The sequence below is a fragment of the Aquidulcibacter sp. genome, assembly GCF_020253525.1.
Lineage (GTDB): Bacteria > Pseudomonadota > Alphaproteobacteria > Caulobacterales > Aquidulcibacteraceae > Aquidulcibacter.
The window spans coordinates 1-52,817 of sequence record NZ_JADCBK010000070.1 but is presented as its reverse complement, the minus strand read 5'-3'; the positions used below and the strand labels follow the sequence as shown (position 1 = coordinate 52,817).

Below are 52,817 nucleotides of genomic sequence, written 5' to 3'. Positions count from 1 at the left end.
TGTGCTCTTCCGATCTACAAAAGTTGCGCTTGTTGGCGCTTGCAGATGCGCAACCCTTGTTGCGCGCTCCGTCTTCCCCCCCCCACGATGTCATCCCCGCCGAAGCGTGAGCTGCGAGCGGGGACCTCGTGGGACTTTGCGGCAGGGGATCCCGGATCGGCTGCGCCGTCCGGGATGACAATTGACTTGATGACATCGTGGCGTGCTTCTACTGCCCCGGCGCGATCTTGATGACGTGTTCGGCCTCTTGCAAAACACGCGCACGGGTCCAGACGAAGGGCACGTAACGGCCGCTGGCCCACAGTGGGAAGAGGTCGCGATAGTGGGGGCTGGCAGGATCGCCCGATTGGCCGGGATTATTGATGACGACGCTATTATCCCAAGCCCCCACGTCCATCACCAAGCGCACCGAAGGGCCAGAGGCAAATTTATAGTCGCCAGTCCAGCTCGTCGCATTGGGGCTTGTGCCGCTGCCCCCGATGGGGAATGGGCCGACGCGGCGCTCTGCGTCGCGGCCGGGAATGGGCAAAGCGGGCCTAAAATCGGCGACATGCAAGCTTCCCCAGCGCCATTGGCGCGCATCTGCCCCCATCAGACGCTCGGCTTCAGCCCAAGCAAGGCCTAGCGACTCAAGCAGGATTTCGCCCCGCTTTTGGGCGGGGTTTGCGCCCAATAAGGATCCGGCCTCCAGCACGGGAATGACCGAGATTGCAGGCGGACGGCCAAATGTCGCGCGGGCAGCTTCAGGCACCACATGCTTCACCGCACTCTCGCCCACAAAGCGGCCCACCCAAATCTCAAACAAGGCCGCAGCGGCAGAGTCCGCCCCCATTGTGCCATCCCACCCGGCCAAGAGCGACAGGGCAGAGACTTCAGCTGGGCTTCGCCCTTTCAGGTCTTTCAGCAGCGCCACGGTCCGCCGCGCGAAGGGGGAGGTCACATCATTCTGAAGGGCCATGGCGTCGGTGAGGCCGAATTTTGGCTTGGACCGGATCACTTCATGGATGCGGGTCGCCCGGCTGGGGTCGGCCCATTCCAAAGCCAGAAAGTGGGGATAGCCCGCGGGCACATTCATCTCATTGGCGGTCGCAATGAAGCCCTCTTTCGGATTGTGCTGGACGGGCATGAGCTTGGGGTCGAGCAAGCCTGTCCAGCTGTAGTCATCGCCAGCCGGTACGGGCAACAGGCCATCGCCCGCCTTGCGCGTGGGCACAAAGCCACCCGGCGCCCAGCCGATTTCGCCCTTCTTGTCAGCATAGAGCAGATTGAGCGGCGGCGCGCCCCAATGGTTGCGGGCAACCAAAAACTCATCCCACGACTTTGCCTTAAAGGCCCAAGCCGCGTTGAAATAGGCAGAGCCCCCGGGCTGGCTCCAGGTCGTGCGCAAGGCAAAGCTGGCTTGGGTCGCGGGGTCTTCATAGAGGATTGGCCCATCGGCACTGAATTTCAGCACGACTTCTTGGCTGGCTTGGCCCTTGATTTCGATGGTCTCGCGGACTGTTTTTAAGGCGACTTTGGAATCGTTGACGACCAGATCTTGTTGGTCGATCGCAAAGATCGTCAAAGCCCAAGCAATCTCGCCATTATGGCCAAAGCTGATGCCGGGTAGGGCTGGTTCGCCTGCGCCCGCCAGTTTCAATTCGGGCGTATCAATGTGCGAGAGATAGCGCAGATTGGGGATGGATTGGGCGCGATGGGGGTCATTGGCCAGGATGGGCCTGCCGGTGGCGCTGCGCTCTGGGCCGATCACCCAATTGTTGGAGCCTTCTTGGCTTTCATGATCGCGACGGGCCATGACCAAGACTTTGCCGTCAAACTTCACGTCGCTGGTGCCGAGCGTGAAAGTGTCGAGGACCTTTTGGGGAATGCTGCAGGGGTCGAGGCCTTTCGGGATTTTGACGTCTGTGGCGGGCTCTAGCCTGCGCCGCAAAGGCTCTAGCTTCACATCCCCACCGCATAATGCGCGCGCACGGGCCACTTCCGAGGTGAGGTTTGAGGCTAAAGCATTCGAGCGAATGCGCACCACATCATCGGCCTGCCAGCGCTCTGGCCGTGTGCCGGTTGCGACAAACTCGATGGGAAGCTTTTGCTGCCCGCGCTCGGTCTCTGCGATATAGGCATTGATCCCTGCAACAAAGCCTTCGGTCCAATCCTTGGCGTCCGATGGATAGGCTTTCCATTCGGCGGCCATATCGCCGCGATAAAGGAGGAGGCGGGCCGCGCGGTCTTGTTCCACATAGCTTGGGCCAAAGCTGGCGGCGAGGCGGCCGAGGCCGCGCTTGCGCCACAAGTCGATCTGCCACAGCCGGTCGCGCGCCACGGCATAGCCCTGCAGGAAGAAGCCATCGCGCGCATTGGCCGCATAGATGTGGGGAATGCCCGCGCGGTCTATGATGATCTCACCCGATTGGGATAGGCCCGGTAAAGATCGCGCTTCTTGCGTTACGCTGGGCGGCAAGCTTTGCGCATGGGCTTGGCCTGCGGCCAGCAAGGTCAGTAAGATAGGCCGCATCATCCAAGGCTTCATGGCACGCTCTCCGTCTGCGCTAAACGGGCAGCCTAATCATGGTCCGGTGAAAAGACCATCCGCCATCGGCTCATTCAATTTGAAATCGCGCCAGACGATCTCATTCTGCTTCACCCCATTATAATAGAGGCGGATGCGGCCGGGCTGGACCCACGATAGGCCGGGCTTTTGATAGAAATCGGAATAGATGCGCTCATGCCAGCCGCGTGGCGTGGCAAAGCCGACCGACAGGATCGCATAATCGGCCCGCGAAATGCCAAACAAGGTCTTGGCCCCAGTGGGGTCTGTGACTTCGATCCGATAGACGGGCTGGCCATCAACCAGATCATCGGGCTGACGGGCAAGGGTAAAGCCCGGGTCCAGGGCAAAGCGGATGACGCCAAAGCCAAAATTTTCCGCCCATTGCTTATCTGCCGCCGACGGGGGCAAAACCCCGTCTGGGCCATAGGTTCGCGCGCCATCAAAGGCCAGGAATGTCACGATCTTGCCGCCCCGACGGCTCTCAATCCGCACTTTACCATCGGCATTATGGGCTTGGGGTTTGAACTCGGGATAGACGCGCCACATCTTGTGGCTTTCATTAATCAAGGGTGTGCCGTCTGGGGCATAAAAGGTGCCATAGCCTTCCAGATAGAGGGTCGTGGGGCGACGCCAGCTTTCCCCGCCCGCTTGGGCTGTTGCGCGTTCAACGATGGTCCGCGCACTTAAGGCCGGGTTCTCCATCCGCGCGCCAATCAAGGGCTGGTCCGGCCCCGGCGGGGGTAAGCCTTTTGCCCAAGCCGATCCAGCAGCGATAAGGGCGATCGTAAAGGCTGCCAGCGCGCGCATCAGGCCACCTCCACCACTTGCACATCGGCCTCTGAAATGGCTTGGCGTGCCGCTTTCAGGGGCTGATACTCAGGGCTATTCCAAAAGGCCTCAATGGCGGCTTTGTTCGGCCATTCCGACACAACAACCGATAGGCCATTGGCACGCGGGCCTTCAAAGCTCTCACACCCCGGCCCGCGGACGAGATATTTGCCGCCAAAGCGGGCAATCAGGGCTGCCGTGGGCTTGCCATAGACTTCCAAAAACCGCTCGCGATCGTGAACCCGCACGGTGACAATCATATAGGCTGGCATGGTCCGTCCTCGACTCTTGGTTTGCTTGCTTCCATAATTTCAGCAAAAGATATATCCATTGCTTTATAGGGAGGAAGCAAGTGAAACTTTTGCGCGCTGCCACATTAAACGTCCGTGATCTGAAACGGTCTGAGGCCTTGTACCGTGACTGGCTGTTTTATCGCACGGTCGAAAGCGGTGTCTTAGCGCGCGACCTTGCCTGTTCGTGGGGCGCACCCGAGAGTGCGGGCCTGCCCTATGTGGTGATGCAGCCCGAAAGTGGGGCTGAGATTTATCTGCGCCTGATCGAGGATCAGCCCCATCCCGACTATGAGGCCCTTAAAACCTATGGCTGGGCGGCCATTGAAATCTGCGTCGAGGACGTTTTGAAAGTGAATGAGCGGATGCTGCAAAGCCCGTTCAAAATCATAGGTCCGCCGCGTGAATTGGATGGCATGCCAGCCATTTATCCGATGCAAGTTCAAGGCCCGGATGATGAGATCGTCTATCTCACGCAAATTCGCGACGATCTGCCCATGTATGATCTGCCGCGTGCCACCAGCTTGATTGACCGCCAATTCATCCATGTCTGCGCGGTCTCTGACCTTCAAGGCGCGCTGAACTGGTGTCAGAATGTGCTGGGCTTAAGCTTTGGTCGGGATATGGACATTGTCTACACCATGCTGGCCAATGCCTTTGGTGTGCCCTATGAGCAGAAATTCACCATCGCAACCCTAACCCATGCCCGCGATGTCTTCTTTGAGTTTGACCAATTGCCACCAGCCGCAGGGCCGCGCCCGGGCTGGAAAGGCCGATTGCCACAGGGGGTTAGTCTTTCGACCATTGTGCTGCCAGACTTCCATGAGCGGGTACGCGAACATGCCAAATGGCTGATTACGCCCCCGACCGTGCATCAGGGCGAGATTTATCAAGGCAAGCGGGCGGCCACCCTGCGCGGCCCTGATGGCATTTTGTTTGAAGTGGTGGAGCTATGAAGCAGGTCGTCCTGAAGCACGCCCTGACGGCACGGCCCTGCGCCCATGATTTTGCGGTGGTGGAGATGGATCCCCCCGTCTGTCCAGAAGGCGGCGTTTTGGGGCGCGTTGTTCATCTCTCGCTTGATCCCTATGTCGGCTCGCGCCTGCGCGGCAAGCATATGGGCGAACCGGCCCCACGGCCGGGTATCGACCCGATCCCGGGCGCCGCAGTCTGTCAGGTCGTGGAAAGTAAGGCTGCAGGAATCAAGGCTGGGGATTGGGTGCATGCCATGGAAGTGGGCTGGCGGGAAATGGCCGATCTCGGCCCCGGCAGCTTTCGCCTGCTCAACTCAAAAGCCGCCCCCTTGGCGGCCCATGCGGGTGTTCTGGGCATGCCGGGCCTGACGGCTTGGGCGGGCATGACGCAATTAGCCAAAGTGGGCCCGGGCGACGTGGTGCTGGTCGATGCTGCGGCAGGCCCAGTCGGTGGCACGGTCGGCCAGATTGCGCGCATCAAAGGGGCAAAGCGGGTTGTCGGTATTGCCGGTGGCGCCGAAAAATGTGCTTTGGTGACAGAGACCTACGGCTTTGACGCCTGTATCGATTACAAAAGCGATGGCTGGGAGCAGGCGCTGACAGAAGCCTTACCAGAGGCCCCGACCGTCTATTTCGAAAATGTCTCCACCGACATGGCGTCTAAAGCGCTGATGCGCTTGGCGCTTTATGGGCGGATGGTCTTATGCGGGCTTGTCGATCAATATCATGCAGACCAACCCCCGCCCGGCCTGAATGCGGGGCTGATTGTGGGCAAGCGGGCGCAAGTCATGGGCCTTGTCGTCTATGATTTCTATCCTTTGTGGGATGCCTTTGTGAAAGAGGCAAGCGCATGGATCCAAGCAGGCAGCCTCATCTATCATGAGGACCGCGTGACCGGCCTAGACCAAGCCCCAGCCCTGTTTGAGCGGCTCATGCAGGGCCAAAACATTGGCAAAGCCGTGGTCGGCGTTGCGCCCGAATAGCAGCCAAGGTGCGCGCTTTTGTCACTTGTGCGAAAGGATATATCATTTAAGCTGAGGCTAAACCATAAAGGGGAGGCCAAGGGGAAACATGGTCATCAATGAAGTCGATGTCGTTCGCTGGCTGCACATATTGGCCATGGTCTATTGGTTGGGTGGCGAGTGGGGGGTGTTCCAAACTTCCTACCATGTGACCAATCGCGACCTCAGCTTGGACGAGCGTCGCCGCCATATGGAGACCGCCTATCGCATCGATATTTTGGCGCGCACGGGCATTATTCTCCTGTTGCCGCTTGGGCTGCACATGGGCCATCTCTATGGGTTTGTGCCCTTCTTGGATGGGATTGGCTTGGGCATTATGTGGGCCTTGGCATTGACTTGGTTGGCGCTGTGTTGGGCAGCCTTCATCAAGCGCGAGACCGATGCCGGTATCGCCCTGACCAAGCTCGATGAGAAAGTTCGCTTTGCCCTCATCCCCGCTCTCTTCGCGGTGTCGATTCTTGCCTTTTTAGGCCATGGCCCTCTGGCAATTGAGACGGGCTCTTACTGGTATCCCGCCAAAATGTTCACCTATTCGCTGATGCTGGTGTTTGGCTTGGGCCTACGCTTTATCATGCGGGAATGGACGACTTTGTTTCGCGTGCTCGCCGAAGGGCCGAATCAGGCCGCCCAAACCCAGTTGGAAATCTCCATCGGGCGTGGCCGGATGATTGCCTATTGCTATTGGATCGGGATCGCCACCACCGCCTTTTTTGGCGCGGTTAAACCGTTTTAGCCGAGGGCCTGAAACGTCAAACGCCCGACCATGAAGGCCGGGCGTTCAGACGATCAGCGCAGGGCACGCCGGGTCTGCGCCGGGGAGAAAGCCGGCGATGGTCTTGCGGTCGCGGACTGAAAGCGGGGGGACGACGCCAGTCCGGATGACCTGCATCCATGAGTTGCAAGATAGACACATTCCAAAACAAAAGCAAGATTAAAAGTATTTAATTGTTGCGTGTGACGCAATTGTCACAATTCCGCGAGCTTTAGTTTTTGGGATCATATTTGCGCGTGGGGCCTGGGGTGGCAAACAGGCTCTGATTGATCGCAGCCCCGGTGGACGCTTCCACCAAGCGCACGCGCGTGACGCGGCCTTGACGGTCCGCAATCGCCCATTCGCGCAATTGCTTGGCGGTGTCGTCATAAATGATGGTCAATTCGCCATCGGCTTGCCGGGCCTTATCGCGCACGGCCATGATGGTCATGCCGCCACGTTTTTCCACCCCCGTCACCAGCACGTCCTTTTCCAAGCTCACATTGGCTTTAAGCAGGAAATACAAGGGGGTTTTGCGCAAGGGATAGCGGTCGGTTGTGCGCAAGCGCCTGTCTTGCAAACTAACGGTGGCGCCATCGGAAATCAGCAAGAGCGGTGAGGGCGCATCATATTCAAACCGCACTCTACCGGGCCGCTGCAGCCAAAAACGCCCGCCGACCGTGCTGCCATCGGGATTGGTCTGCAGGAACCGGCCCTGAATTCGGGTGATGGCATTGATCGACTGGGTCAGCGAGGCAATCGCAGCACTACGCTGGGCACCGGATAAGGCTTGTGCTTGGCCAATGCCCGGCATCAGGCCAACAAGTCCTGCGAGGAGGAGGTGACGTCTGTTCATGGCTAAGCTCTAGCTTTCCGATACGGCGATTTTGCGGCCAAGTGGAAGACGTGACTGCGGTTGGGATGGCCCCAAGCCTCACCCATGATCCGGCAGCAGAATTTCGCGTTTGCCGGCATGGTTGGGGGGGCTGATCATGCCTTCTTGCTCCATGCGTTCAATCAAGCTTGCCGCGCGATTATAGCCCAAGGATAGGCGACGCTGGAGGTAGGAGGTCGAGGCCTTGCGGTCGCGCGCCACAATGGCAACCGCGCGGTCAAACAAATCATTGCCAGAACCTGCCATACCATCGAGATCAGCCCCATCGGCATAGGGATTGTCGTCGTCTGCATCGGCGGTGATTTCGTCGAAATACTCCGGCGCGCCTTGCGCTTTCAGGCTGGCAACAATTTCTTCCACTTCCTTGTCGGCAACAAAGGGGCCGTGCAGGCGGCGCATTTTCCCGCCCTGCGCCATATAGAGCAGATCGCCTTGGCCGAGGAGTTGTTCGGCACCCTGTTCACCCAGAATGGTGCGGCTGTCGATTTTCGACGTCACCGAATAGGAGATACGGGTTGGGAAGTTGGCTTTGATCGTGCCGGTGATGACATCGACCGACGGGCGCTGGGTTGCCATGATCAAGTGGATACCGGCGGCCCGGGCCATTTGTGCCAAGCGCTGCACCGCGCCTTCAATATCCTTGCCCGCCACCAACATCAGATCGGCCATTTCGTCGATCACCACGACGATATAGGGCATGTGATCTAACTCAAACGTCTCGGTCTCATAGATGGGTTTCCCAGTCTCGCGGTCCCAGCCGGTCTGCATGGTGCGCGAGAAGGTCTCATTCTTGGCTTGGGCTTCAGCGGCGCGCTGGTTATAGCCACCAATATTGCGCACCCCGATCTTGCTCATTTTCCGATAGCGATCTTCCATCTCGCGCACCGCCCATTTGAGGGCGGCGACAGCCTTTTTCGGGTCGGTCACAACCGGGGCGAGCAAATGGGGAATACCGTCATAGACCGACAATTCCAGCATTTTGGGGTCGATCATGATGAAACGGCATTGCTGCGGCGTCATCTTATAGAGAAGCGACAGGATCATCGCATTAATACCAACCGACTTACCTGAGCCGGTGGTCCCTGCGATCAATAAGTGCGGCATGCGGGCAAGGTCTGCGACCGAGGGCTCCCCGCCAATGGTTTCGCCCAAGGCCAGCGGCAATTCTTGGCGACCGCTTTCATAATCTTGGGTCGACAACAGATCGCGCAGATAGACGGTTTCACGCCGGGCATTTGGGAGTTCGATCCCGATCGCATTGCGGCCAGGGACGACCGCAATCCGGCAGGCCTGCACCGACATGGAACGCGCGACATCATCCGCCAGACCAATCACGCGGGCCGATTTGACCCCCGCAGCGGGCTCGAGCTCATAGAGGGTGACAACTGGACCCGGGCGGACGTTGAGGATTTCGCCCTTAACGCCAAAGTCGCTCAAAACGGTCATCAGCAGGCGGGCATTTTGTTTAAGCCCAGCCTCATCATGATGGGCTACGCGTGGCTTTGGCTTGGCCAAAAGGTCGAGGCGCGGCAATTCAAAGTCTGGCCCTGCCGGATACATGGGCAGAACGCCTTGTGCCTCGCGGCCTGCACGTTCGGACTGGCGGGGGGCTTTGGGCCGCTCAATAGGAATATCGCCAGCGGGATAGCCGGGCGCTTCATAGGTGGTGGTGTGAACCTCGGGCTCCCGCCAGACATCGCGCGCGACACCGGCTTTGGCGTCTGTTGGGGCAAAGCGGGCGGCAATTGAGGCCACATCATGGGGGTCGATGTCACGTGTCGCGACAGGGCGCTCAGACTTTTTGCGGGCAGTGCTGGTGCTTTTGCGGGCCGGAGCTTTGGTGCCACCAAAGCGCGCCATCACATCATCGGCGGCAACCCGCAGGCTGGCCCAGCCATAGGTCGCCGCATCAATTGCAGCATCAAGGTCGCTGCGCTTTAATTGCATCGCTACCGCCCCGCATGCCAGCGCAATCGCAAAGGCGATGACGGCGCCAAAGCCTTCGCCACTTTGTGCCCCGGCAAAGGGCATGGCAAGGACGTGCAAGATGGCGTCACCAATCAAGCCGCCAAGCCCGGTTCGCATCGGCCAAGATGGCGCATGGGGCAGGCCCGAAACAGCGGCCGCAAACATCACAACGCCAAGGGCGGCCAGCCAAGCGCGCAGGCGCAAGCGGGGAACCCCACCTGGTCCGTGCAAGAGCGCGAGGAAGCAAAAGCCAATCAGGGCCAAGAGGGCTGGGATAATACCAATGCCCAGGATTTGCAGCACAAAGTCGGCCAATGCCGCGCCGGGCTCACCCAACCAATTGGTTGTTTTCTCGCCGCCCGCGACATTCCAACTGGGGTCTTGGGCGTTGAATGTTAGGGTTGCAAGGCTGATGGCCGATCCTGCCACAATGCCAGCGCCTAACAGCGCGTCACGCGTGACGCGCTGACGCCAATGCAACCCATCCATCTTTGACCGTGTGCGCGCACCCATGTCACAATCCCATAAGCCAATAGCAAAGGGCCCAAGGGGGCCCCATTGTCCTAAGGGATACAAAGGGTTTGCGTGGTTATCACCGAGTTAAATTAACTCTTTTTTTCTGAAATTAGGGGCCGTAAGTCTCAGTTCGCCGCACAGGCATCCATAAAGCTGGCCAATTCCACGTCCAAATTCGTCACCCCATCGGCATCATGGGTTGCCAGAAGGACATGGACCTTCGCATAGACATTGAACCATTCGGGGTGATGGTCCATCTGCTCGGCCTTTAGGGCCACGCGTGTCATCCAGCCAAAGGCCTGTTTGAAATCGGCGAAATGATAGGTTTTTTCGATCGCGGCGCGCCCGGCAACCTCTTGCCAGCCTGAAAGGGTGGCGATGGCTTCTGCCGGGGTGAATTTCGTCAAATCGCGTGCCATGTCGTCCTCATCTAGCTGCTACCTACAAAAAACCCCTCCCAATCTGGGAGGGGTTTGATGGGGTTAGGCCGGGGAGGGTTCAGGGCCGGTGGAGGTTGTCCCCCCGCTTTTCTTGCCAATGGTTGGCAAGGCAGAAGAAGGCCCGGCCGGTGGCCGTGTCACGGCGTCATCGCGCTTGATGGAGCCACCTTCGAGCAAGATCTTGATCTCCTCGCCCGACAGGGTTTCATATTCCAACAAGCCTTGCGCCAAGATTTCCAGATCGGCGCGGCGCTCTGTCAAAATGCGGGTTGCTTCGGCATTGCCCCACTCGACCAAGCGGCGAACCTCTTTGTCGATGGTTTGGGCAGTCGCTTCCGACACATTCTGGGTGCGCGAGACCGAATGGCCCAAGAAGACTTCTTCTTGGTTCTCGCCATAGGCAACCGTGCCCAATTCGTCAGAGAAGCCCCAACGTGTGACCATGGCGCGCGCCAAGCGGGTGGCTTGTTCGATGTCTGACGACGCACCAGAGGTGATGGCGTCCTTCCCGAACACCAATTCCTCGGCCACGCGGCCACCCATCATCACGGCCAAGCGGCTCATCATTTGGCGGTAGCTAAAGGACAATTTGTCCCGCTCTGGCAATTGCATCACCATGCCCAAGGCGCGGCCACGTGGAATGATGGTGGCCTTATGGACGGGGTCGGTATGGGGGACGGTCAAAGCCACCAAAGCATGCCCACCTTCATGATAGGCCGTCAGGCTCTTTTCTTCGGTCGTCATCGCCATGGTCTTGCGCTCAACGCCCATCAGGATTTTGTCCTTGGCGTCTTCGAACTCTTGCATGGTGACCAAGCGGCGGCCACGACGGGCAGCCAACAGGGCCGCTTCATTGACGAGGTTCATCAAGTCTGCGCCCGAGAAGCCAGGGCAACCACGGGCAATGGTCTTAGCATCCACATCAGACGCCAGCGGCACATTGCGCATATGGACTTTCAGAACCTTCTCGCGGCCTGAAATATCGGGCAGACCAACGGTGACTTGGCGGTCAAAACGGCCGGGGCGCAGCAGCGCTGGGTCCAACACGTCTGGGCGGTTGGTTGCCGCGATGATGATGATGCCTTCATTGGCTTCAAAACCATCCATCTCGACCAGAAGCTGGTTCAAGGTCTGCTCACGCTCGTCATTACCGCCGCCGAGACCGGCCCCGCGATGACGGCCGACCGCATCAATTTCGTCGATGAAGATGATGCAGGGCGCATTCTTCTTGGCTTGCTCAAACATGTCGCGCACGCGGCTTGCACCAACGCCCACAAACATTTCAACAAAGTCAGAGCCCGAGATGGTGAAGAAGGGCACATTGGCTTCGCCCGCAACCGCACGCGCGGTCAGGGTCTTACCCGTGCCTGGCGGGCCAACCAGCAGCGCACCTTTGGGGATTTTGCCGCCCAAGCGTTGAAACTTCGACGGATCCTTCAAGAAGTCCACGACTTCCTGCAATTCCTCGCGCGCTTCATCAATGCCAGCGACATCGTCAAAGGTCACTTTGTTCTTGTTTTCGGTCAGAAGCTTTGCCTTGGACTTGCCAAAGCCCATAGCCCCGCCCTTACCACCGCCGCCCGACATTTGGCGCATCAGGAAGAACCACAGGCCGACCATGATCAGCAAAGGCAACAAGTTCGCGATCAACGCGCTCAAGAATGGCGTGCGGGGCACAGATTCTGCGCGAATTTCGACATTGGCCTTCTCAAGGCGTGCAACAAAATCCGTCGCTTGAGCGGGAACCATGGCAACGAAAGGCTTATCATCCTGCAGACGACCACGGGCTTGGTCGCCAACAATGGTGACTTCCTTCACCCGCCCATTGTCCACTTCGTCCAACAGAGCAGAATAGGCCATCGTCGTCATCGAGGCAGAAGGGGAAGGACGGTTCATTAAGGTGAACACTGTCACCAGTGCCAAGGCCAAAAATCCCCAGATTGCAAGATCGCGCAGCTTCATCGTTATCTCTTTCTGAAATCACCGCCCCCGATGGGGGGTGATCAACTACCCAGCACCTTATTTCAGCGCGGGTGAGTCTAACATAGTCGTTCAATCCAATGATGTAAGCCCGTCTTCTGCGCGAATCCAATTTAATTGGGTTACAAATTCGTGTGGTTGGCGTGAAACGGCAAAAAGACGCGCCCATAGGCCCTGGGATGAGGGGCTTTTGGCGGGGTTCTGGTCGCGACGGACCGGGGCCAGTTTGGCGTGAAGATACGCCCCCCGCTGCACGAATAAGACACCGCCCAGCGTTCGTGCCCGCTGTGGATTAGCCGCAAGCGCGCTCCATAAACGCTTGAGTTTGTCGGCCTCTGGCGGGCGATCAACTGGGGTAAGGCTATAGATCAACCAGCCCAAGGCCCGCTCTGCGATCACGGCCTCTGCATCCCAAAAACCTGCCGCTTCCAGCTGCCAGCCTGCGGCAGAGTTGGACAAATTGCAGCGCGCAAGAAGCGCTCGGCTTGCTTGCTCCTGAAGCGTGCGCAGCGCGTCGGCTGTGGCCGCAAGGCGGATAATTCGGTCTAGATTGACCCCCTTTTCGGCCATGGCTCGAACCAGTTTCCGGGTCCGAATGCGGGCAAAGTCCAGATTCTGATTGCTCTCATCTTCCAGCCAGTCTTGCCTCTTACGGCGAAGCCACTGGCGTAAATCGGCCCGTTTCAGCCCCAAAAGCGGCCTTCCAAGCAAATTTGGGGCTTCAGGGGCAGCGCCGGGGTTTATCGCCAGCTCTGCCATGCCGGCCAAACCATCCAACCCGGTTTGCCGGGCAAGCCGCCAACACAGGGTCTCCACTTGGTCGTCCCACGTATGGCCAACCAAGATCACTTTTGCCCCGAGACGGGCGGCAACTTTGGCCAAAGCTTCATAACGGGCATGGCGCGCCCATTCTTGTAGACCGCCTGTGGCAGGCCTCTGAGCCAGACGGATCACCTCACCCGTGAGGCCTAGCGCCTCAGCCCATTGGATGGCTTGGGCGGCGTCTGCGGCCGAACTGGGCCGCAATCCATGGTCGATCGAGACCGCGTGCACAGCCCCATTGCGGGCCTTCGCCCACTGGCTGGCAAAGTGGCATAAGGCCATGCTGTCGCCGCCGCCCGACAGGGCAATCAGGAAAGGGCTGCCGAAATCTAGGTGCCAATCATCCAGTTTGCGGAAGAGGGCGGGTAAGGCTTGGTCGATGGGGCAAGAAGGGCCCGTTTCCACGCCTTTGGCCGCTAGGTGGTCGGGCATGGCGACCGCGCCACTTCGGCATCTGCCCGCGCTTTCAAAGTTGGGTCTGGACTTGGCGTACGGCGTCTAAACTCCGCCAGCGCTTGGCAGCGCATTTTCGAATTGCCCAATTGGCCAAAAGCGCCTGCTAACCGAACCAGCGATTCTGAAGCCCGCCGCCCCTGCGGTGCCGCATCCAAATAGCTTAAATAGGCTTCTGCTGCCGGTCCCCATGCCGACTGGACGAAACGGGCTTCTCCCAAAAGCCAGCGGCCTTCAATGCCTTCAGGCGCGGTTGGAAATGTGCTGACCAGCGTGTTCAGATTGGTTTCTGCCGTCTGATAATCGCCGCGCTGTAACGCCAATTGGGCGGCATTGAACAAAGCTTCGGCACTGGGCGGTGGGGCAGGCTCTGCGGTCAGGGCTGGTGCTTCGGCTGGCGCAGGGGCGCTGGTCTCAACCGTCGCAGGCTCTGCTGTCGCCAGCGCCATTTTTGAGGCACGCTCGGCTTCAAGTTCACGCACCAATTGGGCGTGGCTTTCGCGCTGCTTGGCCAGTTCCGCTTCGAGAACTTCAATCCGGCCCGTCAATTCGGCGGCTTGGCGCTCAACCTGTTCAAGGCGGATAATCAAGCGCGCTGAGATTGGTTCGGCTGAAACGGGCGGGATCACAACCGGGGTAGGCCCGTTTGGCTTGGCCACAGGCGGCGGGTTTGCACCGCGCGCCTGCGCCCAAACGGGTTCAGCCATCACCATCACGCCCGCCCCAACCATCCATAGGCTTAGGCATACCCCAGTCGACACGCGGGGCTTTGCCGCCTTGCGTGAGGGTTTTGCCATCTGGCGCTTGATCGAAGGGGCGAGGTGAAATCTAGCCATGATTAATCCAGCAGCATCGTATGCGCGTTCCGGTTGACGGCCCAGCCTTCTGGATTTGGACGATCATCAATCGGGCGTTCCTTGCCGTAAGAGACGGTTTCAATCCGGTCTGGGCTGATGCCAAGGCTGGTTAGGAAGTCGCGCGCTGCGCTGGCCCGGCGGGCGCCCAAGGCCAAGTTATATTCGCGCGTGCCGCGCTCGTCGCAATTGCCGGCGATCAAAACGCGCTTGCCGGGATTGGCTCTGATCCAAGCAGCTTGGCGCGTCAGGATAGAGCGGGCCTCGTCTGTCAGGTCAAAGCGGTCGGTCTCGAAAAAGACCCGCTCGCCCGCTTCGGCAATGGAGGCAAACGGAGACAGGTTTTCGCCCGCGTTCATGGCATCTGACTGGCCCGCGTCGGGCGCAGGGGCAGCTGGAGCCAAGGGGGCTGACGCAACACCGCTGCTAGCGGCAGGTGCGGTTGGTGCGACCGTTGGTGCTGCTTCAGCATTGGCTGCCGCCACGGGTGCGACGGTTTCTGGCACGACTGGCTGGGCCGGTTTGGTGCTGGCGCAAGCTACTAAAGCAATGCTGGAGACAAGCATGAAGGAGAGCGAGCGAATCTTTGCACCGGAGACTTGCGGGATCAGGCTTTTCGAAGGGGTCATAACAGGCTCCTGGGATGAAGGATGGTCAAAGGCTAGGGTCTAAAGTGACAGGGGAAGGAACTAAGGAAGGATCGCAGACCAGCCCGGATCTGAACCGGGACCGGACCAAGGGGACTTGCGAAGATTGGTGCCAGAGACATCAACAGTCCATAGGCTGGGCGATTGGCCCGGACCACCTTCGCGTTGGAACATGATAACGCGGCCATTGGGAGACCAAGTTGGCCCCTCAACCAGATAGGCCTCCGCCAAAATTTTCAAATTGGAGCCATCGGCCGCCATCACGCCAATCTGGAATTGCCCACCTAATTGGCGGGTGAAGGCAATCAAATCGCCCTTGGGTGACCAGACGGCGGTAGAATAACGGCCTTCGCCAAAGGTCAGGCGGCGCACGCCCGACCCATCGGCATTCATGGCATAGATTTGGGTGCTGCCGCCGCGGTCTGAGGTAAAGACAATCCGATCCCCATTGGGCGACATGTCGGGCGAAGTGTCGATCGCGGGATTGCGGGTCAATTGTGTCAGTTTGCCCGTGCGGAGACTTTTGATGAACACATCTACATCGCCATCGCGATCTGCGCTGAAAATGATCGACTGGCCGTCGGGGGTAAAGCGCGGCGCAAACGCCATATTGCCAGGAATGGCCACCGCTTCCTTGCGCCCGGTCTCAATATCAACGACCCAGATTTTGATGCCGCGATCTGTCAAAGCCGAATAGACGATCTGTTGGCCTTGCGCATTAAAGCGCGGGTTCAACACTTGCTCAGTACCATCGGTCAAATAGCTTGGGTTAGCCCCGTCTTGATCCATCACGGCCAATCGCTTGACCCGATTGGTGCGGCTGCCGCTTTCGGCAACAAAGACGATGCGGCTATCAAAATAGCCAGCCTCCCCGGTCAGTCTCCGGTAAATGGCATCGGAGACTTTATGGGCAATGCGCCGCCAATTTTCATCGGTTGTCGAAAACTCAAGGCCCAGCATCTGGCTCTCGCCATAGACGTCCCACAAGCGAAATTCGACGCGCAGTCGGCCGGCATTCACGCCACCACGCCCCACCACCAGCGCTTCGGTTTTAATCACACGCCAATCGGCAAAGCGCGGCGCAACATTCACATCCATATCGCGCTGCAAGAAGGAGTCGGGGTTTTGGACTTGGAACAGGCCGGAACGGGCCAAATTATCGCGCACCGCATTGGCGATAGAGCTGCCATGCGGGCCAGAAAAATCAGAGATGGCAATCGGCATGGGCCGCCGATGGCCCTCGGTCACGCTCACATTCAGTTGCGCAAAGGCCGGCGTCAGGCAGGCGAGGGCCAGCACAATACCCGTCACCAGCGCACGGACCGCGCGGCTCAGGGGCAGGAAGGAGAGGAAGTGTGATGTCATTACCGGTTTCTTGACCCTAGAAGATGAATATTTTGCGGCAAGGAAAAACAATTTTTCGTTATAGACAGCTTTCGGTTAAGGCCGATCAGACTTGCGGGGATCAAAGTCAAAATTGACCAAGCGCCATTGTTCATAACGATTGGCAGGCAAGGAAAATGGCGCGCATTGCCGGACGGCGCGCAGCGCATCTTCAATCGCCAGTAACAGCTTGTTGTCAGCACCTGCCTTACTGGATGGACGGATTAGCTTTGGATCACGTGCCAGCGATCCATCAGGCCTTAATTCGATTTGTAGCGTGACCACCAAGCGGGGTGAATTTTCAGCCGGTAAGCGCCAACATTCATAAATCTGCGCGCGAAGGGCGGATTCAAGATCGCCCGCCAGCTGGGTGCCGCCCCCGGCGCGCCCTTGCTTGGCCGATTGGCCCGCTGCGGCAAGTTTGGGCGCTCTGCGCCCACCAGAATCAGCCCCACTTGCCGCCGCACTGGCGGCGGCAAAGTCAAAAGCCGGTTCGGGTCTGGCCGATGGTGTGGTCTTGGCTTTGCTGGGTAGGCTGGGTGCGGGTTGGTTTGGCGATGTCTTGGGTGTGCTGGCCTTGGTTGGTGCAGGCGGGGGTGTGGCCGCTTTTTGGGCAGGCGCTTGAGAAGGCTTGGGCGGGGGTGCCTTTTGCACAGGCTGTGGCGCGGGCGCAGCTGGCGGGGCAGGGGTTTCCAGGGGGGTAGGCTCTGGGGTGGGGGCCGCATCCGATACCGGGGCTTCTGCAACCGTCAACGGGCTATTTTCTTCCCCAGTTCGCACCGTTTCTGCCGCCGTTTCAGGGCCAATGGCGCTGGGTGTATCGGCGACAATGGCAACCGGGATGACATCTTCGGGCGTGAAGGCAGGTGGGTTCTGCCACACGACCAGACCCAGCGCGATAATGCCTGCATGCACAAGGGCTGACACAGCAACACCCGGCCCAAAGAAACCAGGCTCTTGCCACTTCACACTGGCATATGGGGGGTCACTGGCGCGCATGCGCTCGGGGCCTATCCTATTGCTCGACCGTGTCGGTCACCAAGCCTAGATTGCGATAGCCCGCAGAATTCACCCGGGCCATAACTTGCATCACAATCCCATACGGGGCTTTCTCGGCAGCGCGAATAAAGATTCTGCGATCATAGCCTTCACCCGCCAGCGCCGTCAGACGCGGCAATAATTGGTCATAGGCTACCACTTCATTCTGCAAATAGACCTGACCATTGGCGAGGATGGTGACTGTCAGCGGCTCTTGCTCTGTCGGCAGGCTCTTGGCCTCTGTTTTGGGCAGATCTACCGGCACACCCACCGTCAATAAAGGGGCTGCCACCATGAAGATGATCAACAACACCAACATCACGTCCACAAAGGGCGTCACGTTGATATCGCCCATAAAGCGTCGACCCCGTCGGCCACGTCGCCCGCCGCCGCGCCGTGCTCCTAAACCGGCCGCCATCTTAGTTCGGGTCCTGCAAGCGGCGGGAAACCCGCGCGATCACATCATCGCTCAGCGCGTCCAGACGGGTGGCAAAGCGGTCTAAACTGCCTGCCAGCCAATTGTAGAAAATCACCGCCGGGATCGCAGCCAAAAGGCCAAGGGCGGTGGCAAACAAAGCTTCTGCAATACCAGGCGCGACCACTGCCAGATTGGTATCGCGCGATTGGGCGATGCCACGGAAGGCATTCATAATGCCCCACACCGTACCAAATAGTCCGATGAAAGGGGCTGAAGACCCAATGGTCGCCAGGATGGCAAGGCCGCGTTCGGCACGCGCCATTTCCCGCGCGGTGGCTGCTTGCATCACCCGTTCCATGCGCTCAATCGCCCGGCCTAAGCCAACTTCGGTTTGGTTGGGAATGCGGCGCGCAAGGCGGGCCTCGGCCATACCCACAGCAACCACCCGGGCCATGGCATCACCGGGCTTAGTGCTTTCTTCAATCGCATCAATGCCACGACCTTCTGCCAAAGCGGCTTCCACAATACGCGCACCGGCTTCCAGCTTGCGGATTTGCAACCATTTGTCGATCGCGACCGCCCATGACCAGACCGAAGCCAAGGCCAAGCCAATCATGACGGACTTGACGATCCAATCGGCTTTGAGGAACAAATCGAGGAAGGAAAAGCTTGTTACTGTTGCTACCGCGTCCATACACGCCTCACTAATGGGTTCATGGGTCAGCTCTGCTCGCGCGAACAGAATTTAGGAACGAGACTATCAGAATCGACACCTAGTAAAGGAATACGGCTTCAGTGCGGCGATAAAGTTAATATCTGATGAGAAAGCGGCAAAAAGCGGTCGGGTGAAGCCAGTTGGCACAGCCGCCACGCTTCAGATCGGTTTGGCAGTTTGAAACCGCCCTTTGTCTTGACTTTATCCTCACAAACCCGTATCCGCGCCCCTCTTCTGGCTAGTCTGATCCTATCCCGGTCCATGATGATGTGGGCTGTGGGTTCAAGACAAGGCAGAAATCACGAATTCGCCGATGAGCACTCTTATTCGAGGGTGACAAGGCTTTAACAAGAGAGAAATCGCCATGTCGCGCCGTTGCGAATTGACTGGAACCGGACCAATGGTTGGCCATATCGTCAGCCACTCCAACATTAAGACCAAGCGTCGCTATTTGCCAAACCTGCAAGACGTCACCTTGGCGTCGGACGCTTTGGGTCGCGCGTTCAAATTGCGCATCACCATGGCAGCCTTGCGCTCCGTTGATCACAATGGTGGCCTCGATGGCTATATTGTGAAGATCGACGAGACCAAGATGTCGGACCGCGCACGCAAGATCCGCCGCGACATCAAGGCAAAGCTGGCTGAGCAAGCGGCTGCCTAATTCTGGTTTTGGGCCGTGGACGTCCACAGCCCAAGCCCAACAGGCTTAAAAGCGCGACCTTTCGGGGTCGCGTTTTTCGTTTGAGCCACGCTGCGCGACAGACTTCTGTGCCGCGCGTGTGTGTCCATCCCTCGACCGACCCTCCCATGTCATGCTAACCGCCGCGGTCTCATGCGCCTGACCCAAGATCGTCTCTTTCGTGTTCTCGACCGCTTTGACGAGATCGACGCCCGTTTGTCTGTTTGTTCAGACGGGGGCGAGATCATGCGTCTGTCTAAAGAGCGCTCCAGCCTCGCCCCAGTAGCTGATGCGATCCGCTCCCTGGAAAAGGCGCGCGCTGAGCGGGCAGAACTGGAACAAATGATCCTTGATCTGCCCAGCAATGATGAGATGGCGCAGATGGCCCAGGCCGAACTCGAAATCCTGCGCGAGTCCATCCCGACCATGGAGCAAGAGTTACAAATCCTGCTCTTGCCCAAGGATGCCGATGACGAAGCCGATGTGATCTTGGAAGTGCGCGCGGGGACCGGGGGCGATGAAGCCGCTCTCTTCGCAGGCGATCTTTTTCGCATGTATCAGCGCTATGCCGCCACGCGCGGCTGGCGGGTTGAAGTGGAAAGCGTGTCAGACGGGGAAATGGGCGGCTATAAGGAAATCATCGCCTCCGTATCTGGCGAAGGGGCCTTTGGCCGTTTGAAGTTTGAAAGCGGTGTGCACCGGGTCCAGCGCGTCCCCGTCACCGAAGCAGGCGGGCGTATCCATACCTCGGCTGCCACCGTCGCCGTTCTGCCCGCGCGGGAAGATGTGGAGATTGAAATCCACGAAAAAGACATTCGCATCGACACCTATCGCTCGTCAGGCGCTGGGGGTCAGCACGTCAATAAGACGGACTCGGCGGTCCGCCTAACCCACATCCCCAGCGGCATTGTGGTGACCTCGTCGGAAAAGTCCCAGCACCAAAACCGCGCCAATGCGATGCGGACCTTGAAGGCCCGTCTTTATGAGCAACAGCGCGCAGCCCTTGCGGCCGAGCGTTCTGCCAGCCGCCAATCTCAAGTCGGCTCTGGTGATCGGTCGGAACGCATCCGCACCTATAATTTCCCGCAAGGCCGCGTCACCGATCACCGCATCAATCTAACGCTCTATAAGCTCGACACCTTGTTGGAAGGCAGCGGCTTGGACGAAATGATCGAAGCGCTCATCGCTGATGACACCGCCCGCCGCTTGGCAGAAGCCGACGACTAATTGCCTGCATATTTGATGGAGCAGCCATAAGCTGCGGTTGCGCGGATTGCGGGGGGCTGTTTGTTTTTGACGGCTGTGATCGCCTCGCGCACATAATTGCGGGGCACAGCCCCTGCGGGCAGAACCGCGCGGGGTTGGTCGTCAATCGCCCCGGCATAGGCGATATGGCCCGTCTCATCGATCACAAACATATGCGGGGTTGTCCGTGCACCAAAGGCGCGGCCAACAACCCCGGTTGGGTCCAGCACTTTGGCGGTGGGTTTAGCTCCTTTTTCGGCGGTGAAATAATCGGCACCCCGCCCATCCTGATAGCCCTGCTTGCCCGGGGCAGAGGAAAAGATCGTCAACCACACAACGCCCTCTTTCAGCGCTGCGGCTTGGACCGCTTGCATCGACCCACTGTTATAGTGCCGGGCAACATAGGGGCATTCAAAATTGGTCCATTCCAGAACGACAATTTTGCCGCGATAGGCGCTTAAGTTAAACTTGCGCCCAGTGGTGTCCTGCATGGAAATACTGGGGGCCATGGCACCGGGGACCGGCGGGACGCCCTTGGTTTTGGGGTGGGAATTGGGCTCTGTCGGGGAAAACATGCCGCCTGCGCGACTATCGATAAGGGTGAAGCTTGCCAAAGCCAGTGCAGCTGCCAGCCAAACAAATCTCATCGGCTTTCCTCCTAATTCAGGGCGGCTTTGACCATGTCTGCGCTCAAAAGTTGCGGCAGGATTTGTGGTTCGGCCACACCGGGCTTATAGACCAGATACAGGGGTACACCCACGCGCCCGTGGCTTGCCAGCGCTTGGGCAATCACATCATCGCGACTGGTCCAGTCGGCCACCAAATAGACCGCCTTCTTACCATTGAGGGCTTCGCGCACCTCAGGATCGGCAAAGACGGTGACTTCATTGACCTTACAGGTCACGCACCAGTCAGCGGTGAAATTGACGAAAACGGTCTTGCCCTCTTGTTGTAGGGCCTCGACGCGGGCAGGGGTCCAAGGCTCGCCGCCAAAGCTTGTGGCAGCGGCATCGGCGGCTTTTGCCGGGGCTTGGGTAACATAGGCCCCGGCCCCAACTAGGCCTGCCGTGAGGATCATTAAGGCAAGGGCTCGCCCCGCTTTGCCCTGCCAAGTCCGCCAAATCCACACCGCAAGCCCTGCCAATAAAACGCCACCTAGGGCCGCCAATACGCCTGCTTGGCCAACTTGGGCGCTGCTGACCCAGATCAACCAAATGGCCGTGGCAAACATGGGGAAGGACAAAGCTTCGCGTAGGCGGCTCATCCATGGCCCGGGGCGGGGCAAAGCGCGCATGAGGCCCGGCATAAAGGTCAGCGCCACAAAGGGTGCGGCAAAGCCCACGCCCAAGGCTGCAAAGACGCTCAAGGCCCCAAGCGCGGGCTGGGTTGCGGCAAAGCCCAAGGCCACACCCATGAAAGGGGCGGTACAGGGGGCGGCAACCACAACAGCCAAGACGCCGGTAAAGAACGACCCTGCATGCCCGCTTTTGCCCGCAAGGCCTGCGCCCGCGCCCTGCAGCGAGGTGCCAATTTCATAAAAGCCCAACAGATTAAAGCCGATCAACACCATCAAGACCGCAAGGCCAACGATGATGGCAGGCGATTGTAATTGAAAGCCCCAGCCAATGGCCAAGCCAGCGGCTTTCAGCCCGATCAACAGACCCGCCAACCCAAGGAAGCAAGCCAGCACCCCAAACCCGTACCACAAGCCGTGGGTGCGGGCTTCGGCCTTATCGCCGTGAGAAGCCTCTAACAAGCCCAAGGCCTTCATGGACAGGATCGGGAAAACACATGGCATCAGGTTTAGGATCAAGCCGCCCAAAAAGGCGAAGACCAGCGCCTGCAAAAGACCAACCGTGCTGCTGCCGTCTGCGGCCTTGCCTGGAACCGCCGCCATGGGGGCAGCGGCGATCAAATCGGCGCTGAGGCTATAGGCTTTGGCGCTTGCGCCTTCGCCAAGCACCAACACACCCTCAAACGGGCCAACAAAGGGCTCTGGCAGCGACTTGGACTTCACCAGATTGAGGCCAAAGCCATCCTTGCCGCGCACAAATTCTTGCGGTGCCGCAAAATCAACCAAAGCACCGATCTTAAGCTCATAGGGGAAGAAATAGGCTTTACCCGCGGCAGGCACGCCCGTGACCACCAATTGCAGGCCACCCGCGCCCAGATCAGTTAGATGTGCCTTTCCGGGCAAGGGCTTGGGCAGGCCCGATAGGGCAGATTGGATCGCCGCCGCATCGCCACCATCGCGCTTTGAGGCTTCTACGGGTAAGGTCAGCGCCACGCTGCCTTCGCCTGGAATACAGACGTCTGCGCATTCAAGCCAGGTGGCATCGACCTTCAGCGAGAGGCTCGTACCCGGTTTGGCCGAAGCAGGAATTTGCACTTCAACCGGCAAAACAACCGAATTGGAAAAGCCATAATTGACCAAGGGGCCAAAGGGGATGGCGGTAGGGGCTGGCCATTTGATCTCGCCCGCCTTCACCCCGTCTGGCAAAGTCCAGGCCAGATAAGTTGGCTCTCCAGAATCCCCCGGATTGCGCCAATAAGTATGCCAGTCGGGCGCGATCTTCTGCCGGATGGCGAGGTGAAAGACATCGCCGGGCTGAACTGCTGCCCGCTCACTAATCAGCGTGATCTCGACATTTTGCGAGCTGGCGCTGATCCCAATCGGCGTGGAGACCGCAGCGGGCACTTGCGCATGTGCCAAGCTAACCCAACAGAGCAAGAGCCAGAGTGCCAAGAGGGCGCGTTTCATACAGACAGTCCTTTTCCAGCCTTACTTAGCGTCCTTCGAACTTCTGGCCAATGGCGCGGGTCTGGGTCGCGCAGAAAAACACTGTGATGATGGAAACTAGGGCTGGAAAATCCGTGCGAAATAACCCACCGTCATGGCTTCGGATGAAAAGCCTCTTGGGTGGCCGAAAACGGAAAGGACTTCTGCGTGAGCATTTTGCCGAGACAACCAGGATGGTGGTTTGAAGATATCATTGTCGGGCGGACCTATGATTTCGGTGCAGCTTTAGTAACCGCAGAGGATATAGCCCTGTTTCACGAGCGCTTTGCCCCCAATCTGCCATTAAAGGCCAGCGAGAAGGGGCGCGAAGGGGCAGGGCCGCGCGCGGCGGAAAGCCATGTCTATGCCCTGTGGCGGCGCATGCTGTGGGAAGAAACCCGCGAATGGCCCGTGCTGCAGCGCTTGGGCCAAGATGCGCTGCGCTATTATAAAGCCGTTTATGCCGGGGAAGAATTGTCGGTGCGCCTGACCTTTTTGGCGACCGAAGACCGCAATGACCGCGAAGGCGTGCTGACCGCCAGCCACGAAGTGCAAGATCAAGATGGCCTCTTGGTGATGAGCGTCATGACCCGCACCCTGATGGCCAAGCGACCACCGAAGGCGGGATGATCACTCCGTCCCGGTCACTTTGTCCCAAAAGCCCTTGGCTTTATCGAAAAAGCCTGTGTGCTCTGGATGGCTTTTTTCGCCGCACTGGCCGGCAAATTCGCGCAACAATTCTTTTTGTCGGGCGGTTAAGTTGCGCGGGGTTTCGACGAAGAGTTCGACATGCATATCGCCGCGCAGGGCTGATTTCAGCGTTGTCATGCCATGATGGCGCAGGCGGATGCGCCGCCCGGTTTGGCTGCCTTCTGGAATATCCAGTTCGGCCTTGCCGCCATCAATCGTGGGGACTTCGATCTTGCCGCCCAAAGCCGCAGTCGTCATGGTGACGGGGATGCGGCAATAAAGGCTTGGGCCGTCGCGCTCAAACAGCTCATGCTTCTTGACCGACAAAAACACATAAAGGTCGCCGCGTGGGCCGCCGCGGGCCCCCAATTCGCCTTCACCGGTAAGGCGGACGCGCGTACCATCTTCAACGCCAGCCGGGATCGCGACCGACAAGGTGCGCTCCACTTGCTTGGTGCCGTGGCCGTGACAGGATTTGCAGGGCTTTTTGATGATGGTGCCACGGCCATGGCAGGTCGGGCAGGTCCGCTGCATCATGAAGAAGCCCTGTTGGGCGCGCACTTGGCCTGTGCCGCTGCAGGTTGGGCACACTTCGGGGCGGGTGCCAGGTTCAGCGCCAGAGCCATCACAAACATCACAGACCTGATTGGTCGGGATGGTTAGTTCGGCATCCTTGCCGCGGAAAGCTTCTTCGAGCGTGATTTCAAAGTCATAGCGCAAGTCAGCCCCGCGCGCGGGGCCTGCGCGTTGTTGGGTGCGCCGACCGCCAAAGACTTCGCCAAAAATGTCGCCAAAGACGGATTCAAAAATGTCGCCAGCATCGCCTTGGAAGCCACCGCCGCCGCCACCGCCCATGCCGCCATTGAGGCCCGCCTTGCCATACCGATCATAGACCGCGCGCTTTTGCGGGTCCGACAGGGCGGCATAAGCCTCGTTAATGTCTTTGAATTTTGCCTCAGCCTCGGCATTGCCGGGGTTTTTGTCGGGGTGCCATTGCATGGCCTTCTTGCGGTAGGCGCTTTTCAGCGTTGCCTCGTCCGCATCACGGGCTACGCCCAGAAGATCATAATAATCGTCGCTCATAGGATCCCCGAATAAGAGCAAGTTTAATGGCTAGAAACGCTCTGTGTTGCTGGGCGTGTTGATCACGGGCTTTTAGCAAACACATGGGGCTTGGCTTGAGGGAGGGAGAGGCGGTGCGTCCGTCAACCAAGGCCCGAAGCTTACCCCCTTGCGCACGAACCTTGTGGCCCATGCGCAAGGGGGTTGTTTCGATTACTTCTTGTCGTCGGTGACGTCTTCGAAGTCTGCGTCGACAACGCCGTCATCGCCCGCATCTTTTTTCGCATCGGCTTCGGCCGCATTGGCCTGTTGCTCGGCATACATGGCCTCACCAATCTTCATGGCAGCCTGCATCAAAGCTTGGGTCTTGGCTTGGATGTCTTCGACATCTTCACCCAAAGCCGCTTCTTTTGCTGCGGCAACTGCGGCTTCAATGGCTTCGCGATCGGCGACTTCCAGCTTGGTGCCGAATTCGCTCAATTGCTTTTCAACCATATGGATCGAGCTTTCCGCGCCATTCTTGGCTTCCACCAAGTCGCGCTTCTTCTTGTCGGCTTCGGCATTGGCTTCGGCGTCCTTGATCATCTTTTCGATGTCAGCATCGGACAGGCCGCCATTGGCCTGAATGCGGATCGACTGCTCTTTATTGGTCGCCTTGTCCTTGGCCGAGACCGACACAATGCCGTTGGCGTCAATGTCGAAGGTCACTTCAATCTGTGGCACGCCGCTGGGGGCGGGTGGGATGCCAACGAGGTCGAACTGGCCGAGCGACTTATTGTCTGCGGCCATATCGCGTTCGCCTTGGAACACGCGGATGGTCACGGCAGACTGATTGTCATCTGCGGTCGAGAAGACTTGGCTCTTCTTGGTTGGGATGGTGGTGTTGCGCTCAATCAAGCGGGTGAAAATGCCACCCTTGGTTTCGATGCCCAAAGACAAGGGCGTCACGTCCAGCAACAATACGTCTTTGACGTCGCCCTGCAACACGCCAGCTTGGATCGCCGCACCCAAAGCCACCACTTCATCGGGGTTCACACCCTTGTGTGGCTCTTTGCCGAAGAATTGCTTCACGGCTTCTTGCACCTTTGGCATGCGGGTCATGCCGCCGACGAGTACGACTTCGTCAATATCGGCCGCGGTCAGGCCAGCATCTTTCAGCGCCGCTTTGCACGGATCAATCGTGCGCGACACCAGATCATCGACCAAAGCTTCCAGCTTCGAGCGGGTCAGCTTCAGGTTCAAGTGAAGTGGGCCGGTTGCGTCCATGGTGATGAACGGCAGGTTCACTTCATATTGCGCGGTGGTCGACAGCTCTTTCTTTGCCTTTTCGGCTTCTTCCTTCAGACGTTGCAGCGCCAATTTGTCATTGCGCAGGTCGACGCCTTTTTCCTTTTTGAACTCGTCAGCCAAATAGTCGACGATGCGCATGTCGAAATCTTCCCCGCCGAGGAAGGTGTCGCCATTGGTAGAGCGCACTTCAAACACGCCGTCGCCAATTTCCAGAACCGACACGTCGAACGTACCGCCGCCCAAATCATAGACAGCGATGGTGCGGTTGCCGCCCTTATCCATGCCGTAAGCCAAAGCCGCAGCCGTTGGCTCGTTGATGATGCGCAGCACTTCAAGACCGGCAATCTTACCGGCATCCTTGGTGGCTTGGCGCTGGGCGTCGTTGAAATAAGCAGGCACGGTGATGACGGCTTGGGTCACGGTTTCGCCCAAATAGGCTTCTGCCGTTTCCTTCATCTTGGTCAGGATCATGGCCGAGATTTCCGAAGGGCTATAATCCTTGTCGCGGCCCGTCACATAGGCGTCGCCGCTGGGGCCCTTGGTGATTTTATAGGGAACCAGATTGATGTCCTTCTTGACCATCGGATCGTCAAACGTGCGGCCGACAAGGCGCTTGATGGCGAAGAAGGTTTGTTCTGGGTTGGTGACAGCTTGACGGCGAGCCGGTTGGCCAATCAGGCGCTCTCCATCTGCAGCAAAGGCGACGACCGACGGCGTGGTGCGCGCACCTTCAGAGTTCTCAATCACTTTGGCTGATTTGCCGTCCATGATGGCTACGCAGGAATTGGTCGTCCCGAGGTCGATACCGATGACTTTGCTCATGTTCTTCAAGTCCCTTAAAAGCGGACACCGATCTTTTTGTCCCCCATGCGGAAGCCCAAAAGAACGGCTATAGTGTTTTGCCAGTAAAATGCCCGTGAGGGGCGCTGAGGCTCATATGGTGTCGCAGTCTTGGACCGCAAGGTATGTCTGTGATTTGTGCTGCGGTGGCCACAAACTGGGAAGCAGTGATTTGTACGAAATCATCCTCGCGCTTGATTTGAGGGACGAAACCAATCTGCGTTTCGCCCCATGGACCGCGCATAATTAATCAGCATTTCATCCGTGCTTACCAAAACCGTCTTTGGGTCCAAATGATAAAGCCACGCCACATCTGTGAGGCCAAAAACCGAAAACTCTGGCGACTTGGCGCAATCAGACGCACGGACCCCAATTTCGTGTGTATCCGCAATGAGAGCGGCAAAACTTCGCAAGATGGTGAGATCGATTTTGCGCTTGAGCGAGACGTTTAAAAGATTGGATACTTCGGACAAAGAATAAGGCGTGGAAACCAATTCGTCGGCTTGACTGATGATACCAAGCAAAGATCGAAAGTCTTGGGCAGTGAAATTTGAAATCCGCTTATGCTGACCAATATGCCGCTTGTCTGCCAGCGCGAGGCACAAGAACACCATCAAATTGGTGTCCAGTGCCAATGAAATCATGACACCGATTCCGCATCTTTCACGAAGATGAGTTCCCCTGTCTCAAGGTCAATCCGCAACAGCTTTTGATAATTGACCAAGTGCGGGGCCATATTGAGTGCTAAGCTGCCGGAAGCTAATGGCGCGACACGCTTGAAGGAAAGGGTTACATCCCAGATCGAGGCAGAAACGGGTGCGACAGCCTCAAGCCGAGGTGGCGAGCCAGCGTCTTCGCCAAACACAAGAATCGCTAATTCTTTTGCCTTCGCAACAGCGTCGATAGCGTTCATGGGTAAAGCTTTCCAATGCGGTCCCGTCTTACGCACTCCGCCTCTAAAGTAGACGTAACTGGTAGAATCTTCAAGGTTGATCTGATCGCATGAATGGCCTGTCTTTCCATCCCGCCTATCTCGATCGGCCCGCGCAAGAGGCGCTGCTGGCGAGTTTAGCGCCCTTGATTGCGCGTGCGCCCTTCTTCCGCCCGACCATGCCCAAGACCGGCAAGCCCTTTAGTGTGGAGATGACGAATTTGGGGCCACTTGGTTGGGTGTCAGACCGCGAGGGCGGCTATCGCTATCAGGCGACCCACCCCGTCACCGGTCAAGCTTGGCCGGCCATACCCCAAGCCCTGCTCGACCTTTGGCAGGCCGTCGCCCATTACCCGGTTGCGCCACAGGCTTGCCTCGTCAATCTCTATCGCGACGGGGCCAAAATGGGCTTGCATGTAGACGCCGATGAGCGCGACCGCGCCGCCCCGGTCGTGTCTATTTCTTTAGGCGATAGCGCAATCTTCCGTCTCGGCGGGGCAACACGCGGCGGGCCGACATCGTCCCTAAAGCTCAATTCCGGCGACGTGGTTGTTTTGGGTGGAGCGTCGCGGCACTTCTACCACGGCATCGACCGGGTGTTGTCAGGCTCCTCCACCTTGGTGCCGGGCGGTGGACGGATTAATTTGACAATGCGGGTGGTGGGTTAGAACCCCTCAATCCCCACCCCGCTCCGCCGCCAAATAATCGCGGGAGCGCATTTCGTAGAGGCGGGAGGCGGTGCGTTCAAATTCAAAGGCTTGGTCGCCCGTGCCATAGAGGCGATCGGGTTCGGCTTCGGCGCTCATGATCAGTTTGGTCTTATTCTCATAGAGCGCATCGATCAGGGTACGGAAGCGGGCGGCTTCGTTGCGCTTTTCAGGGCCCATGACGGGCACACCATCGAGCATCAGGGTCTCAAACCGTTTGGCGAGCGCCAGATAATCGCTGGCCCCAAGGGCTGCGACGCATAAATCCTCAAAACTCATGCGGGCGCAGCCGGCAGCAGCGCGGGCAATTTTGAGCTCTCGGCCCGAGACAGTCAGCGAGGTGGGCCGGGGTTGCGCGCCTTGGGTCAGGGCCGCCCACGCTTGATCCATCGCGGCAAAGGCGCGGCCATCGAGTGGGCTATGGTAGACGGGCTGGCTCTCAAGCCGCGCGAGGCGATAGTCGCGCTGGCCATCGAGGGCGTGTAACGCCAGCTTTTCTTCCAGCATGGCGATGAAGGGCAGAAAGAGTTGGCGGTTGATACCATTCTTATAGAGGTCGCGCGGGTGGCGGTTCGACGTGGCGACGACGACGACTTGGCGCATCCATAATTGCTCAAACAAGCGACCAAGGATCATGGCATCGGCAATATCGGTCACTTGGAACTCGTCAAAGCACAAGAGCCAAGCCTCATTGGCGATGGCTTTGGCGACGGGTGGGATGGGATCGTCGCCGGCCCCTTTGACGAAATGGGCCTGCTGTTTGCGCTCTTGGGCGCTCATCGCCCGCCAGGCATTTACGGCTGCATGCACCTCGGCCATGAATTCATGAAAATGGACGCGCCGTTTCTTCTCAACCGGGGCGACCTCAAAGAAGAGGTCCATCAGCATGCTTTTGCCGCGCCCCACCCCGCCATAGAGATAAATCCCCTCTGGCGCGGGCTCTGGCCTGCCAAACAGGAAGCGCGCTTTACCGGGCCGCCAGTCTGTCAGGCGGTTTTGCAACACGGCCAAGAGTTCGACCGCCGCCGCTTGGGCGGGGTCAAAAGCAATCAGGCCCTGTTCGGCCTTTTGGCGATAGAGGGTTGTGATCATGGGGCTAACACAACTCGCTTACCTCCCCTCGCCCCCTTAGGGGAGAGGGGCTTTGTTTGCGCGCCCACCCTCATTTCATCGTCGGGATGACAAACTCTGCCGCGCCCGCGCCTTCGGGCCAGCGGGCCGTGACGGTTTTGACCTTGGTGAAGAATCGAACACCCTCGGTACCATGTTGGTTCGCGTCGCCAAAGGCAGAGCGTTTCCAGCCGCCAAAGCTGTGATAGGCCAAGGGCACGGGGATGGGCACATTTATGCCCACCATGCCCACTTCAACGCGGCTGGCAAACTCGCGCGCGGCGCGGCCATTGCGGGTATAGATGGCGGTGCCATTGCCATATTGGTGGGCGTTGGGCAGAGCAATCGCGCTTTCAAAATCTTCGGCGCGCGCGATTTGCAGGACTGGCCCGAAGATTTCGGTCTTATAGCTGTCCATATGCGGCTTGACCTGATCGATGAGCGAGCCGCCGAGATAGAAGCCGCTCTCATAGCCTTGGAACGAGACTTTGCGCCCATCGACAACCAGTTTCGCGCCTTCTTCCACCGATTTATCGATCCAGCGGATGACGTTTTGGCGGTGTTCGTGGCTGATCAACGGGCCGTAATCGACATCGGGATCAAGGCTGGGGCCGACCTTTAACGCTTCAACGCGGGGCTTGAGGCGTTCAATCAAAGCATCTGCCACTTTGTCGGTCACGGGCACTGCAACAGAGATCGCCATGCAACGCTCGCCCGCACTGCCATAGCCTGCGCCGATGAGGTCATTGGTCACTTGGTCGAGGTCAGCATCGGGCAAGATGATGGCGTGGTTTTTCGCCCCGCCCATGGCTTGCACGCGCTTTCCATAGGTCGCGCCCTTGGCATAAATATATTCGGCCACAGCAGACGAGCCAACAAAGCTGACGGCCTTCACATCGGGATGCTCAAGGATTGCATCCACGACCGCTTTGTCGCCATTGACGACTTGGTAGATCCCGTCGGGAAGACCCGCTTCTTGCAACAGCGCGCCTAATCGCATCGGCACCGAGGGGTCCTTTTCGCTGGGCTTACAGATAAAGGCATTGCCGCAAGCAATGGCCACACCAAACATCCACATCGGGATCATGGCGGGGAAGTTAAACGGGGTGATGCCCGCGACCACGCCCAAGGGCTGGCGCATGGAATACATATCAATACCGGGGCCTGCGCCTTCGGTATATTCACCTTTCAACAAGTGCGGGATACCACAGGCAAATTCGATCACTTCAAGGCCGCGCTGAATGTCGCCCTTGGCGTCGGCGACCGTCTTGCCATGCTCAGACGACAAAAGGCGGGCCAAATCTTCCATGTCGCGTTCGAGAAGCGCCTTGAAGGCAAACATCACCCGGGCGCGCTTTTGGGGGTTGGTCGCGGCCCACGCAGGCTGGGCCTTTTTCGCCCCGGCCACGGCTTCAGCCAAAAACTCAGCTGACGCCAATTCCACCAGCGCTTGGACCTTGCCCGTGGACGGATCATAGACATTGTGAAAGCGGCCTGTCGTGGCTGCTTTGGTTTGCCCGTCGATGAAATGATGGATTTCGCGCATGGTCCTGCCCCTTATCTTGCGATAGCCTTAGCCTGTGATGCGGCAGAGATAAACTGTATGGGTTCAGCCAGTATCAGGCAGCGTTCTTGTCGCCATGAAGAAAATTAACAAAACGATAATCACGAAGCCTTGATCCGGCGCGCTTCGGCATTGACGCCCACCCGCCAAGCCTTAGTTTCCCGCAACTTAGAAGCGACCGCGCCGATCTTGTACGCTGGGGTAATAGCGATTTGAGGGGATGAGAAAATGAAGATTTCAAGAAAAACTTTAACCAATACAGTGGCCAGCTTGGCTTTAGGCTTTGGTGCTTTTGCAGGCGCGCCAGCGGTGGCGCTGGTCACCCCCGATACCGTTTCGCCCGCAGCGGTGGTCGATACGAATAATACGCGGCCCTATTGGGTCGGCTTGGGCATTCGTAATGAAGCTGGCAATGGTGGCGGGACCTGTACGGGTCTTCTTATCAATCCTCGCACCGTTTTGTTTGCCGCCCATTGCGTCGATACTTTGCCTCCAGGCGCGTATGACGGCAATTCGCGCGGCAATCGCGCCCAAGTCGGTTACACAACCGACCCCACTTTTGGCAATGTGAACCTGCGCAATTGGCTCTTCGGGCAAGACTTTATCGTGCCGCGCGGCGATGGGCGGACCATGGTGAACTCAACCATGGTTTGGTGGGATCCACGCGCGCGCAATGGCCCCAATGCGCGCGCCAATGAAGGCACCTTCCTGCCTGCCGATATTGCGATTGCTGGCTTTGATACGCCGACCGAAATCTTGGGCCGGGATGCGGCCAATGGGATTGGTCTGTTGTTTTCCCAAGTTAGCGGTGCTGTCCCCGTAACCATTGGCGGCTATGGCCAAGCGGGCAATGGCTTGACGGGTGCGCGTCTGTCGGGAACGGACGATACCTTCTTCCGCCGTTTGGGCAGCAATGTGCTGCAGTTTTTGGGCAGTTCCCGCGATCTGAACCTTGGCGTTTATGGTAGCGCGATCGGCAATGGCTTAAGCCCTTCAACCCTTGTCTATCAAGACATGTATTGGTTCGATTTCGACGATCCATCGCGCGCCACGCGCCCCTTCTCGGCCAGCATCACGCGCAGCGCCACCGGCAATACGTTTGATTTCGATGTGTTTCCCGGGGCAGCGGTTGCGGGCGAAGCCAGCACGGCGGCTGGCGACTCGGGCAGTCCTTTGGTGACTTCCGCATTTGGACGGGAAGTTTCTTTGGGCGTGTTGAGCCAAGGGTCGCGCTTCTTCTTTGATGCGGTTGGCAATCCGAACGATAACTTCGGCTTCTTCTCCGTCCCTTTCGCCAATTTCGGCACGATTGCCGGATATAATCCGCTCTATCTGTTCTGGGATCAAATCCTAATCAATAACCCCTATAAATATGTGACGGTCGCCGCAGGCGATGGGGAGTGGACGGACGCTACGCGCTGGCGGCAAGAGTTAGACCCACTTTATTTCACCTTGTCTGGGTCCACTTTGGTCAATGCCTTGCCGACGACGGCAGCGGCCGGGGTAACCGATGCGTCCACCAATTTTGGAACCATCACGCCAAACCCTGCCAACATAAAGCTCTGCACCTTGTCGGGCACTTGTCCGGCAACGGGCGGCACCGCCAATCCGCTCCATACCGATAATGCTGGGATCGTGAATTTGGTGTCTGATGCCGTAGAAGCCGAGACGGGCACAGGCGAAGTTGCCCCAAGCCGCTTTACAGGTGCCAGCGCTGAAGCCCAAGCGAGCACCATGGATTTGCCCAGTGCAAAAGTCGATTTGATCGCCTCAGAAGCCTCCTCGACCTTGCCATGGACCTCCGGCCGCCTGTCCCTCAATTCAGGCGCCCTGACGGGGGTTGGTACCAGTGGCTTTACGCCGAATAATACCGATGGCGTGGCAGGGGTGCAAAACTCCACCCGCTATTTTGAAGTCAATTTGCGCGCGGCAGGTACCACCTCGATGACGGGTGTTACCGCCACAATCGACCGCCTCAATGTGCGGGGGGCGCAATCGGGCTTGAATATTCGCGCTGGCAGCCGCTTGAACACAACGATCTCGTCCTTTGTGGACGCGGGCGTTTTGAATGTCGACGGCATTTTCGCGCCGCGCCAACTCAATGTTTTGGGCGGCACGGTATCGGGCTCTGGCTCGATCCTGACCCAATCGGGCGTCTTGGTTGCTGGCGGCGTGTTGACGCCGGGGGCAGCTGGTGGCGTCGGGACCTTGTCGATCAGCGGCGGGGCTGGCTTTGGCAGCACGGGCACATTTGGCGTTGATATCGCCAGTGCGACATCGGCTGACCGCTTGAATGTGACCGGCAATTTGGTGCTGGGCGGTGGCTTTGCCGCCAACTTCCTGAATAGCTATGTCCCCGACTTTGGCACCAGCTGGAATATCGCTTCGGCAACAGGCACGACGAGCGGCGCCTTCACCCTGATTGCGTCGAACTTGCCCGGCGTCTTGCGCGCGACACCGCGTGTATCGGGCCGGGATGTCATCCTCGACATTACGGCAGTGCCTTACACCTCGTTTGCCGCCTGCGCGAGTGTGCAATGTTCGGGGCTGGCAAGCCTGCTCGATAGCAACCGCGCCAGCAATTATAACAGCTTGGCCTCTATCTATCGCTTCTCGGACCGTCTCAATCCCATCGAGGCCGCAAACTTCCTGCAAGCCTTGACCCCGTGGGATAACCAGCTTGCGGCCCAATCCATGTTGCGGACGTCTGAATCCATGAGCGCCATGATCCTGGGACGTGTGGCCCAAGTCCGCCAAACCGGCGCGCAAGGGGCCAATTGGGGCGGCATTCAAATGGCCGCTCTCAGCGGCGGGACTGGCGTGATGACCGATGCAGGCGATGTTTTGCCGGCATCCAGCGGTTCTACGACGATGAAACCCGGCTGGAGCGCCTTTGGTGAAGTGCGTGGCCTGCGTGCCAATGCAGAGGCTCAAAAGGGCTTTTTGGGCGCGCGAACTGAAACCGTGACGGGGGTGGTCGGTCTCGACTATAGCCAGAAAAACTATGTCTTAGGGGCGGCCCTCCACCTCGCCAATGGCACCAGCAAATTGTCGAACCGCAGCGCCAAGACAAAGTCTGACGCCGCGGCCCTGTCCGTCTATGGCAGTGTGTCTGGCCCCGTACTGGCCTTTGACGCCTATGCCTCACGTGGGGCAGGTAATCTCGACATGACGCGTTTTGCGGGTCCCTTGGCGGCTTCGGGCTCAACCGATAGCACACTGACCAGCATGGGTGCCGCACTCAGCGCCACCAATAAAACCGCGTGGGGCTCTTATATACCCAGCGTCTCCATCGCCTATGACAAGGCCGAGATTGATGCCTATCGGGAATCTGGACCGATTGGTCTAACCGTGGGCGCGCGTACGGTTGAAGCGCTGGTGGCCCGCTTGGGTGTGACGGCCTATGGCGACTTTGGCACGGGCGGCAACATCAAGCCTTGGGCACGGGTTGCCCTCGCCCATGACTTCCAAGCTTCCGACACAGGTGCCAGCGGCTTAGGCTTTGCTGCGGCCTCCAGCGTGACCTTGGCCAATGTGGCGGGCCTTGCTCAAGATGAATCCTGGGGCGAAGTCGGCCTTGGGGTTGAAGCCAAGCTCAAGTCGGCCACCTTGGGCCTCAGCTATGAGACGACGATTGACCGCACCGATGTGCGGGTGGAACAAGTGCGCGCCCGGGTCCGGGTCGCGTTCTAAGCCACGCTATGTACATAGATCGCCAAGCCTAAAGCCGCGCGCTTTGGGCTTGGCATCTGGGCTTGCCAAATCCATCTGGTCCATGGCAGCTTCTACCCCAGTGGCCGCTTGCGTCGTTGGATTGTTTGATGCCTGAACAGCAACCCCATCGCGACAAACATATCATCGATATCCTGATCGAAGAGCGTGCGCCCAGCCTCGCAAAATCGGTGTTTTGGCCGATTATTCGGGCGTCTCTCAACAAATTGCTCGATTATGATCAGGCGGTCACCATGGCCGACACCATCGCATCCTTGCCGGGCCTACCTGCATTAGAGGAAGTGGCGCATCTTCTGTCGGTCCGCACACAAACACGAGGGTTTGAGCATATTCCCAAGAGCGGTCGGTGTGTGATTGTGGCCAATCATCCAACCGGGATTGCCGACGGTATCGCAGCTTGGGACGCGATCAAGCCCATCCGGCCCGACTTAATCTTCTATGCCAATGCCGACGCCCACCGGGTTTCTGCGGGCTTTATCGACGTCTTGGTACCGGTTGAGTGGGAGGAGCATAAGCGGACCCGGGAGAAAACGCGCGAGACCTTGCGCCTGACCCAAGAGGCGTTTCAGGCAGAGCGGGCGATCTTTATCTTCCCGGCAGGTCGACTTGCCCGCCATGTGAATGGGGTGTTGCGAGATCCCGAGTGGATGAGTTCGGCTGTCTCCATCGCCCGAAAGAATCGCGCCCCAATTGTGCCGATCCATATGACAGGCCCTTGGAGCTTTTGGTTTCACTTTTTTGATCGCTTCTCCAAGGAATTGCGCGACATCACCTTGTTCAAAGAGCTGTTGAACAAGAAGGGCCAGCTCTTCACCTTATCGGCTGGTCCCGCGATCCCACCCGACCATCTTTTGGGCGATGCAGCCGAGGTAACCGAACGTCTGAAGCAGCATGTCGAAACCGTGATGCCCGACCGCCCCGATGCGCCCTTTGTGCCGCTGGCACCTGCACCTGCAGCTTAAAATCTGCCGCCTGAATGGCTTGGCTTTCATTGTGACGCGTTCCGCGCTACTCTCTGCTTGTTATGAAATTCCTTGATCAAGCAAAAATCTTCATCCGTTCCGGCGACGGCGGCAACGGCTCGTCCTCGTTCCGGCGCGAGAAATATATCGAATTTGGTGGACCAGACGGCGGTGATGGCGGTCGCGGTGGTGACGTGGTGGTCGAAGCGGTCGACGGCCTCAACACACTGATCGACTATCGCTATTTGCAACATTTCAAGGCTGATCGCGGCCAGAATGGGATGGGGCGCCAAAAGCATGGGGCTTCGGCAGAGGACCTTGTGCTGAAAGTGCCGGTCGGAACCCAGATTTTGGAAGAAGATCGCGAGACCTTGATCGCCGACCTTGCCAAGATTGGCGACCGTGTGGTGCTGGCCAAGGGTGGTAATGGTGGTTGGGGCAATTTGCATTTCAAAAGCTCGGTCAACCAAGCCCCAGATCGGGCGAACCGCGGGCTTGAAGGCGAAGAGAAATTTGTTTGGTTGCGGCTTAAGCTGATCGCCGATGCCGGCCTTGTGGGCCTGCCCAATGCTGGCAAGTCGACCTTTCTGGCTGCGGTTTCGTCGGCCAATCCGAAAGTGGCCGCCTATCCCTTCACCACTTTGCACCCCAATTTGGGCGTGGTGACCTTGGGGCCTGATACGCGCTTTGTGATTGCCGATATTCCAGGTCTGATTGAAGGGGCTGCCGAAGGGGCGGGGCTCGGCACGCGTTTCCTTGGCCATGTTGAGCGCTGCGCCGCCTTGCTCCATCTGGTTGACGGCACAGAAGAAGATGTCGCCCAAGCCTATCGCACCGTACGCGGTGAGTTGGAGGCCTATGGCGAAGATCTTGCCCGTAAGCCTGAGATCATCGCCCTCAACAAGATTGATGCCTTGAGCCCAGAGGAAGTTGCTGAAAAGCGGGCTGCCTTGTCCAAGGAAGCGGGCCGAACCGTGCTTGCTATCTCTGGCGTGTCCAATTCAGGCGTACGCGGAGCTTTGGGTCTGCTCTGGCGGGAAATTGCCAAATCGCGCGGCATTCTTTCCCCAGATTTGGATGACGTGGACTCATTCGGGGAGCCGATGGCAGAAGCCAATGAGGACGGTTGGGCACCATGACGCATCGGGCTTTGCGTCAAGCCAAGCGCATTGTTCTCAAGTTTGGTTCGTCGCTCATCATTGATCCCGCGAGCGGGGAAGCCCGCACGGCGTGGCTGGCAACGGTGGCCCAAGATGTGGCCCACGCGCGAAGCCAAGGCCAGCAGATCGTCATCGTCACCTCAGGTGCCGTCGCACTTGGGCGTGGGGCCTTGGGTCTGCCTGCGGGAAAATTAAAGCTGGAAGAAAAGCAGGCCGCCGCAGCGGCTGGTCAAGTCCGGCTGATGGCCGCTTGGGGTGAGGCGTTTGCCAAGCAAGGCATTGCCGTCGCCCAAGCCCTTGTGACCCCAGACGATACCGAACGGCGCAGGCGCTGGTTGAATGCGCGCGCAACGCTCGACACCTTATTGGCGTGTGGTGCTGTCCCCATCGTCAATGAGAATGATACCGTGGCCACAGATGAGCTGCGCTATGGCGATAATGATCGGCTGGCTGCCCGTGTGGGGCAAATGATCGGGGCAGACGCCCTTATTCTTTTTTCCGACGTCGATGGCCTTTATGAAGCCGATCCGCGCCAAAATCCCGATGCCGCTCATCTTGGCGAAGTCCGTGAGATTACCGACGCCATCGAGGCTATGGCAGGGGGCATCAATCAAAAGGCCGGTGTTGGCTCTGGCGGCATGCGCACCAAGATTGACGCAGCCAGGATCGCCACTGCTGCTGGCTGTAGCGTGGCGATCAAAGACGGCTTCTTAGACCATCCGTTCCGTCGCCTCTTAGAGGGCGGGCGCTCAACCTGGTTTATTCCCGCCGCAGATCGCGAGAGCGCGCGACGGGCTTGGCTGGGCCACAGTTTGAATCCCGCTGGCAGTTTCTGTGTTGATGCGGGCGCGGCAAAGGCCCTCAAAAACGGCGCAAGCCTGTTATCGATTGGCGTAACTTCCGTTGAAGGACAATTTGAGCGTGGCGACGCCATTGCGATCAAGGATGCGGCTGGCCGCATCGTGGCCCATGGCATTTCGGCCTATTCTTCCTCTGATGCGCTGCAAATCCTGGGTCGCCATAGCGATGAGATTGAAGAGATATTGGGCTATGCGGGCAGGCCGGCCTTGGTGCACCGCGATGACCTCGTGCTGGCCTAAGTCGGGACGTTAGGCGGCCCAGCGCTTCTCATTCAGTTCACGGTCTATCGCCTGGGCAAAGTCCTGCTTCGTCAAAACCAGCTTTTCAGTGGCTTGAACCTGTTTGCCGACTTTACGCGCCACATAACGCTGCAATTGCCCATCGGCGCGAATACCAGTCAGGCGCTTGAGATAATTGATTTGGGCCGTGGTTGGCCGACTGACGACCGGCAAGGGCGAGTCCTGCCGATGGGATGGGGCCACAGGCTTGGTGCGGGGGCGTTCTGCCTCCAAGGCTGGCAAAAGAGATAATTGCATCGCCATTCCTTTCTGGTCTTACTGCGATTGATAAGAACAAGATAGGAACGAAAAAACGAGTCTGCAAGAGAAATCGTCAAAATAAGCGCTTGCTTGCGTCCGAATATGACGTTTATGCTCCTTCATTCAGGTTCATGGGCCGTTCAGACCTTGTTTCGTATCGCCAAATAGGCCTTAAACTAATCTCTTGAGAGCCAAAGGCGCGGTAGGGAGCGGGTATGAACGAGCATATGATTGTCGGCCATGATGGGGTGAAGACTTATGTCGCGGATTTCGACCCAGTTGGGGCCTATACGGGGCCGCCTGTTCTGTGTCTGCATGGCCTGACGCGCAATCATAAAGACTTTTTGGCCGTCATCGAACCGATTCGCCGCATGGGCCGCCGGGTTTTGGCGCTTGATGTGCGTGGTCGGGGGCGCTCGGATTGGGACCCCAATCCCAGCAATTATAACCCACTTGTTTATGCCCAAGATGTTCTGACCATTTTGAACCGATTGGGTCTCAAGCGGGCCGTATTCCTTGGAACCAGCATGGGCGGCATTATCACCATGCTGGTCGCAGCCTTTTCTCAAACCACCGTGGCGGGCGCGATCTTGAACGACATTGGTCCCGAAGTGGACCCCGCAGGCCTTAAGCGCATTCAAGGCTATGTTGGTAAAATGGGGCGAGCCCAGACCTGGGATGAAGCTGCGACCATGATGTCGGTGATCGGCGAAGCCGCTTTCCCCGGCAAAGACCTTGCTTTTTGGGCCGATTTTGCCCGAAAGACCTGTATTGAGACAGCCGATGGAATTGTGTTCGATTATGACCCCGCCATCGCGCAAGTAGCCAGTTCTGGTGGGACAGAGGCCATTCCAACCCTTTGGGATCAATATGGGGCCCTGACGCCGATCCCAACAGCGGTTATTCGCGGGGCACTCTCAGATCTTTTGTCGGCTGAAATTGTCGAGCGGATGAAGCAAGCAAAGCCTGACTTGATTACAGCTGAGGTCCCCAATGTTGGCCATGCGCCATCCCTGGAAGAACCGGAGGCTTGGGCGGCAATTGAAGCGATCATTCGCCAGACAAAGTAAGGTAGACCCAAGGTATTGATTATAGCAGTCGAAAGCTGAACCCCGTCAATATTTGTAAACATAAACGTAACCACTTACCGGATACAACGGCTCCCAGATTCTATGGCGCTGAGTTCTATCGAGGCAGGCTCGATGGATAGAGATGTCGGCACAGGACCGGGGAGAGTTGTAATGTTGTCTGGGCTGAATAAAGTAGCGATTTCGAAGAAGCTACCGATGGTGATTGCTGGTCTTGCGGCCTTGGCTGCGGCGATGTCGGGTGGAGCCGCTTACTTAAACTCCCAAAACAATATCAACACCGAAACCCAGAATATGTTGACAGCAACGGCCATTTCTCGCGCCGATGCAGCCAAGGCATTCTTCGATACTTCGGGTGCGCAAGCAAAAGAATTGGCTTCCAGCGCGATCATTTCCTCCGCGCTCGACCGCTTCGCCGCCGCCTATGCGCAATTGGGCCCCGACGCGGAAGCCCAACTTCAAGCCACCTATATTGATCAGAACCCCAATCCAGCTGGTCAAAAAGAAAAGTGGGATGCGGCAAACAATGGCACGGCCTATGATGCCGTCCATGCCGAACTGCATCCTTGGCTGCGCAATATTCTGCGTACGAACGATTTCTACGACATCTTCCTGTTCGATGCGAATGGCCAGAATGTCTATACCGTCTTCAAAGAGCGTGATTTTGCGACCCAATTGGCAAATGGCAAATGGAAAGATTCCGGTCTTGGCGTCCTCGTCCGCGATGTGATCGCCGCAGGTGCCAATGCAGAGCCAAAGCTTGCAGACTTTAAACCTTATGCGCCATCAGCCGATGTACCAGCTGGCTTTATTGCCGTGCCCATCAAGGGTGCGAATGGCGAGTTGAAGGGCGTGTTCGCCATCCAATTGTCGATCAACAAGCTTGACGCGGCGATGCAGCCACAGCCAGCAAACGGCAAGACGGGCGAAAACACCCTGATTGGTGAAGACTTCTTGGTGCGTAACAACTCACCCCACGCCAAAGAGCCAACCATTCTCAAGCAGAAGGTCGACAATGAGTTTGTGAAGCAAGGCTTTGAAGGCAAAGCCACCACAACCGTGACCAAAGACGCGGATGGTAATGCAGCAATCACCGCTTTCGTGCCCTTCACCACTTTGGGTGCGAAGTTTGTTGTGGCTGCCGATGAAACCGTCGCAGAGGCGCAAGAGCCCTTGCGGGCTTTGGCCTTGAACATTCTGTTGGCCACCTTGGTTGCCATCGGTGCTGCCGCAGCAGCAGGCTTCTGGTTTGCCCGCAGCTTGTCCAAGCCAATCTCGGATATCACTGACACGATGCGTACCCTCGCAGGCGGTGTGACCGATCTGATGGTTCCAGGCCGTGATCGTGGTGACGAATTGGGCGAAATGGCCGAAGCGGTTGAAGTCTTCCGGGAAAATGCCATCGAGCGCATCGCCCTTGAAGCTGCTGCCAGCGAAGAGACCAAGATCCAAATGCGCCGCGCAGAAGCCATTGCTGCTGCTACCCAAGCCTATGAGCAAGTGGCCGGTGACATGCTGCGCACCGTGGCTGCTGCCTCGGCCGAGTTGGAAGCAACCGCACAAGCCATGACGGCTGCTGCTGACCGCACCAATATGATGGCCTCCAGCGTGGCCGCTGCCGCCGAAGAAAGCACCGTCAGTGCCTCGACCGCTGCAGGTTCGGCTGAAAGCCTCACCAGCTCCATCTCGACCATTCAGTCTAATGTGTCTGAATCGAGCTCGGTCGCCATTGAAGCAGTCCGCTTGAGCGGGGAAGCCCAAGGTGCGGTAAGCGAACTGGCCAATTCGGCCCGTCGCATCGGCGAAGTGGTTGAGCTGATCAAAGGCATTGCCGACCAAACCAACCTCTTGGCCCTGAACGCCACCATCGAAGCGGCACGTGCCGGGGAAGCAGGTCGCGGGTTTGCCATCGTGGCGCAAGAAGTCAAAAACCTTGCAAGCCAAACCGGCAATGCGACGGAGGATATCGCCGCCCAAATCGGCTCGATCCAAGGCGCTGTGGATGGTGCTGTTGATGCCATGTCGCGTATCGAAGCAGTTATCACCCGTATCAACCAAAATGCAGGCATGATTGGCCAGTCGGTCGATATGCAGGCAACGGTGACCCAAGAGATCGCCAGCGCCATTACCCAAGTGGCTGCGGCTTCCCAATCGGTGGCCTCGGACGTGTCGCGTGTGACCGAAACGGCGGGTGAAACTGGTGCGGCTGCAAGCCAAGTCTTGGCCGCCAGCCGCGAACTCTCGGTCCAAGCCGCCAAGCTCGATCAAGAGACGCAAGAATTCTTGGAGCGCGTTCGCGCCGCCTAATCAGGCCTCGACCATCTCTGACAAACAAAAAGGCCCGCTGAGCGATCAGCGGGCCTTCTTCATTTAGGCCACAGCCAGATGGGCCGGGGCACCCAAGCTCTTGTGGAAGGACACTAAGGGGATGCGGTCTTGTTGGGCCAAGCTAAAGCGCTGGACCGCGCCCTTGGGAACAAAGCCGAGCTTTTCCAAGAGGTGCAGACTAGCCGGATTGTCGGGATGGGCTTCTGCTTCCAGAGCGGTAAAGCCTGTCTGGCGCGTTGCCCAGTCCAGCACCGCCTCCATCGCCTCGCGCCCGAGGCCTTGGCCCCAGAATTCTGGCAAGAAGGCATAGCCCAATTGGGCGCAGCCGGGTTTGGTTTGCCGCAGGCCAATCTGGCCGACAACATCACCTTCGCCATTCTCCACCGCCCAGACAAATTCGAGGCCGCGGGCTTCACTGGCCCGGATCATCAAGATCATCGCGCTGGCATGCAGGGGCGTGAAGGGCTTGGGGATGGTGCATAGGCCGCGTGCCACCTCCGGCCGGTTCAAGAGATCGGCGAGCGCAAGGCTATCCTCATGCTCTAACGGCCGCAGCAAGAGGCGCGGGGTCAATAGGGCTGGCGTCATGACCTCGGTCTCCTTTCTGCTTCGGCGATATCGCGCCGCATGACTTGTGTGGGCCTGGATTTGCCCGTGGCGAGCACGCTCATGTCGCGAATCGCATCGACCTTGTAGAAGCCAAGTTTTTCAAGCACGTGACCAGATTGTGTGTTTGTCGTGGCAAAGCCAGCAACCAGATAGGCAGGGTCGAGGTCGGTGATTGCCGCCGCGATCAGGGCTTTACCCGCTTCGGTGGCATAGCCTTGGCCCCAATAGGGCACGCCCAGCCAATAGCCGAGTTCCCAGGCAGAGCTGCCATCCAGCGTCATGCGGTCCATCCAGTGCAGACCCATGGCCCCCATAAAGCCTTCAGCCTTATGCTCAATCGCAAAGACATAGTTTTCCTTACCAGCCCACATGTCCGGCTGTTTGCTCAACCAGTCTTCGCCGTCTTGTTCACGGTAGGGGTGGGGCATGCGGGATAGATTGCCCGATACGCGCAGATCATTTGCCAGGCATACCAGACGGTCGAGGTCAGTCATCTGCAAGGGGCGCAGGGTGAGGCGGCTCGTGTCAATGTGGGTACGCATGGCAAAGTCTCCAATCGGAAACCCGCGCGGGGTGGGGGGAGACTGGCCCGAACCAAACTCTGGTTCAAAGGACCTATTTGCATCAGGGCATAATGCAAACGGGGGGCCGGTGATCCGGCCCCCCGCGCGGGAAATGGTCTGTTTGACCGGATCACCCCTTTTCAGGGAGACGATCCGGAGTGGTTCAGGACCGCCTTATTCTGCTGCTTCCGCAATTGGCATGACGGATACAAAACATTTGTCGTCGCGCTTGCGGGTATAGACGACCTGGCCATTGGCGGTCGCAAAGAGGGTGTGGTCGCGGCCAAGGCCAACGTTTTCACCAGCAAAGAATTTGGTGCCGCGTTGACGCACGAGGATGTTGCCCGAAACAACCATTTCGTTGCCGAACTTCTTGACGCCAAGACGCTTGGAGTGCGAGTCGCGACCGTTGCGTGACGAGCCGCCGGCTTTTTTATGTGCCATGTGTCAGTCTCCTGTGCGCTTGGTTACGCGTTGACGGCGGTGATGTGAACGACACTGCCCCATTGGCGGTGGCCGTTACGACGACGATAGGTCGAGCGACGGGTCTTTTTCATGACCATCACTTTGTCGCCCTTGCGGGTTTCCAGCAAAGTTGCAGCAACCGTTGCGCCTGCCACGAGGGGGGCACCAACGGTGACGCCTGCTTCACCACCAACCATCAGCACGTCGCTGAAGGTGATGGCGCTGCCTGCTTCGCCTTCTAATTTCTCAATCACAAGCTTGTCGCCTGCAGCGACTTTATATTGCTTGCCGCCAGTTTTGATCACCGCGAACATCGCGCTGTTCCTTGATAAGGGGCGAACGGACCAGACCGGGGATCGGGATGGGGTTCGCGGAATAAACGAAAGCGCCCGCCATGACGGCGAGCGTTAGGGAGGGTGTCCTTAAAGTCGCAAGCGCTCGAAGTCAATTGAGAATGCTGATGTTCGCGGCCCTTTATGGCACCTTGGGCGTAAGAAAATCCAGCAAAGCTAGTCATACGCCCTTGGCACGCGCGCCGCGTTAAAGCCCAAGAGCCGCGCTTGCCCGTTTTCGATCGCAATTTCAATCGGGGCCGATAGGGCAGGGACCGCCATCCCATTGGGCTTTAGCGCCCCTTGACCGCGAATTTCGCCTTGCCATTGCCCGTCTGCTGTCGCCTGCAAGCGGCCCGTGCCCTGATCAAAGAACAGGGGGCCCCAGTTGATTTGCGCCGCCATAATGGTGAACGCACCCTGCGCCTTTGCCCACGCTTTGGTCGATTGCAATAAAGTCTGGCCTTGGCTGATCGGGCCGGTGATCCGCAGCTTGTCGATCTTAGCGCCTAGAATCGCGGCAGGCCCTTCGGGCAGCGCGCTTAACTCCAGACCTTCTAGGTCAAATGCAAAGGCCAGTCGGCTTGGCTCTTTCGGATCTGCGACCAAATGCACCTCGCCAGCCCCCGTGCGCCATGGGGCAGGTCCCAGACCAGAGGGGTCGGCGACACCGGCCTGCAAGCCTTGAAACGTCAAGGAAAACCGCGCCAATTGGCCTTCCTTAAAGCGCAGACTGGCCTTGAGATCGGTGGCCTGCAGCGGCCGTACTGGCCCGCCGGGCAGTTTCAGCTTCGGCTCCAGCGCGCCTTCCAGGGCCCAGAGATTGAGGTTGAAGGGCGAGGCCGCCGCCACGAAACGAGAGGCTTCAAACACAAAGCCCGAGCGCGTCTGGACGCGCAGATCGGTAATTTCTGCTTCAAACCGATAGGGGAAGCCTTTGACCGCGATAGTCTCTTTCGGCTGGGCCGGCAAAGCAGCCGACACACGGTCTTTAAGGGCTAGGGCGGTTTGGCTCCAATAGACATAATAGCCCGCCAGAACGAGGGCCCCTGTGGCTAAAGGAAGGATCAGGCCGAAGAGGGATTTGGACTTAGTCATCAATCGCCGCCACCGCCGCCACCGCCATCTCCACCGCTGCCATCAAAGCCGTCAAAACCCCGATCTCTGATCCCGTTGCTTTCACGCGCGCGGTCCCCATAAGCCTTCCAGTCAAATTCAGCCTCTCCGCCCTTTTCGTGTTTGTCCGAGGGTTTTGGCGCGTTGTTGGAGTCACTCGAAGCAGCCCCGCCGCCCCCGTCACCACCGTCGCTTTGCTTCTTTCGGTTGGCCTCTTGAAAAGAGATTCGTTCAGCATGCTCGTCCAGCAAAGCCTGACTGGCCTCTTCAATTCGGCTTTCCAGCAATTCCATAAAGGGGCCGCGTTTGAGGCCGGGCGGGATCACGGGCAGAAACTCAAACACGACTTTGCCGGGATAGCGCATAAAGCCCTTCGCAGGCCATGAAACACCGGTATTCAACGCGAGCGGCACACACGGCACGCCCAGCATCATGTAAATGGCGGCCACCCCAGGCTTATAGTCAGGCTCAGCCCCAATCATTTGGCGGGTGCCTTCGGGGAAAATAATCAAGGGGCGGCCTTGTTCAAACCGTTCTTTGGCTTGCGCCACCATGGCTTTAAGCGCACTCATATGGCCGGAACGGTCGATGGCAATCAGCCCGGCTTTGCGGCAGTACCAGCCGAAAATCGGCAGGTTCAACAACTCCTGCTTCAGCACATAGACCGGCATATTCGTAAATAGGGTAGGGATGATTGTATCCAGAACGCTTTGGTGCTTGGCCGCAATCATGATCGGCCCATCGGGCAAATGCTCCAGTCCGCGCACTTCATAGGTAATGCCCGCAATCCACTTCGCACCAAAGCGCATGACTTTGGCCCAGACCTCCATGACGCGCGCGCCGCCCAGAGGGGAGATAAATACATAAGGCGCGCCCAACGTGCCGACGATCAGCACGCTGCCCCATAACCACAGCATCAAGAGAAACGACCGGATTAAGGTCATGGCGTTTGTCCTTTGTGAAACAGACTTATCTGTTTCAACGCAATTTCTGTATCGCCTTCTAAAAGCCCGCGCCCGATGGAGACAAGATATTTGCCATATTCCAAGGCTAAGGCCCGTGTTGGGCGTTCATTCTTCCACCAGTCGCCGTCAAATTCACGCGTGGTCTGCACAGGGTAGGGGATCAGCACCACATCTGGAATAGCGCGGCGCATCTCAAACAGGCTGCGTGGCATGTGATAGGCGTCTGTGATCACCACAAGCGTTTTGATTTGATGGACGCGCACCCAGATGGCGGCCTCTTCGGCATTGCCAATCGTGTCGGTCGCCCGGCGACCCATGTCGATACAGCAGGCATAGGTTTCTTCAGCCCCACCGGCTACCGCGCGCACTTCCTGCGCCGTTGTGATCCGATTGACGCCTGAGATGAGGAGGCGCGGCACCGCCTTGCTCTCAACCAGCTTAACCCCAGCAATCAGCCTTTGGTCAGAGCCACCCGTCAAAGCCGCAGCCCCATCGGCCCGGAGCGGCTGGGTGGGGGTCTTGAGCGAGGTTACATGATCGCCAAAGCGGATAAAGCCAATCAGCAGTGCCAAGCCGCCAAGCAGGCTTACAACAAAGATCAGGCGCGAAATGAGGGTGGAGGAGCGCACAACCGTGCCCGATGGGCGGTGCAGCCCCCGTTCACGTGCCTTGCGCCAGAGCCATGCCATCTCACACCAAATCCCTCAAAGTTGCCCGCGCGGCGAGATCGGCTGCAACCGCACTCGCACAGGCGGTAACCAAAGGCGCGACCAGCAAGATCCACAAATCGGTCCAATTCAACAAGGGCGCACCACTGGTGAAGTCTGACGCCCCAAAAGCAAATACGGTTGAACCAATCAAAGCGATCACGCCAGCTGCATTGGCCCCCAAAAGGCCCGCAACAAAGCCGAGGCGCAAGAAGCGGATTTGAACCTCGCGCGCGACAAAAGAATCCTTTGCGCCCACCAGATGGAGGATATTGACCGCTTCCCGTCGGGTCTCAAGCGCCGCGCGGGCCGCAAAGGCAATGGTGGCAATGGCTGCCACAACCAACGAGACTAAGGCCATAATGGCCACAATTCGCACCACGGTCGATGTGCGCAAGACTTCACCCGTAAAGCGGCTATGGTCATCCACCACGACCGTAAAGCCCGCCGTTTTGAGGGCTTTTTCAATATCGGCTTTCACATTGGTTTGGCCCGCAACCACCCCCACTTCGATCAGACGGGGGACGGGCAGTGCGTCCAACGTCGCCCCCATATCGGTGCCATAATTGCGCAAGAGTTCCTTGGCCCGCTCTCGGCTCATGGCTTCACTGCGCGTCACACCTTGGATGCGGCCGACAATTTGGGCAGCCCGCGCAAGGTCTTCATCCGTCCGGGGGCTTTGCACCACCACGCTCATCGCGCTCTTCAAGTCACTCGTCCACGTATTGGCGGCGCGGAAGCCAGCCGAAGCCCCCAGGCCCGCCAAACATCCCAAAGCGCACATGATGGAAACCACAATGGTCAGGGGTCGTACTTGGCGCGAATCTGCAGGCAATAGCGCGCGGTCGGATTCGCGGCTAATCAGTCTCCACAGCGCTTTAAGCCGTTCAATCATCGCTTCGCCTTTGGTGCTTGCTCAAAATTGGGTGCTTGGGTCAATTCGCCAGCCTCCAGTCTCAAAACAGGGGCCCCCGAACGCCGCACCAAGTCAAGATCGTGGGTCGCGATCACCACGGTCGCACCCAGCTTATGCAGCTCGATGAACAAACGAATGATTCGGGCGCCCATATCCGGGTCAACGTTGCCCGTCGGCTCGTCGGCGATCAAAAGGGAAGGCTTGCCCACCACGGCGCGCGCGATGGCAACGCGCTGTTGTTCCCCACCCGATAAAGTCTCTGGCAAGGCATCAATCCGCCCGCCCAAGCCAACCCAGCGCAATAAATCATCCACATCTTCTGCATAATCGGCCAAGGGCACGTCGCGCACCCGAAACGGCATGGCGACATTATCAAAGACGGACAAATGCGGCAGAAGGCGGAAATCTTGGAACACCACGCCAATCTTGCGCCGCAGCATGGGTAAATCGTCGCGGCTGGCGCTGCCAACATCGACCCCAAACAGATTGGCGCGCCCTTGGCTGGGGCGCAGTGCCAAATACATCAGCTTCAGCAAGGTCGACTTGCCCGCCCCCGAAGGCCCCGTCAAAAAGTAGAAGCCACCGCTTTCCAGCTCAAACGACACATTGCGTAACGCTTGCGTGCCGGAGCCATAGGTGACGCCGACCTTATCAAAGCGGACGATGGGTCCGCCTTCGCGATAGCCAGGGGTGCGAGTTTTTTCATTCATGAGTAGACTCTGACAGCGAATAAGCGCTTTTTTATGGTTGCGCTAGCCGGGTGATTCGTCTCTTTCATGCTACTCACATGCCCTCAATGTTCTGCGAAGTACAATGTCGCTGATGGTGCGATTCCGCCATCGGGGCGCACTGTCCGCTGTGCGGCATGTGGAAACTCGTGGCGGGCCATGCCAGAGGGGGCCATTGGCTATGCGACAACCACCCCAAGGCCCCCCAGTGCTGCTGAAGTAAAAAAGGCCGGATTGCTGGCAAAACTGGGGCTTGGCAGCAAAAAGCCCAAGCGCGGTAAGCTAGAGCCGCATGAATTGGCGCGTCAAAAGGCGTTGAACCAAATCAAAACCACCCACCGATTAGCTGCGACCATTCCTTGGGCCATCAGCTTTAGTCTCTTGATTGGTATTGTGTGGGCAGCAGCTATTTATCGGTCAGACATTGTGCGGGCTTGGCCCAAATCGGCAACGGCCTTTGCGGCGGTTGGTTTGCCAGCCAATCTTTATGGTGTGGATATTCGCGACATCACAATCATTTCATCTGCGGATGAGAAGGGGCCCAAGATTGAGGTGAAGGGTGTGCTTCAATCGGTCTCGCGCACGCCGGAATTCATTCCCTATCTCAAAGTCTCTTTGGTCGATTCAAAAGGCCTTGAGCGCCTGTCCTGGATGGTGGATCCAGGTATTGAGAGCTTAGCCCCCGGCAAGGCGCATGCATTCGTCAGTTCGCGCTCAAACCCCGTACGCGGCAGCCTGAAAGCGGTCATCACCTTTGCCGATCCCCCGCGTAAGGGCCCACGGCCTAAACCAGAACCGGCAACGGGTAAGTCTGGCTTGATGGGGGCAGAGCCTGCAGCACCAGCCAAGCCCACCGCTGTTCCAATGGTTGAGCAAGGCGAGGGCCATGACGCCCCTGTCGCGGCACGTTAAGTAAACAGAGAGGCGGGACCCGTGACGTCACATTTGGATATTCTGGTTTCCGCACACGAAATCGACAGCCGCATTCAAGAGCTGACGGGCCAGATTGCTGGCCGGTTGGACGAGGATGCCGTGGTGGTCGGCCTGTTACAGGGTGCTTTTGTCTTTATGGCCGATGTGGTGCGTGGCCTTGCCCGCCATGGCAAAACCCCGCGCACAGACTTTCTTTGGCTATCCAGCTATGGTGACGCGCAAGAAAGTGGGGGCCGCATTAACGTGCTGGCAGATTTGCAAAAGCCGATTGGGGGCAAACAAGTTCTGATCGTCGATGATGTCTATGATACGGGCCGGACGATCCTGTTTGCCAAATCCTATCTGGCGTCCAAGGGCGCGCGGGAGGTTTTGACCTGCCTGTTGGCGCGCAAGCCTTTGGCCGCAGAACTGCCCGCACCGGACTATCTGGGCTTTGACCTGCCAGACCGCTTCTTGGTTGGTTATGGCTTGGATGATGCGGGCAAAGGCCGCGGCCTTCCCGATATTTGTGCGGTTAAGACTTAGGATCAATTGGGTCCGTCTTGAGACGGGCGAGGATTTGTTTCCAGCGTACCGCTACCCAAATGAGAGACCACGCATTGCCGAGAAAGATAATGGGCACGGCCCAAAAAAGCCGCGTCTTCACGTCGCGCTCAATCACCCAAACCGCAAGCCCATAGAGCACAAAGCCAAGATAGAGGTCAAAAAGCGATACCCGGCCCCACGGCATTGCCGTAATGGCACCAAACTCTGCCGCAAAGTCACCGCGCACACTGGCCCAGCCAATCAGCGCCGTAAAAGCCACAGCCAAAACAATCAGGATCAAACGAATAGGGTGGGTCATGCCAGATGATTTAGCACGATTGCGCGCAAGTTCGAGGTGTCTGTGCGTTGCGTTTTTTCAGGCGCCCGCTAAGGGAGCGAGGAACAACGAAGATTTTTAAGTCTGCTAGTGGGAACTGACATGGTCACGCTCAATAAGATTTACACGCGCACCGGCGATAAGGGCACCACCAGCCTGGCTACAGGCGAGACCGTGCCGAAATTTGATGCCCGGGTGGAGGCCTATGGCGCCGTCGATGAAGCCAATGCCGCCATTGGTGTAGCCCGTCTGCATAGTGCAGCCGATGTTGAGCTCGACGCGATTTTGGGTCGCATCCAAAATGATTTGTTTGATCTGGGTGCCGATTTGGCGACGCCCGAACGCGGTAAGCCCTTAGGCTGGGAAGCCTTGCGCATTTTGCCCAATCAAGTGACGCGGCTTGAAAACGAAATCGACGCGATGAATGCGGCCATTCCAGCCCTTGATTCCTTCATCTTGCCCGGTGGAACCGCTTTATCGGCCTATTTGCATGTCGCCCGCACCATCACCCGGCGGGCAGAGCGGCAGGTGGCCGCTTTGATGCAGACCGAAGGCGAAGTCGTCTCCGACTCTGTTCTGCATTATCTCAACCGCTTGTCTGACTTATTGTTTGTGGCGGGCCGCCGCGCCAATGCCAATGGGGCAGAGGATGTGAAATGGGTGCCGGGGCTAACGCGCTAACCCCCAAGCTGTGGCGCGGGCCCTATGGGGCGACGTCTTCCACGATTTTAAACTCAATCCGGCGGTTTTTCGCATCAGCCTCGGCATTGCCGCGGGCATCCTTGGGCTGGGTTTCGCCATAGCCCGTTACGCCCAACAGGCTGGCCGGTACGGACTTGGATACCAGATAATCAGCCACCGATTGGGCGCGTCGTTCGGATAGGGCTTGGTTTGCAGTGGCATCGCCCCGCGCATCTGTATGCCCGCCCAATTCCACCCGATAGGTCTCGCACCGCTTGGCCACCGCTGCCAAGGCATCGAGCAAGGGCTTTGACTCCTCCGCCAACACCGCACTGCCTGAGCCAAAATTGATCACCCGCCCATCCAGCAAGGTGTCATAGGCGGTTTGGCAGGCTTTTGCGTCAGGCGTGGCACCCATGGTGGAGGCGGCATCTGGCGCATCAGCCATGGCTTGGCCCGCCAAAGTAATCGCATTTTCCAGCGCGAGGACAACGCCCACATGGCTTGGATCATTCAGCACGGCCTGTTTCACCACCTCAAAAGCCCGGGTGCGATCATCGGCTTCAAGCGTATCGCCAGAGATGGTCAGAACCCCAGACTTAAAGCTTACTTCGGCAAAGGACAGCTTCTCCTCATCCAGCGCCAAACGGGCAAGGTCGCGCCAATCGGTCTTTTTGGGCGCTTCTGCTTCTGCAGCTTTGTCGGGCATGGCGGGCTTGGTGGGGCCGGTGAGCGCTAGGCCAGTTGCTGCAAGCGCCGCAAAAATCGCAATGGCCACACCTGTTCCCGAAGCAAGGGCTTTCCGGCGGCGTTGCGACTTTTCGCTCATCACGCAATCTTTCTCTGATTAGCCCGCTTTTGCGGCTGAAAACAGGATTTAAAGCGCTTGTCTAACCCTGCTCCTTCCCAGTGTCACCTTGATTCCCGCATCAAAACACCGTGTGCATTTTGGGATGGCGCAGTGAATTCAGGCAGATTGATTGCCGCCCGCGCCATGTCGCGATAAACACCGCCTCCAACTTTTCTCCCACCGGGCCTCACGATGACCGAAACCAAACAAAATGCGCCGAGCCGTCCGCTTGCTCGCTCGCCGCGCGGCTTTATTGACCGCCGGGCAGATGCCCTGTTGGCAGAGCGCAGCGTCGTGGAAAAAGTCCTGCGCGTCTATGAATCCTGGGGCTATGAGCGCTTAGAAACCCCCAGCTTTGAATATGCCGATGCGCTGGGCAAATTCCTGCCAGATCAAGATCGTCCTAATGAAGGCGTGTTCGCGCTTGAGGATGATGACGGCCAATGGATGAGCTTGCGCTATGATTTAACCGCACCCTTGGCCCGCTTTGCCGCGCAAAACTGGGACAGCCTGCCCAAGCCGTTTCGCCGCTGTGCCGCAGGGCCTGTTTGGCGCAATGAAAAGCCCGGCCCCGGTCGTTATCGTGAATTCTGGCAATGTGACGCCGATTGCGTCGGCTCTGCAAGGCCCGAAGCCGATGCTGAAGCCATTGCCATGGGGGCTGCCGCTGTAGAGGCCGCAGGCGTGCCGCGCGGGCTTTATGTCGTCAATGTCTCAAACCGCAAACTGCTCGATGGGCTTTTGGCCAAGATCGGCGTCGATGTGGCTGATACCGCCACACGTCTGGGCGTGCTTCGGGCCGTCGATAAGCTCGACCGCTTAGGCCCCGAAGGGGTAGAGCTTTTGTTGGGCGCAGGCCGCAAGGATGAGTCGGGTGATTTCACCAAGGGCGCAGGGTTAGGCAACAATGCCATCGCCCAAGTCATGGCCTTTACCTCCACCCGCAAAGCCACGCGCTTAGAAACCTTGGCCGCCCTGGAT

At 58.3% G+C, this 52,817-nt stretch carries 50 protein-coding genes and 2 pseudogenes; 18 read left to right on the top strand and 34 right to left on the bottom strand.

What is annotated here, in order from left to right:
* Positions 1-208: 208 nt before the first annotated feature.
* From IOB61_RS09600 to IOB61_RS09590, 3 genes are read right to left on the bottom strand one after another with little or no spacing between them, the layout of a single operon-like run.
* A complete protein-coding gene (locus IOB61_RS09600) occupies positions 209-2,527 on the bottom strand; it encodes a penicillin acylase family protein (RefSeq protein WP_290815660.1) in 2,319 nt (772 codons plus the stop codon).
* A gap of 36 nt (positions 2,528-2,563) precedes the next feature.
* Positions 2,564-3,355 (bottom strand): hypothetical protein, encoded by a 792-nt coding sequence (locus tag IOB61_RS09595; protein ID WP_290815657.1) that lies wholly within the window; start codon positions 3,353-3,355, stop codon positions 2,564-2,566.
* Positions 3,355-3,648 (bottom strand): DUF1330 domain-containing protein, encoded by a 294-nt coding sequence (locus IOB61_RS09590; protein WP_290815654.1) that lies wholly within the window; start codon positions 3,646-3,648, stop codon positions 3,355-3,357. Before IOB61_RS09590 ends, IOB61_RS09595 begins: the two co-directional genes overlap by 1 nt.
* Positions 3,649-3,728: 80 nt before the next feature.
* On the opposite strand from IOB61_RS09590, the gene IOB61_RS09585 reads away from it, so the two are divergent.
* The 3 genes from IOB61_RS09585 to IOB61_RS09575 all read left to right on the top strand — a co-directional run bounded on the left by IOB61_RS09585 (position 3,729) and on the right by IOB61_RS09575 (position 6,395).
* The gene (locus tag IOB61_RS09585) at positions 3,729-4,622 is read left to right on the top strand and encodes a hypothetical protein (protein WP_290815651.1); all 894 of its coding nucleotides are present in this window, start codon (positions 3,729-3,731) and stop codon (positions 4,620-4,622) included.
* Positions 4,619-5,623: an NADP-dependent oxidoreductase gene (locus tag IOB61_RS09580; protein WP_290815648.1), complete on the top strand. Its 1,005-nt coding sequence runs from the start codon at positions 4,619-4,621 to the stop codon at positions 5,621-5,623. Before IOB61_RS09585 ends, IOB61_RS09580 begins: the two co-directional genes overlap by 4 nt.
* A gap of 88 nt (positions 5,624-5,711) precedes the next feature.
* The gene (locus IOB61_RS09575; RefSeq protein ID WP_290815645.1) at positions 5,712-6,395 is read left to right on the top strand and encodes a hypothetical protein; all 684 of its coding nucleotides are present in this window, start codon (positions 5,712-5,714) and stop codon (positions 6,393-6,395) included.
* A gap of 250 nt (positions 6,396-6,645) precedes the next feature.
* On the opposite strand, the gene IOB61_RS09570 is transcribed toward IOB61_RS09575, so the two are convergent.
* The 11 genes from IOB61_RS09570 to IOB61_RS09520 form a co-directional block, all read right to left on the bottom strand.
* A complete protein-coding gene (locus IOB61_RS09570) occupies positions 6,646-7,269 on the bottom strand; it encodes an outer-membrane lipoprotein carrier protein LolA (protein ID WP_290815643.1) in 624 nt (207 codons plus the stop codon).
* Positions 7,270-7,347: 78 nt separating this feature from the next.
* Complete coding sequence (locus IOB61_RS09565; RefSeq protein WP_290815639.1) at positions 7,348-9,789, bottom strand: DNA translocase FtsK 4TM domain-containing protein; 2,442 nt, start codon at positions 9,787-9,789, stop codon at positions 7,348-7,350.
* 128 nt (positions 9,790-9,917) lie between these two features.
* Positions 9,918-10,211 carry a 4a-hydroxytetrahydrobiopterin dehydratase gene (locus IOB61_RS09560; protein ID WP_290815636.1) on the bottom strand — a complete coding sequence of 98 codons (294 nt, stop codon included), beginning with the start codon at positions 10,209-10,211 and terminating at the stop codon, positions 9,918-9,920.
* 63 nt (positions 10,212-10,274) lie between these two features.
* Entirely contained in the window at positions 10,275-12,194 is a 1,920-nt protein-coding gene (gene ftsH, locus IOB61_RS09555) for an ATP-dependent zinc metalloprotease FtsH (RefSeq protein WP_290815633.1), read from the bottom strand.
* 90 nt (positions 12,195-12,284) lie between these two features.
* Entirely contained in the window at positions 12,285-13,466 is a 1,182-nt protein-coding gene (tilS, locus tag IOB61_RS09550) for a tRNA lysidine(34) synthetase TilS (RefSeq protein WP_290815630.1), read from the bottom strand.
* Positions 13,451-14,323 (bottom strand): tetratricopeptide repeat protein, encoded by an 873-nt coding sequence (locus IOB61_RS09545; RefSeq protein WP_290815627.1) that lies wholly within the window; start codon positions 14,321-14,323, stop codon positions 13,451-13,453. The genes tilS and IOB61_RS09545 overlap by 16 nt, the downstream gene beginning before the upstream one ends.
* 2 nt (positions 14,324-14,325) lie before the next feature.
* Entirely contained in the window at positions 14,326-14,970 is a 645-nt protein-coding gene (locus IOB61_RS09540) for an OmpA family protein (protein ID WP_290815624.1), read from the bottom strand.
* Positions 14,971-15,030: 60 nt separating this feature from the next.
* Positions 15,031-16,353 (bottom strand): Tol-Pal system beta propeller repeat protein TolB, encoded by a 1,323-nt coding sequence (gene tolB, locus IOB61_RS09535; protein ID WP_290815621.1) that lies wholly within the window; start codon positions 16,351-16,353, stop codon positions 15,031-15,033.
* 75 nt (positions 16,354-16,428) lie between these two features.
* Positions 16,429-17,370: a TonB C-terminal domain-containing protein gene (locus IOB61_RS09530; protein ID WP_290815617.1), complete on the bottom strand. Its 942-nt coding sequence runs from the start codon at positions 17,368-17,370 to the stop codon at positions 16,429-16,431.
* A 16-nt stretch (positions 17,371-17,386) separates the two neighbouring features.
* A complete protein-coding gene (locus IOB61_RS09525) occupies positions 17,387-17,827 on the bottom strand; it encodes an ExbD/TolR family protein (RefSeq protein WP_085341175.1) in 441 nt (146 codons plus the stop codon).
* Between the two features lies 1 nt (position 17,828).
* A complete protein-coding gene (locus tag IOB61_RS09520) occupies positions 17,829-18,521 on the bottom strand; it encodes a MotA/TolQ/ExbB proton channel family protein (RefSeq protein WP_290815613.1) in 693 nt (230 codons plus the stop codon).
* 385 nt (positions 18,522-18,906) lie between these two features.
* Here IOB61_RS09520 and rpmB point away from each other — a divergent pair, with 385 nt between their 5' ends.
* On the top strand, positions 18,907-19,203 hold the full coding sequence (rpmB, locus tag IOB61_RS09515) for a 50S ribosomal protein L28 (RefSeq protein WP_085341173.1): 297 nt from the start codon (positions 18,907-18,909) through the stop codon (positions 19,201-19,203).
* A 171-nt stretch (positions 19,204-19,374) separates the two neighbouring features.
* Positions 19,375-20,448 (top strand): peptide chain release factor 1, encoded by a 1,074-nt coding sequence (gene prfA, locus IOB61_RS09510; RefSeq protein ID WP_290815608.1) that lies wholly within the window; start codon positions 19,375-19,377, stop codon positions 20,446-20,448.
* On the opposite strand, the gene IOB61_RS09505 is transcribed toward prfA, so the two are convergent.
* Both IOB61_RS09505 and IOB61_RS09500 read right to left on the bottom strand, forming a co-directional pair.
* Positions 20,445-21,113, bottom strand: a complete 669-nt coding sequence (locus tag IOB61_RS09505) for a redoxin domain-containing protein (protein WP_290815605.1) — start codon at positions 21,111-21,113, stop codon at positions 20,445-20,447. The genes prfA and IOB61_RS09505 overlap by 4 nt on opposite strands.
* Positions 21,114-21,124: 11 nt before the next feature.
* Positions 21,125-23,227, bottom strand: coding sequence for a protein-disulfide reductase DsbD (locus tag IOB61_RS09500; RefSeq protein ID WP_290815602.1), 2,103 nt, complete (start codon positions 23,225-23,227; stop codon positions 21,125-21,127).
* Positions 23,228-23,413: 186 nt separating this feature from the next.
* Here IOB61_RS09500 and IOB61_RS09495 point away from each other — a divergent pair, with 186 nt between their 5' ends.
* Positions 23,414-23,875, top strand: coding sequence for a hypothetical protein (locus IOB61_RS09495; protein ID WP_290815599.1), 462 nt, complete (start codon positions 23,414-23,416; stop codon positions 23,873-23,875).
* Here the strand turns inward: IOB61_RS09495 and dnaJ are convergent, their stop codons facing one another.
* The 4 genes from dnaJ to IOB61_RS09475 all read right to left on the bottom strand — a co-directional run bounded on the left by dnaJ (position 23,876) and on the right by IOB61_RS09475 (position 28,040).
* Entirely contained in the window at positions 23,876-25,018 is a 1,143-nt protein-coding gene (gene dnaJ, locus IOB61_RS09490) for a molecular chaperone DnaJ (RefSeq protein ID WP_290815595.1), read from the bottom strand.
* 192 nt (positions 25,019-25,210) lie between these two features.
* The gene (gene dnaK / locus IOB61_RS09485; protein WP_290815592.1) at positions 25,211-27,109 is read right to left on the bottom strand and encodes a molecular chaperone DnaK; all 1,899 of its coding nucleotides are present in this window, start codon (positions 27,107-27,109) and stop codon (positions 25,211-25,213) included.
* Positions 27,110-27,309: 200 nt separating this feature from the next.
* Positions 27,310-27,771 carry a hypothetical protein gene (locus IOB61_RS09480; protein ID WP_290815589.1) on the bottom strand — a complete coding sequence of 154 codons (462 nt, stop codon included), beginning with the start codon at positions 27,769-27,771 and terminating at the stop codon, positions 27,310-27,312.
* On the bottom strand, positions 27,768-28,040 hold the full coding sequence (locus IOB61_RS09475; RefSeq protein WP_290815586.1) for a hypothetical protein: 273 nt from the start codon (positions 28,038-28,040) through the stop codon (positions 27,768-27,770). The genes IOB61_RS09480 and IOB61_RS09475 overlap by 4 nt, the downstream gene beginning before the upstream one ends.
* An 89-nt stretch (positions 28,041-28,129) precedes the next feature.
* Between IOB61_RS09475 and IOB61_RS09470 the strand changes: the two genes are divergently transcribed.
* Complete coding sequence (locus tag IOB61_RS09470; protein ID WP_290815583.1) at positions 28,130-28,726, top strand: alpha-ketoglutarate-dependent dioxygenase AlkB; 597 nt, start codon at positions 28,130-28,132, stop codon at positions 28,724-28,726.
* 6 nt (positions 28,727-28,732) lie between these two features.
* Here the strand turns inward: IOB61_RS09470 and zapE are convergent, their stop codons facing one another.
* Both zapE and IOB61_RS09460 read right to left on the bottom strand, forming a co-directional pair.
* Positions 28,733-29,857: a cell division protein ZapE gene (gene zapE, locus IOB61_RS09465; RefSeq protein ID WP_290815580.1), complete on the bottom strand. Its 1,125-nt coding sequence runs from the start codon at positions 29,855-29,857 to the stop codon at positions 28,733-28,735.
* A 70-nt stretch (positions 29,858-29,927) separates the two neighbouring features.
* Entirely contained in the window at positions 29,928-31,421 is a 1,494-nt protein-coding gene (locus IOB61_RS09460; protein ID WP_290815577.1) for a CoA-acylating methylmalonate-semialdehyde dehydrogenase, read from the bottom strand.
* 246 nt (positions 31,422-31,667) lie between these two features.
* Here IOB61_RS09460 and IOB61_RS09455 point away from each other — a divergent pair, with 246 nt between their 5' ends.
* From IOB61_RS09455 to proB, 4 genes are all read left to right on the top strand, one after another.
* The gene (locus IOB61_RS09455) at positions 31,668-35,132 is read left to right on the top strand and encodes an autotransporter domain-containing protein (RefSeq protein ID WP_290815574.1); all 3,465 of its coding nucleotides are present in this window, start codon (positions 31,668-31,670) and stop codon (positions 35,130-35,132) included.
* A gap of 128 nt (positions 35,133-35,260) precedes the next feature.
* The gene (locus IOB61_RS09450) at positions 35,261-36,133 is read left to right on the top strand and encodes a 1-acyl-sn-glycerol-3-phosphate acyltransferase (RefSeq protein WP_290815571.1); all 873 of its coding nucleotides are present in this window, start codon (positions 35,261-35,263) and stop codon (positions 36,131-36,133) included.
* A gap of 62 nt (positions 36,134-36,195) precedes the next feature.
* The gene (obgE, locus tag IOB61_RS09445; protein WP_290815568.1) at positions 36,196-37,272 is read left to right on the top strand and encodes a GTPase ObgE; all 1,077 of its coding nucleotides are present in this window, start codon (positions 36,196-36,198) and stop codon (positions 37,270-37,272) included.
* On the top strand, positions 37,269-38,393 hold the full coding sequence (gene proB, locus IOB61_RS09440) for a glutamate 5-kinase (RefSeq protein ID WP_290815565.1): 1,125 nt from the start codon (positions 37,269-37,271) through the stop codon (positions 38,391-38,393). The genes obgE and proB overlap by 4 nt, the downstream gene beginning before the upstream one ends.
* A gap of 9 nt (positions 38,394-38,402) precedes the next feature.
* Here proB and IOB61_RS09435 read toward each other — a convergent pair whose 3' ends face one another.
* On the bottom strand, positions 38,403-38,690 hold the full coding sequence (locus IOB61_RS09435; RefSeq protein ID WP_290815562.1) for a hypothetical protein: 288 nt from the start codon (positions 38,688-38,690) through the stop codon (positions 38,403-38,405).
* A gap of 218 nt (positions 38,691-38,908) precedes the next feature.
* On the opposite strand from IOB61_RS09435, the gene IOB61_RS09430 reads away from it, so the two are divergent.
* Both IOB61_RS09430 and IOB61_RS09425 read left to right on the top strand, forming a co-directional pair.
* The gene (locus IOB61_RS09430; protein WP_290815559.1) at positions 38,909-39,763 is read left to right on the top strand and encodes an alpha/beta hydrolase; all 855 of its coding nucleotides are present in this window, start codon (positions 38,909-38,911) and stop codon (positions 39,761-39,763) included.
* 216 nt (positions 39,764-39,979) lie between these two features.
* Positions 39,980-42,088: a methyl-accepting chemotaxis protein gene (locus IOB61_RS09425; protein ID WP_290815556.1), complete on the top strand. Its 2,109-nt coding sequence runs from the start codon at positions 39,980-39,982 to the stop codon at positions 42,086-42,088.
* Positions 42,089-42,151: 63 nt separating this feature from the next.
* On the opposite strand, the gene IOB61_RS09420 is transcribed toward IOB61_RS09425, so the two are convergent.
* From IOB61_RS09420 to ftsE, 9 genes and pseudogenes are all read right to left on the bottom strand, one after another.
* Entirely contained in the window at positions 42,152-42,697 is a 546-nt protein-coding gene (locus tag IOB61_RS09420; RefSeq protein WP_290815553.1) for a GNAT family N-acetyltransferase, read from the bottom strand.
* A complete protein-coding gene (locus tag IOB61_RS09415; protein WP_290815550.1) occupies positions 42,694-43,260 on the bottom strand; it encodes a GNAT family N-acetyltransferase in 567 nt (188 codons plus the stop codon). Before IOB61_RS09415 ends, IOB61_RS09420 begins: the two co-directional genes overlap by 4 nt.
* 195 nt (positions 43,261-43,455) lie before the next feature.
* Positions 43,456-43,725, bottom strand: a complete 270-nt coding sequence (rpmA, locus tag IOB61_RS09410) for a 50S ribosomal protein L27 (protein ID WP_085340239.1) — start codon at positions 43,723-43,725, stop codon at positions 43,456-43,458.
* Positions 43,726-43,757: 32 nt separating this feature from the next.
* Positions 43,758-44,060 (bottom strand): annotated as a pseudogene (gene rplU, locus IOB61_RS09405) (50S ribosomal protein L21); the annotation flags it as partial.
* 195 nt (positions 44,061-44,255) lie between these two features.
* The gene (locus IOB61_RS09400; RefSeq protein WP_290815546.1) at positions 44,256-45,176 is read right to left on the bottom strand and encodes a DUF2125 domain-containing protein; all 921 of its coding nucleotides are present in this window, start codon (positions 45,174-45,176) and stop codon (positions 44,256-44,258) included.
* Positions 45,176-46,138, bottom strand: a complete 963-nt coding sequence (locus IOB61_RS09395) for a 1-acyl-sn-glycerol-3-phosphate acyltransferase (protein WP_290815543.1) — start codon at positions 46,136-46,138, stop codon at positions 45,176-45,178. Before IOB61_RS09395 ends, IOB61_RS09400 begins: the two co-directional genes overlap by 1 nt.
* Positions 46,135-46,848, bottom strand: coding sequence for a YdcF family protein (locus IOB61_RS09390; protein WP_290815541.1), 714 nt, complete (start codon positions 46,846-46,848; stop codon positions 46,135-46,137). The genes IOB61_RS09395 and IOB61_RS09390 overlap by 4 nt, the downstream gene beginning before the upstream one ends.
* 1 nt (position 46,849) lies before the next feature.
* Positions 46,850-47,761: a hypothetical protein gene (locus IOB61_RS09385; protein WP_290815538.1), complete on the bottom strand. Its 912-nt coding sequence runs from the start codon at positions 47,759-47,761 to the stop codon at positions 46,850-46,852.
* Positions 47,758-48,492, bottom strand: a complete 735-nt coding sequence (gene ftsE, locus IOB61_RS09380) for a cell division ATP-binding protein FtsE (protein WP_290815534.1) — start codon at positions 48,490-48,492, stop codon at positions 47,758-47,760. Before ftsE ends, IOB61_RS09385 begins: the two co-directional genes overlap by 4 nt.
* A 66-nt stretch (positions 48,493-48,558) precedes the next feature.
* Here ftsE and IOB61_RS16845 point away from each other — a divergent pair.
* The 3 genes and pseudogenes from IOB61_RS16845 to IOB61_RS09370 all read left to right on the top strand — a co-directional run.
* Positions 48,559-48,657, top strand: a pseudogene (locus tag IOB61_RS16845) (zinc-ribbon domain-containing protein); the annotation flags it as partial.
* Positions 48,658-48,669: 12 nt separating this feature from the next.
* Complete coding sequence (locus tag IOB61_RS09375; RefSeq protein ID WP_290815531.1) at positions 48,670-49,422, top strand: hypothetical protein; 753 nt, start codon at positions 48,670-48,672, stop codon at positions 49,420-49,422.
* A 21-nt stretch (positions 49,423-49,443) separates the two neighbouring features.
* Entirely contained in the window at positions 49,444-49,968 is a 525-nt protein-coding gene (locus tag IOB61_RS09370) for a phosphoribosyltransferase (RefSeq protein ID WP_290815528.1), read from the top strand.
* Here the strand turns inward: IOB61_RS09370 and IOB61_RS09365 are convergent.
* Positions 49,958-50,287 (bottom strand): hypothetical protein, encoded by a 330-nt coding sequence (locus IOB61_RS09365; protein ID WP_290815525.1) that lies wholly within the window; start codon positions 50,285-50,287, stop codon positions 49,958-49,960. The genes IOB61_RS09370 and IOB61_RS09365 overlap by 11 nt on opposite strands.
* A 120-nt stretch (positions 50,288-50,407) precedes the next feature.
* Here IOB61_RS09365 and IOB61_RS09360 point away from each other — a divergent pair, with 120 nt between their 5' ends.
* Complete coding sequence (locus tag IOB61_RS09360; RefSeq protein WP_290815522.1) at positions 50,408-50,986, top strand: cob(I)yrinic acid a,c-diamide adenosyltransferase; 579 nt, start codon at positions 50,408-50,410, stop codon at positions 50,984-50,986.
* Between the two features lie 22 nt (positions 50,987-51,008).
* Here IOB61_RS09360 and IOB61_RS09355 read toward each other — a convergent pair whose 3' ends face one another.
* A complete protein-coding gene (locus tag IOB61_RS09355; protein ID WP_290815518.1) occupies positions 51,009-51,815 on the bottom strand; it encodes an OmpA family protein in 807 nt (268 codons plus the stop codon).
* 213 nt (positions 51,816-52,028) lie between these two features.
* Between IOB61_RS09355 and IOB61_RS09350 the strand changes: the two genes are divergently transcribed.
* A partial coding sequence (locus IOB61_RS09350) for an ATP phosphoribosyltransferase regulatory subunit (protein WP_290815515.1) occupies positions 52,029-52,817 on the top strand: 789 nt, incomplete at its 3' end.

What these genes read in the sequence shown, in the direction of transcription:
- IOB61_RS09600 (WP_290815660.1), bottom strand. Translation starts at nt 2,527, where the DNA reads ATGAAGCCTTGGATGATGCGGCCTATCTTACTGACCTTGCTGGCCGCA.
- IOB61_RS09595 (WP_290815657.1), bottom strand. Translation starts at nt 3,355, where the DNA reads ATGCGCGCGCTGGCAGCCTTTACGATCGCCCTTATCGCTGCTGGATCG.
- IOB61_RS09590 (WP_290815654.1), bottom strand. Translation starts at nt 3,648, where the DNA reads ATGCCAGCCTATATGATTGTCACCGTGCGGGTTCACGATCGCGAGCGG.
- IOB61_RS09580 (WP_290815648.1), top strand. Translation starts at nt 4,619, where the DNA reads ATGAAGCAGGTCGTCCTGAAGCACGCCCTGACGGCACGGCCCTGCGCC.
- IOB61_RS09575 (WP_290815645.1), top strand. Translation starts at nt 5,712, where the DNA reads ATGGTCATCAATGAAGTCGATGTCGTTCGCTGGCTGCACATATTGGCC.
- IOB61_RS09570 (WP_290815643.1), bottom strand. Translation starts at nt 7,269, where the DNA reads ATGAACAGACGTCACCTCCTCCTCGCAGGACTTGTTGGCCTGATGCCG.
- IOB61_RS09565 (WP_290815639.1), bottom strand. Translation starts at nt 9,789, where the DNA reads ATGGGTGCGCGCACACGGTCAAAGATGGATGGGTTGCATTGGCGTCAG.
- IOB61_RS09560 (WP_290815636.1), bottom strand. Translation starts at nt 10,211, where the DNA reads ATGGCACGCGATTTGACGAAATTCACCCCGGCAGAAGCCATCGCCACC.
- ftsH (WP_290815633.1), bottom strand. Translation starts at nt 12,194, where the DNA reads ATGAAGCTGCGCGATCTTGCAATCTGGGGATTTTTGGCCTTGGCACTG.
- tilS (WP_290815630.1), bottom strand. Translation starts at nt 13,466, where the DNA reads ATGCCCGACCACCTAGCGGCCAAAGGCGTGGAAACGGGCCCTTCTTGC.
- IOB61_RS09545 (WP_290815627.1), bottom strand. Translation starts at nt 14,323, where the DNA reads ATGGCTAGATTTCACCTCGCCCCTTCGATCAAGCGCCAGATGGCAAAA.
- IOB61_RS09540 (WP_290815624.1), bottom strand. Translation starts at nt 14,970, where the DNA reads ATGACCCCTTCGAAAAGCCTGATCCCGCAAGTCTCCGGTGCAAAGATT.
- tolB (WP_290815621.1), bottom strand. Translation starts at nt 16,353, where the DNA reads ATGACATCACACTTCCTCTCCTTCCTGCCCCTGAGCCGCGCGGTCCGT.
- IOB61_RS09530 (WP_290815617.1), bottom strand. Translation starts at nt 17,370, where the DNA reads ATGCGCGCCAGTGACCCCCCATATGCCAGTGTGAAGTGGCAAGAGCCT.
- IOB61_RS09525 (WP_085341175.1), bottom strand. Translation starts at nt 17,827, where the DNA reads ATGGCGGCCGGTTTAGGAGCACGGCGCGGCGGCGGGCGACGTGGCCGA.
- IOB61_RS09520 (WP_290815613.1), bottom strand. Translation starts at nt 18,521, where the DNA reads ATGGACGCGGTAGCAACAGTAACAAGCTTTTCCTTCCTCGATTTGTTC.
- rpmB (WP_085341173.1), top strand. Translation starts at nt 18,907, where the DNA reads ATGTCGCGCCGTTGCGAATTGACTGGAACCGGACCAATGGTTGGCCAT.
- prfA (WP_290815608.1), top strand. Translation starts at nt 19,375, where the DNA reads ATGCGCCTGACCCAAGATCGTCTCTTTCGTGTTCTCGACCGCTTTGAC.
- IOB61_RS09505 (WP_290815605.1), bottom strand. Translation starts at nt 21,113, where the DNA reads ATGAGATTTGTTTGGCTGGCAGCTGCACTGGCTTTGGCAAGCTTCACC.
- IOB61_RS09500 (WP_290815602.1), bottom strand. Translation starts at nt 23,227, where the DNA reads ATGAAACGCGCCCTCTTGGCACTCTGGCTCTTGCTCTGTTGGGTTAGC.
- dnaJ (WP_290815595.1), bottom strand. Translation starts at nt 25,018, where the DNA reads ATGAGCGACGATTATTATGATCTTCTGGGCGTAGCCCGTGATGCGGAC.
- dnaK (WP_290815592.1), bottom strand. Translation starts at nt 27,109, where the DNA reads ATGAGCAAAGTCATCGGTATCGACCTCGGGACGACCAATTCCTGCGTA.
- IOB61_RS09480 (WP_290815589.1), bottom strand. Translation starts at nt 27,771, where the DNA reads ATGATTTCATTGGCACTGGACACCAATTTGATGGTGTTCTTGTGCCTC.
- IOB61_RS09475 (WP_290815586.1), bottom strand. Translation starts at nt 28,040, where the DNA reads ATGAACGCTATCGACGCTGTTGCGAAGGCAAAAGAATTAGCGATTCTT.
- IOB61_RS09470 (WP_290815583.1), top strand. Translation starts at nt 28,130, where the DNA reads ATGAATGGCCTGTCTTTCCATCCCGCCTATCTCGATCGGCCCGCGCAA.
- zapE (WP_290815580.1), bottom strand. Translation starts at nt 29,857, where the DNA reads ATGATCACAACCCTCTATCGCCAAAAGGCCGAACAGGGCCTGATTGCT.
- IOB61_RS09460 (WP_290815577.1), bottom strand. Translation starts at nt 31,421, where the DNA reads ATGCGCGAAATCCATCATTTCATCGACGGGCAAACCAAAGCAGCCACG.
- IOB61_RS09455 (WP_290815574.1), top strand. Translation starts at nt 31,668, where the DNA reads ATGAAGATTTCAAGAAAAACTTTAACCAATACAGTGGCCAGCTTGGCT.
- IOB61_RS09450 (WP_290815571.1), top strand. Translation starts at nt 35,261, where the DNA reads ATGCCTGAACAGCAACCCCATCGCGACAAACATATCATCGATATCCTG.
- obgE (WP_290815568.1), top strand. Translation starts at nt 36,196, where the DNA reads ATGAAATTCCTTGATCAAGCAAAAATCTTCATCCGTTCCGGCGACGGC.
- proB (WP_290815565.1), top strand. Translation starts at nt 37,269, where the DNA reads ATGACGCATCGGGCTTTGCGTCAAGCCAAGCGCATTGTTCTCAAGTTT.
- IOB61_RS09435 (WP_290815562.1), bottom strand. Translation starts at nt 38,690, where the DNA reads ATGCAATTATCTCTTTTGCCAGCCTTGGAGGCAGAACGCCCCCGCACC.
- IOB61_RS09430 (WP_290815559.1), top strand. Translation starts at nt 38,909, where the DNA reads ATGAACGAGCATATGATTGTCGGCCATGATGGGGTGAAGACTTATGTC.
- IOB61_RS09425 (WP_290815556.1), top strand. Translation starts at nt 39,980, where the DNA reads ATGGTGATTGCTGGTCTTGCGGCCTTGGCTGCGGCGATGTCGGGTGGA.
- IOB61_RS09420 (WP_290815553.1), bottom strand. Translation starts at nt 42,697, where the DNA reads ATGACGCCAGCCCTATTGACCCCGCGCCTCTTGCTGCGGCCGTTAGAG.
- IOB61_RS09415 (WP_290815550.1), bottom strand. Translation starts at nt 43,260, where the DNA reads ATGCGTACCCACATTGACACGAGCCGCCTCACCCTGCGCCCCTTGCAG.
- rpmA (WP_085340239.1), bottom strand. Translation starts at nt 43,725, where the DNA reads ATGGCACATAAAAAAGCCGGCGGCTCGTCACGCAACGGTCGCGACTCG.
- IOB61_RS09400 (WP_290815546.1), bottom strand. Translation starts at nt 45,176, where the DNA reads ATGACTAAGTCCAAATCCCTCTTCGGCCTGATCCTTCCTTTAGCCACA.
- IOB61_RS09395 (WP_290815543.1), bottom strand. Translation starts at nt 46,138, where the DNA reads ATGACCTTAATCCGGTCGTTTCTCTTGATGCTGTGGTTATGGGGCAGC.
- IOB61_RS09390 (WP_290815541.1), bottom strand. Translation starts at nt 46,848, where the DNA reads ATGGCATGGCTCTGGCGCAAGGCACGTGAACGGGGGCTGCACCGCCCA.
- IOB61_RS09385 (WP_290815538.1), bottom strand. Translation starts at nt 47,761, where the DNA reads ATGATTGAACGGCTTAAAGCGCTGTGGAGACTGATTAGCCGCGAATCC.
- ftsE (WP_290815534.1), bottom strand. Translation starts at nt 48,492, where the DNA reads ATGAATGAAAAAACTCGCACCCCTGGCTATCGCGAAGGCGGACCCATC.
- IOB61_RS09375 (WP_290815531.1), top strand. Translation starts at nt 48,670, where the DNA reads ATGCCAGAGGGGGCCATTGGCTATGCGACAACCACCCCAAGGCCCCCC.
- IOB61_RS09365 (WP_290815525.1), bottom strand. Translation starts at nt 50,287, where the DNA reads ATGACCCACCCTATTCGTTTGATCCTGATTGTTTTGGCTGTGGCTTTT.
- IOB61_RS09360 (WP_290815522.1), top strand. Translation starts at nt 50,408, where the DNA reads ATGGTCACGCTCAATAAGATTTACACGCGCACCGGCGATAAGGGCACC.
- IOB61_RS09355 (WP_290815518.1), bottom strand. Translation starts at nt 51,815, where the DNA reads ATGAGCGAAAAGTCGCAACGCCGCCGGAAAGCCCTTGCTTCGGGAACA.